Origin of the sequence: Hyphomonas pacifica, assembly GCF_000682675.1 — a bacterium.
In the GTDB taxonomy this organism is placed as follows: Bacteria; Pseudomonadota; Alphaproteobacteria; order Caulobacterales; family Hyphomonadaceae; genus Hyphomonas; species Hyphomonas pacifica.
In genome coordinates, this window is record NZ_AWFA01000089.1 from 56666 (window position 1) to 102778 (window position 46113).

A 46113-nucleotide genomic window follows, 5' to 3' on the forward strand; every position below is an offset into this window, starting at 1 on the left:
TCATATTCTGCAACCGCAGAATCTTCCAGCAGGCTGACGTCTTCCGGCACAGGCAGTGTCAGGACGACATCCGTCGCAGGCTCTTCGCTGTCATTGATATAGGTGACCGAGTAGAAAAGCTGTTCGCCAGGTTTCACTTCGTCCGCAGGCAGCAATTCCATTTCGAGGCCGCCTTCCTCATCTTCCATTACGATGGCGCGTTCAACAGTCTGCTCGACGACCAAATCCTGAGCGAGGGCCGGAAGTCCGATCATGAGGGTTCCGGCAAGAGAGGCGGCGGCACGCTTCAGCATGGCAAAATCCTTGGCAAGGGCTTGATAGGTAGATGCCCAGAATTCACCCAATTCGTTAACATTAACTCAAAATCCGTAAAGTATTTCCCCCTCAACAGATTAATCTTTGTACGCTCCATTCAATGGCGTGCCGACCCCGCCGGCGCCCTACAGCATGGACCCTGTTTCTACATAACGCTGATGCCAGGACAGCGCTTCATTTAGCAAAGTTGGCGCATGCTGGCCGAAAGAATTTTGTCTTGCCCGCTTATAGTAATCCTGGATCGCATCGCGATAGGACGGGTGCACACAATTCTTGATGATCACATCGGCGCGCTGTTTCGGGCTGAGGCCGCGAAGATCCGCCAGTCCCTGCTCGGTCACGATCACTTGCACGTCTTGATTGATATGATCGACATGAGACACCTTCGGCACAATAGCTGAAATTTTGCCCTGCTTGGCCGTAGATGGGCTCATGAAGATAGACACATAGGCATTGCGAGCGAAATCGCCCGAACCGCCAATTCCGTTTTGAATGCGCGATCCCATGACATGGGTTGAGTTCACATTGCCGAAAATGTCGGCCTCGATCATGCCATTCATCGCGATGCAGCCAAGCCGGCGAACCAGTTCCGGATGGTTGGAGATTTCCTGCGGGCGCAGGATCAGCTTGTCACGGAACTTCATCGCATCGCGGTTGAAGCGCAGGGCAGCCTCCGGCGACAGTGAGAACGCAGTTGCAGACGCCATACGCAGCTTGCCCTCCTCCAGCAGGTCCAGCATGCCGTCCTGAATAACTTCCGTATACGCAGTCATATCTCCATAAGGTGCATCCATCAGACCGGATAGAACCGCATTAGTGACATTGCCGACACCTGATTGCAACGGCAGCAGGGAATGCGGCAAGCGCCCGATCTTCACCTCATGGGCAAAGAAGTCCAGCAAGTGCCCGGCAATGGCAATCGCAATATCGTCCGGTTCAGCGAAGGGCAGGTTCCTGTCCGGCGCATCTGTTTCAACAATGGCGACAATCTTGTCCGGATTAACCCGGAAATGCTTTTCCCCGATCCGGTCATCCGGACGCACGAGCGGAATGGGTTTCCGGTTCGGTGGCAGCGCCGTGCCATAATAGATATCGTGCATCCCGTTGAGCGCTTCGCTTTGCCAGCGATTGACCTCAAGAATGATTTTGTCGGCCTGGTCGAGCCAGGTCTTGTTATTGCCAATCGAGGAAGACGGGATCAGCGCGCCGTCTTCGGTAATGCCGGAAACTTCTACGACGGCGGTATCCAGCTTTCCCAGAAAGCCCTGCCAGGCCATCGGCGCAACCTGGCTGAGGTGTAGGTCAAAATAGTTCATCTCGCCCGCATTGATCTTTTCACGTGCAATGGGGTCTGAATTGTAAGGCAGACGAAACTCTATCCCGTCAGCCTTAGCCAGCGCGCCATCCAGTTCGGGGCCAGTCGACGCCCCACTCCAGATCTTCACCTTGAAGGGATTGCCCACCGCGTGTTCCGCTTCAATAAGCGCCGCAAGGGCCAGCGGAACGGATTTCGGATAACCAGAGCCGGTAAAGCCACTCATCCCGATTGTCGTGCCATTGGTGATCAGACTCGCGGCGTCTTCGGCGCTCATGACACGGTCACGCAAGGCGGGATGCTGGATTCGGCTGTTTGTCATATTTGTTCCCTTTGAAGCATAGCGTCGTGCCTACCCGGCTGGGCATACTTTACCGATGATAGGGCAGAATTTCGAACCAAGCCTGAGAGCATGCCGGATAGGCTTTGTCATCTACTGGCAGATATGCATAATGGCATACCAGCACACCAGACGCATGCCGCGACAAAAAGCTATATCCTATATGAAAGATCTGCTGGCGGTGAGACAGGGATTCGAACCCTGGAGACTATTGCTAGCCTACACACTTTCCAGGCGTGCGCCTTCGACCACTCGGCCACCTCACCGCGCTCAGCAGAATGGAGGCCAATAGCGGATGACTATGCAGATCGCAAGACCGTGATTGCCGTTCTGGGCAGCCAAACCCATATCAGCTGCAGAAAGGGAAAACTGACATGTTGTTTTCAAAGAAACCTGCGACCCTGCCGGATGCCGAGAGCGCCCTTCCCGGACGCTCTTCCCCCATATCGACGGCAAGTACACATTATGTCTTCGGACGTGACCTTCAAGGCCCTGTGCCAGATGGATATGAAACCGCCGTATTTGGGCTGGGCTGCTTCTGGGGTGCGGAACGCAAGTTCTGGCAACAGAATGGCGTCTGGCTGACCCGTGTCGGCTATGCCGGCGGCATCACGCCTAACCCAACCTATGAAGAAGTTTGCTCCGGTGGGACAGGTCATACGGAAATCGTGGAAGTGATCTTCAACCCCAAAGAAGTCAGCTTTGCGGAACTGATGAAGCTGTTCCTGGAAAATCATGACCCGACCCAAGGCATGCGCCAAGGCAATGACATCGGCACACAATACCGCTCCGCCGTCTACACGACCTCTGATGCCCAGGCTGAAACCGCACGCGAGATGATTGCGACCTATGAAAAGGCGCTTGCCGCGTCCGGCCATGCCGCACAGATCACTACGGAAGTTAAGTCTTTGGACAAGGTGTATCTGGCCGAAGACTATCACCAGCAATATCTGGCGAAGAATCCAAACGGCTATTGCGGGATGGGTGGCATAGGCGTGTCCTGCCCGATAGGCCTCGGCGTAACATCCTGAAACTGGCTAAACGCCGAAATTCACCGCAAAGCGCTTGCGCGTCTCCAGCATATTCTTGGCCTTGGCCATCGTGTCAGAGACCGTTTGCGCGCGCTGGATCGTCGGATCCGCTTGCAGGGCCTCAATCACTTTTGACAGGTGGGAGATGGCATCTTCCACCTGTTTTCGGTCGAACTGCACCATGGACCGGGCAATGAGCGCGCGGCCGATATCCATGTGGGACTGAACCACCCGCCACGAATCCCTGTCGGTCTGCGGAGCCTGCAGATGCCCCCGACGCAGACGCAGCACCCGGTCGAGCGCGTCCAGGTCCCCGGATTGCTCTGCAACATGCACGCCCGTTGCACAGAAGTCTGCCTCCAGTCTGCGTAGCAAGGCGGGCGACAATGACGCGCAATCATCCAGCATTTCGCCAAGCGCTTCTGCCAAAAGTTTCATCTTTTCCGCTCGGAAAGATTGCGGATTGGCCAAAGCGGGCTGCAATTCCCTGGCGAGGAAATACGCCGCTATGCGCGGCAGCTGTCCATCCAGATCCTTCACGCGACCCGGCAAGGCCAGTGTGAAAGGCCGTGCCTCTTCCGCACGCAGGCCACCGCCGCGGCTAAGGCCGTGGATCAAAAACCCTTCATTGCGGTGACCCGTGCGCTCTGTCCACAGGAACATGTCGGCCTGGGACACGACCATCCGCCGCCGTGCTCTGGCCAGCGCCCGGCCTTCCAATCCGCCCTGGATAGGCGACGTACGTAACAGCTTGAATGGCGCTCCGAAATTGAACGCGCCCAGATGGTCTTCCAGCGCTGACATCAGCCACTTGCCTGCCTTGCGGCCGGACAGTCCGCGTGGCGCGGCAAGCAGGATACGATAACCGGGAGATTTGTCTTTCGCGGCCCGGCGCAGGCCTGACTCCATCATCGCTCGCCGCACGGCCTTGGCCAGCAATACAAACAGAATGACAATGACCGCAGCGATGATGAGTAACATCATCAGGAAGCCGAAGGCAGCCATTTCTCCCCCGGGCAGGACATGCTCCTGCACCCAGGTCTCTACTGTATCAAACCACGCAAGCACAGGCATGTAGAGCGGACCTCCTGTCTACCCGTGCGATACGGTTCTTGCTCTCCGCATGCAACTGATAAACGCTGTTCAGCTCGCCTCTCAGATGATTACACTCACCGTTGAGACAACAGTTCGAGCAAGAAAGACAGTAATGCGACAGGGCGATTTCATCACACGTTTTGCGCCCTCTCCAACCGGGCATTTACATCTCGGCCATGCGGCTTCGGCCTTTTGTGTGTGGGACTATGCACGTGCCGCTGGCGGATGCGTTCTACTACGCATGGAAGATATCGACCAAACACGCTGCAAGCAGGATTACGAGGCCTCTATTCTGGACGACCTGACCTGGCTGGGGCTGAACTGGGATGGACCCATCCGGCGCCAGTCAGAACATTTTGAGGAGTATGAAGCCTGCCTTGAAAGCCTGCAAGCGCGTGGTCTGATCTATCGCTGCTTCAAGACACGACGCGAGATCGCGGAAATTCTTGACGCCGAGCCGGCTTCAGATCCGACCGCCTATATCGGCGCATCTCTTGCCCCCTCAGAGGAGGCAGAGCGTCTTGAGCGCGGAGACGCTTTTGCCTGGCGGCTATCCCTATCTGTGGCGCGGGACACGCTTGGCCCAGCATTTAACCAACTCGCCTTTACCGAATTCGGCCTGAATGGCTTGCAGAGCATTAAGGCAGACCCCACTCCGTTTGGCGATGTTGTACTGGGACGCAAGGAAACCCCGACCAGTTATCATCTCGCCTGCTGCCATGATGACGCCCTTCAGGGCATCACCCATATCATACGCGGAGAGGACATCAGGGAGATGACTTCCGTTCATACCCTGTTGCAGGCCCTGATGGATTGGCCGCAGCCACTTTATCATTTTCATCCGCTCATCATGGGGCCAGATGGCAAGAAACTGTCCAAACGGTTTGGCGACAGGGGATTGCGTGCATGGCGCGAAGACGGCAAGACGCCGAAAGACATTCGCGCAATGACAGGCATTTCATGACAAGCGTAGATATTTCACCCCCCGCCCAGCGGGAATGGCTCGGTGTGCTCATGCTGATGGGCGGCGCTATCGCCGTTGGCTTTGCACCGATCGCCTTGAGACTTGGTCTTGAGGATATGGGTCCACAGGCCATTGCCTTCTGGCGCTATGTGTTCGCCCTGCCCGTCCTGTTGATCCTTGTCGTGCTGTTTGAGCGCCGGGCCCCGGCCAAACCGAATATCTTCGCCATTCTGGCCGGTATCTGCTTTGCGCTCGATATCGGCTTCTGGCACTGGTCCCTCACCCTTACCAGCGTCTCCAATGCCACCTTCATCGTTAATATTGGCAGCGTGTGCGTCGGCTTTCTGGCCTGGCTGTTCCTGAAGGAACGCCCCGCGCCAATCTGGTTCCTGGCAGTTATCCTGGCCGTCGGCGGCGCAGCTGCGCTGTCACTTGGGGGACAAACAGACAAGGGTGCCTCCTTTGAGGGGGACCGTATCGCCATCATCGCCGCGCTGTGTGTGTCAGGCTATTTTCTCTGCTCGAAGCTGGCCCGGCGCAGCATGAACGGGCTGGAAACCCTGTTCTGGTTGACCTTGGTTGAGGCTGTCGTGGCGGCCGGAATGGTCATGGCCTTTGGCGAGAGCTTCATGCCGGAAGACCTTTCGGGCTTCAGAGTGCCGATGGTCCTCGGCATTTTCATTCATGTTATCGGCCAAGGCCTCATCATCACCGGACTGGGCCGCGCGCCCACCTCCGTGGCAGGCGTCATCATCCTGTTGCAGCCTGTCGTCGCAGCCGCCGTATCCTGGAAAATGTTCGGAGAAACGCTGACCTCATTGCAGGCATCTGGCGGCGTGCTGATCCTGTTCGCCGTCTGGCTGGCCCAGCGTGGACACAAACCGCAGGCGGTGGACTGAACACCGTGCGCAGCATTACTGTCACGAAATGCGTCTATGTCCGCCGCAAAGTCATATTTACCGGAGATCTCTCATGCGCCGCATTGCCCTTTCCCTTGTTTCCTTGACCGCCCTGAGTGTCGCCGGATGTGTCTCCCCTGCTGAAACGGTGTCCGTCGCAGATACGCCGCAACCTGCTCTGACTCTGCACCGCAATGGTGCGACACCGGTTCAGGCAGAAGATGCCTACTTCCAGTCCGCTGCGGCCTCCGTTCAAAACAGAATCGCAACGCGCGGCGTGAAACCTGCTAAGAATGTCATCCTGTTCGTAGGCGATGGTATGAGCATTCCGACCATCACGGCAGCCCGTATCTATGCCGGCCAGAAACGCGGACTGGATGGGGAGTCCTACAGCCTGACGATGGAAACGCTGCCGCACATGGCGCTCTCCAAAACATACAGCAATGATTTCCAGGTTGCAGATTCCGCCTCTACCGCCACGGCCATGATGACCGGTGTCAAAGTGAATTCCCGCACGCTGGGCGTGCGCAAGGATGCCTATTTCGGCAATTGCGCCAGTATCGAAGGCAATGGGACGGATTCGATCTTTGAGCTGGCCGAACGCGCAGGCCTTGCCACCGGCATCGTTTCCAGCGCCCGCCTGACGCACGCCACACCGGGCGCCACCTATTCCGAAACCCCCAGCCGCGACTGGGAAGACGACACAAACCTTAAAGGCATCGCAGGCGACTGCCATGACATTGCCCGCCAGCTGATCGAATGGCCGGAAGGCGATGGTTTTGAAGTCGCCATGGGCGGTGGCCGCGCGCAATTCACGACTAAGCAGCAAGCAGACCTGGAAGAAGAAGGTCGCACCGGCAATCGTGAAGATGGCCGTGACCTGACGGCGGAATGGGTCGCGAAATCTTCCCAGCATGCCTACATCAGCGACCTTGCTGGCTTCGAAGCCACCGACTTTGCCTCAGATTTGAAAGTTCTCGGTCTCTTCGACAGCTCTCACCTGCAATATGACATGGACCGCCCGAATGACCCGGCAGGTGAACCATCTCTTTCCGAACTGACTAAGGCCGCTATCACGCGCCTGTCCCAGAACCCGGAAGGGTTCGTCCTTCTGGTCGAAGGCGGCCGTATTGACCACGGGCACCACGCCGTGAACGCGGCCCGCGCGCTGGATGAGACCGACGCATTCGATCAGTCCATCGCGACAGCGCTGGACATGACGAATGCCGATGAAACCCTGATCATCGTCACGGCAGACCATTCCCACACAATGACAATTTCCGGCTATCCGAAGCGTGGCAATCCGATACTGGGCAAGGTTGTGTCAGGCCTCGACAACAGCCCGATGAAAGCACAGGATGGCAAGCCCTACACCACCCTGTCTTATGCGAGTGGCATGACCGCTTGCCGTATAGAAGAAGGTGAACCGGATTGCGAACGTGAAGACCTCTCTGAAGTCGATACGACCGACCCGGATTTCCATCAGCCCTCCCTGGTCCTGATGTCGTCTGAAACCCATGGCGGCGACGATGTGGCGATCTTTGCCACGGGCCCCGGCTCCGAACTTGTTTCCGGCGTGATGGAGCAAAACGAGATCTTCCACGTTATGGGAAGAGCTTCCGGACTTGTTGCAGGCCCGGAAGAAGAAGCGGAATGAAGGACAAGGGCAGGTTTGGTAAGGTTTACCTACAGGGAAGATGGACCGGTCACCGGCTATGTTTACGTGGCCAACAGCAAGCGGGATGACCGGTTCCGCACGGCCCGTCCGGGTGACATTATCCGGAACGATAACCCCGAGCCGCCCTTCATTGTCGTCAGCCACACGACAGAGGACATAATCCTGACCGATTGGCCCGGCACGCTGTGGACCGCCGAAGTTGTGGAGGATAGTGCGGCGCAGGAAGAAGAAAGCGACTTTACCCGCGCAACTGCGGTACGTCTTGTCGAGCGGTTACCTGCGCACACACTGTTTGGGCCGCATGGCGAGGCGGTTGCCTGGGTGGCGGACCGCGCCACCCGGCTGACTTATGAAGAAGCCGACTTGCTGACCGCCCATCGTGCGCCCGGCGCTGCACGCGCCTATGCCAATGCTTGGCTGAATTGGGACGGGCTGACACCCTCCAGCCGCGAATATACCGAATGGGAAGGCATTATCTCGATTGGCGTGGAGGCCCCCTTCTCCCCTGTCGGGCGGGGATTGCGAACAGTCTTCGGCGCGGTCGTCGCACAGGCTTGGCGCGTTCAGGGCGAAGACGCCATGTATACCGAAGACGGGGTTGAAGAAGATCCGGATCTCCATCTTGTCGAGCCGTGGGCAAGTGCAGCCCTTTGTCTTGTCGAGGTCGCCATGGCGCTTGGGGCACCCGACCTGCTCACCCAGGGAGACCGGAAGCTGCTGACAGACCCCTGGCGTGTCCTGACAAGCCCCAGCCTCTCGTAACGGCAGGACTCGCCAACCCCGCACTTCTCGGCAATGCTTCCCGCATAAAACATAAAACCGGAGGAAACCCATGAAAGCTGCCGTGATGCGCGCGCCCAATGCGCCCCTGTCGATCGAAGACGTCACCATTTCCAAACCCGGCCCGCGGGAAGTTCTAGTGCGCCTGAAAGCCGTTGGCGTCTGCCACTCCGATGTTCACTTCTGGGACGGAAACTTTCCTGCCGAACTGCCGGTCATACTTGGCCATGAAAGCGCCGGCATCGTGGAAGAAGTCGGCTCCATGGTCTCGGCCGTGAAACCTGGCGACCATGTCATCTCCATCCTCTCCCCCTTTTGTGGAACGTGCGAGTACTGTTTGTCAGGTCACATGTCTGTCTGTCACACCGTGAACGGAGAGAAATTCCAACGCCCACCCACAGAGGCCCCGCGCCTGTCGATCAAGGGAGAGAAAGTCGGCCAGTTCCTGAATCTCTCTTCCTTTGCAGAGCAGATCCTGGTGCACGAAAACGCCCTTTGCGCCATCGACAAGGACATGCCGATGGACCGCGCCTGCCTGATTGGGTGCGGCGTAGTCACAGGCGTTGGCTCGGTCTTCCATTCGGCCAAGGTGGAACCTGGCTCAACCGTCGCCGTGCTCGGCTGCGGCGGCGTGGGGCTTGCGGCCATCAATGGCGCGGCCATTGCCGGGGCTAGCCGCATCATCGCCGTCGACCTGTCAGACGAGAAGCTGCAGATGGCTGTCCGATTTGGTGCAACCGACACGGTCAATCCGGCCAAGGTAAACGCAATCGAGGCGGTGAAAGAACTCACCAAGGGCGGCGTTCATTATGCCTTTGAATGCGTTGGCCTGAAGCAGACCGCCGAACAGGCCTATCACATGCTCCGCCCACGGGGCGTTGCGACTGTGATCGGAATGATCACACCCGGCGTAAATATTGAAGTACCAGGCATCGAGCTGCTTGTGACGGAAAAACGCCTGCAGGGCGCGGTGATGGGATCTAACCGTTTCCGCATAGACTTCCCGCGCTTCATTGAACTCTATAAGCAAGGCAAACTGCATCTGGATGATTTGATCTCCGACCGCATCGGTCTCGAGGGCATCACCGGAGCACTGCAGAATTTGAAAGACAATAAGGGTACAGTCGCCCGTCAGGTCGTCGTGTTTGACTAGAGACAAGAACCGGTCCTTTCTGCGTTGTCAGACAAGGACCGGACCTTATGGCAGGCAAGCGCGACCAGAAGAAAAGAGAAGTCTTTGACGCCCTCTATCAGTCTGCCCTGCGTCTATTCGACAGCAAGGGATATGATGCGGTCACCGTCTCTGAAATTACTCGGGCAGCTGGCGTTGCGAAGGGTACCTTCTTCAACCACTTCCCCGCCAAGGCAGATATCCTGGCCGAATGGTACAGACGCCTCATGGCTGATGTCATGGACACTCCGGCCACAGATGACAGCCTACCCCTGGCAGAGGCCGCGCTGGAAGTGGCGCACCAGACAATCAGTCTGAGCGCGGCCTCTCCTCAGCTTTGGCAGGCCACAACACAACTTTCACCTGTCACCCCCTCCATTCAGACCGTGGAAGCTGAAAATGACCGGGCCGTGCGCAACCATTATATTCGCTTGGCAAGACGCGCCATCTCCAAAGGCCACCTGCCATCCGACACTGATCCGGACAAGCTGGGAGACCTCTATCTCACCCTGTTCACCGGCACGGTCCGCCAATGTGTCGTCACAGGCAGGCGCGAAGAAATTCTTCCTGACCTGAAAAGACGATTTGAGGCCCTGGCCAGTATCGCCGCGAGGACGGGATTGCCTTGAGCGTGCAAATCCCATAAAAGTGACCACGGTCACTTTTTCTGAGTTTTTTCTTCATGCGTCTCCCCTCCATCCTGCTAAGTCTGGCGTTTGCACTCTTTGCCTGCGCACAAGCCCCAGCTGCTCCACCTGAGCCTGAAACTCAACTCATTGCGCAGAACGGCACCATACTGCCTGAAGCGTTCGGCATATGGAGCTCTCAGGAATCCGGCTGGATACTAGAGATCACCTCAGATGGCATCACGCGCTGGCAGGATACAACGGCAGCCTGTTATCCCGCGCGACAGGATGGCCCGACACTGATGGGACAGATCGAATACAGATATTTCACGCCCTTAGATGCTGACACGGCTAAGTTTGAATACCTGCCTTCGGATGGACATGCCCTGTTCACCCGGTTGGAGCATATGCCAGCTCGCTGTAGCGATACGCCGATCATAGATCCCGTCACCTTGTTTGAGATCTTTGCTTCAGTTTTTCAGCAGCATTATGTCTTTTTTGATCAACGCGGGGTCGACTGGCAGGCGATAACTTCAAAGGCTCGGGGACAAATCTCCCATGATACGAGTGAAGAGGACCTTCTCAGCGTCTTCACCGAAATGCTGGAGCCACTTCAGGATTCCCACACAAAACTGATCGCAACAATTGATGGCACGCCGCATCGAATTCAATTTGGGCTGGGCGAGACGCTGCCAAAAGTACGTGCAAGTATAGGGGAGTCTCCTTGGCTGGTCGGTATACTGGACAATCTCATGGCCTGGCTGGACGAAGGCGCCGTTCAGACCGGCAATGAGCGATTTATCCACGGCACGGTCAATGGACATATTGGCTATATCCAGATCTTCACCATGGGCGGCTTTACGACTGCGCATGAGGCAGGCACGCCGGAATGGGCAAATGACGAGATCAAGGCCCTTCACAATCTGTTTGACGAGGCCTTTGCAGGCTTTGACGATACAGATGCTCTGATCCTGGATCTTTCCAACAACCGGGGTGGCTATGATGCTATCACGCGCGCAATTGCCAGCCGCTTCCTGGATGCGCCCATTGAGGCCTATTCCGTTCGCACGGAATGGGAGGGAACCCCTCTGATCACCTATACTATTGCTCCTTATAGTGATGGCCCGGTCTACATAAAGCCTGTCTATGTCATCACCAGTGATATCACCGTATCCGGCGGCGAGATCACCACAATGATGCTACAGCAATTACCACATGTAACGGTTGCAGGTAGGAGAACACGTGGAGCCTTCTCCACCCCGCTGGCCAAGCCCCTGCCAAATGGCTGGTACCTTGAACTATCAAACGAGATCTTCTCGTCTGCAGACGGCACGGTCTATGAGGGGCGAGGTATCGCACCTGAGATCATCCTGCCTCTGTTCGCCGAGAATCCTCCTGTCGAGAGCCATCTGACATCGCTGAAACAGCTCGTTGCGTGCATAGAGGATGAGACGTGCTGAAGAACCGGGAGCAGGAAAACACCGCTCCCGGATATTACAATCAGAACCAGGTTCGGATGCCCAGCACCCAATAGGCCTGGTCTTTCTCACCGCCTGCAGCCTCCACATAATCGGCCGTATCGCCCAGTGCGCTGTGATATTCCCAGCCGACATAAGGCGCAAATTCCCGCTTGATCTCATAGCGCAGGCGCAGCCCCGCCTGCACACTTGTGAAGCCGGCCCCGGTTTCAAGTTCCGGAATATCCTGCGCGGACATGGCCAGTTCGAGACGCGGCTGCAGGATCAGACGCTGGGTCAACAGAAGTTCATACTCTGCCTCAAGATCCGCTGTCAGATCGCCCTCATCGCTGAGATAGAGAGCGCCATCGACTTCAAACCAGTAAGGCGCAAGCCCCTGAAAGCCGAGCACAGCATGCGCGCGGCCTTCCGGCTCAAAATCATACCGAACACCCGCTTGCAGATCGAAATAGGGCGAGACCGCGCGCGACCAGAGCAATTGCACTTCGGCTTCCTCAAGATCGCCCTCATCAAAGGAATATTCTCCCTCCGTTTTCAGATAGAGCCTGTCAGTGTCACCGCCATACCAGGCCGAGCCATCCCACACACCGATCTCTTCATCGTCAGACATCTGCACTTCGGCACGGTTAAGCATCACCATGCCAAATGCCTGATCGCCATTGTGATGCAGGACATGCGACCGGGAGGCTGCCATTTCAGCAGGGTCAAAATAGGCATCTGCCTGAGACCAAGGGGCATTTTCAGAATTATCCTCATGCCCAGAATGGTCCTGTGCGTAGGCAGAGGACATGCCAAGGATCATGGCCCAAAGGGAAATCAGAACCGGTTTCATTGGTCATCCTCCATCTTCATGTCATGCCCCATCTTGGAATGATCCATCTTGGAGTGATCCATTGTGTCATGCCCCATGGCGGAGTTATCCATGCTTTCATGCTCCTGCATCGGGGGCGTGTCATCCGATGGCAGAACGGAGACGACCTGCATCATGCCAGCATGCATGTGATAGAGAAGGTGGCAGTGAAATGCCCAATCCCCGACATGATCCGCCGACACATCAAAGGAAACCTTCTCGGCCGGCTTCACGATCACCGTATGCTTACGCGGGCAGTGATCCCCGCCCCCATTGACGAGATCAAAAAACATGCCGTGCAGGTGAATCGGATGCGGCATCATGGTGGAGTTGATGAGACTGACCCGCACGCGTTCGCCTTCATGAAAGACGATTGGCTCCGTCACTTCAGAGAACTTCACCCCATCGAACGACCACATATAGCGTTCCATGTTCGAGGTCAGATGAATTTCGATCTCCCGTCCGGGTGCACGCAGATCCGGGTTCGGATCCAGACTGCGCAGTTGGGAGTACCGCATCACGCGGTGCCCGACATTTTCCAAGCCGAGGCCCGGCTCATCCAGTCGGCTGATCGGCATCATATTAACCTTGGTCACCCCTGGCCCACGCTTCACAGGGTTGGACTCCACGGGCCAGCCACCTGACTTCACCATGTCTTCGTGAGCCATACCGCCCATGTCATGCTCAGGCATGTCATGGGCAGAGTGGTCCATCTTCGAATGGTCCATTTTGGAGTGGTTCATACCCTCCTCTGTCATGGTCCCTGCCATGGCATCCTCCGACATCGCATCATCATCCATATTGCCATGACCCATGGCCGAATGGTCCATGCCCATATCCTTCATGCTCAATGTCGGCACAGGCCTGAGAGCCGGAGTTTCAGCTCGCATCCCGGCCTTCGGCCCGAATGTGGCCACAGCCTGTCCGGACCGGTCAATGCTTTCAGCAACGAAAGCATAAGCCCGGTCTTCCGGCGGGGAGATGATCACATCATAAGTCTCAGCCACGCCCATCTGGAATTCATCCACTTCAAGTGGCTGAACATTCAGGCCATCTGCGGCAACGATGGTCATCGGCAGATCCGGCAGGCGCACATTGAAGATGGTCATCGCCGAGGCATTGATGATCCGCAGGCGGACACGTTCCCCCTTCTGGAAGATGCCGTTCCAATTGTCCTTCGTGGAATGTCCGTTGATCAGGAAGTGGTAGGTCGACCCGGTTACATCCGCTATGTCGCGCGGAGACATACGCATCGCGCTCCACATTGCCCGGTCAGACCAGGCCGCGCCAAATCCGTTCGCCCTGGTATCCGCCAGAAAGTCAGGTAGTGTCCGCTGCTGGAAATTGTACGTATCGCTCGACTTTTTCAGTTTGGCAAAGATGCGCTCTGCCCGCTCAAAGCTCCAGTCAGACAGCACAAGGACATATTCCCGGTCATAGGCAACCGGGTCTGCCTCTTTAGGGTCGATGATGATCGGCCCGTAATGGCCTTCCTGCTCCTGCAGGCCTGAATGGGAATGATACCAATAGGTGCCGGACTGCGGCACGGCATATTTATAGGTGAAGGTTTCACCAGCTCGGATACCCGGAAACGTCACGCCCGGCACGCCGTCCATCTGGAACGGCACGAGCAGGCCGTGCCAGTGGATAGACGTGTCAACATCCAGCGTATTCTTGACGTTCAGGGTGATCTCGTCCCCTTCCCGGAAACGGATCAAGGGCGCAGGCAATGTCCCGTTCACACCAGTCGCCTCGCCTGGCTTGCCATCAATACGCACGGGAAACTTCCCGACCGTCAGGTCGAACTCTGTCGCCGTGTGAGGGTGAAGACCATGATTGCCATCACTGGCACTACGCGCCCAAGCGGGCAGCAACGCCCCCAAGCCGCTAAGCAGGCCGGACGCGGCCGACCCGTACATAAATTGTCGTCTGTTCAACATGTTTGAAAATCCAGAGAATTAAGTGTTCCGCAAAAGGCAGATTTCCGGCAGGCAAAACCTTACCGGAGACGCACAAACCTGCGCATTTCAATCAATTCAAAAGACGGATCTTCAGGCTAACGGGGGTAATTGTCGGCGGATCAGGCATCTGCCTGGGTGGCCCGCGTACCTCAATACGATAGGCCGCCTGCGACACCAGGGCTGAGGGCGCTGGCAGCAAAATCTTTACCACCGGACCTTGCACGCCCTTGGCACTGAAATCCGCGGCCTTAGCCAGAAAGGGTGTGTCCGGATGGCATTGGGCTTTAGGTGTGTCCGAAGGCGCAGACGCCATGTCGGCGCAATGGTCTGAGGATGCTGCCTGCAGCTCCATGGCATGTGCGGCGCTGAGGCCATGGTCAGAATGGTCGGCACAGGCACACATGGCATGCTGCGACCCCAGCAGCAGGGCAGCCACTACCAGTAAAAGGTTACGAACAGCCATCACCATGAAAAGTGTTTCCTTCAGTGAAGACATCTAGGGCGATCCCGGCTTCAGAACAATGCCTTCTTGTCTGAGGTTTAGGCGCGCAGCAGCTCGTTCACGCCCGTTTTGGAGCGCGTCTGCGCGTCGACCGTTTTCACGATCACGGCGCAGGCGAGACTCGGGCCACCATTCTTGTCCGGCAGGGTGCCTGGCACGACCACCGAATAAGGTGGCACTTTGCCATAGCTGATCTCGCCCGTCTGGCGATTCACGATCTTGGTGGACTGGGTGATGAACACGCCCATCGCGATGACAGAGCCTTCGCCCACAACCACGCCCTCAACCACTTCAGAGCGCGCCCCGATGAAGCAATTGTCCTCAATGATTGTCGGGTTCGCCTGCAGCGGCTCCAGAACACCGCCAATGCCGGTGCCGGCAGAGATGTGGCAGTTCGCGCCAACTTGCGCGCAGGAGCCGACAGAGGCCCATGTGTCAATCATTGTGCCTTCGCCCACATAGGCACCAATGTTCACATAGGACGGCATCAGCACGGCATTTTTCGCGATATAGGCACCGCGGCGCACAGCGCAGGGCGGCACAGCGCGGAAACCGGCATTCTCAAAGTCGGATGTGCCCCAGCCCTGGAATTTGGAGGGCACCTTGTCCCACCAATTGCCGCCACCCGGTACACCGGAAATCATGCCGTTGGCATTCAGACGAAAAGACAGCAGCACAGCCTTCTTCAGCCATTGATGCACTTCCCAGCTGCCATCGCCATTCGGGCTTGCCACACGGGCGTCCCCGGAATCGAGAAGCTCAATGGCAGCCTCGACCGCATCGCGCACTTCACCGCGTGTTTCAGTGGTCAGCGTGTCGCGGGTTTCCCACGCCTGTTCGATGGAGGCGGCAAGGGCTTCTGTCATTTTTTTCTCCGGGGCCGTTTAGTCCAAGGTTTCAATCGCCGCCTCAAGAAAGGCAGCAAGGTCGCCCGTGACATAGTCTATGTGGTCTGGGCCGTCATCCCCTAACAGGTCATCCAGATTGGCGGGTCGGGCTTCAATTGGCTCATGGCTCCAATCCTTTTCGGAATGCACCAGCACCGTTGTGAACCCCATATCCTTTGCAGGCAGCAGATTGCGGGCAAGATCTTCAAAGAAAATCGCGCGACCTGGCTTGATGTCATGCAAAGCCACGAACCGGTCATAGGACACCTGATTGGGCTTGGGCGTGTACTCAGCATCCTCGATGCCATAACTGCCATCGAACAGATGCGAGAGGCCCATCCTCTCCACCACCCGCTCGGCATGACGGCGTGAGCCGTTTGTGTAGACGAATTTCCGCCCAGGCAAAGCCGACATTGCATCGCGCAATACCGGCAGATCCGGCAGCGGTGAGAGGTCTATTTCGTGGACATAATGCAGAAAGTCAGTCGGATTGATCTTGTGAACCTTCATCAAGCCGGAGAGCGTCGTGCCATAGGTCGCATAGTAATGCTTCTGCAGTTTTCTTGCCTCATCGGGCGGCAGGTCCAGTAACCGAGAGACAAAATCCGTCATGCGCGTGTCAATCTCGGCGAAAAGGTTGCACTCCGCCGGATACAGCGTGTTGTCGAGATCAAACACCCAATCCCGGACATGAGCGAAACTGCCGAATGGCGCAATGTGCACGCCTGCCTTGGAAGAAATCATTGTGTGCCCGCCTTGGCGAAATCACGTTCAAAGAATTCGAATACCAGACGGCGATCTACCGGTTCAGGTGCGCGCTGAAAAAGCGCGGTGCGATAGGCAGAGGCCTCGCAATCATCGCGGCCAACAATGGCAAACTTCGCCCGGCCGACGCAGAAGGCATCAGACGCCTTGGCCAGCGTGCGGGTTCGGCTGCCATCTTCCATTTCGCCATAGACATAATATTCCGTGCTCCGCAGGCCACGGTCTATGGCGCGCGCGCAACCGCCCGCCTCCAGCATCCACCACCCGCGGCTTTCCCAGCCTTCGGTCCCACGCCGGGCAATGGCGCTCCAGATACGCTTGTCCGTCCGGTTACACAGCGTGAAGCCGACATTGCGGCCCGCATCCTTGGCAACCTGTTCCAGAAAGTCGATCAGGTCAGAGTCCGACGTATCCGCAGGCAAGTTGTTCTTCTTGAGGAAGTCTCCAATTGCCGCGCGCGTCTTGTAGCCGATATGGCCATCAATCGCGCCGGAGAAGACATTGGCCTCTTCCAGAAGGCGTTGAACCCCGGCGGTACGCGCCTTTTCAAGATCATAATTGTCAATCTCGGTGAAACTGGTGCTCCAGCGTGTGCGATTGGTGATCTGCACAGGGCGAAAGCCACGCGGCTCCAGGCCCATGGCGGTACAATTGGGTGGGCTTTCCAGAGAGAACCCACCTGTCGGGTCCACACACAGTTCCGTTTCACCGCGCCATTCGCGAACACCGCCGCGATGCGCGCTGGATGTACGGCCATAGAGAAAATGATATTTCGGCTCCAGCGGCCCCTTCAGCGCCAACTGGCATGAGCCCGGCTGCAGCTTGAACCAGCCATCAACATTGATGCTGCCGCCAACAGGGCGGCCAACAGCGGCTTCAATAATATAGCTCGTCTTGTTGCAGAGTTTCCAGCCATCGGAATCCTGTGCCTGCGCCAAGGCAGGCATGGCCAAGCTGGCCGCAAGAAAGACGAGACCCTTAAGAAATGAGCGTACCTGCGCCATGTTCTGTAAAAAGCTCCATGAGCAGGGCGTGCGGCGCACGCCCATCGAGGATGACTGCCGCCCCGACGCCATGTTTTACAGATTGGGCCGCAGTTTCAAGCTTCGGTATCATACCACCTGCAGCTGTGCCGTCCGAAATAAGACCTGGAATGTCATCGACAGCAATCTCACGCATCAGGTTTTTCTGCTTGTCCATCACCCCGGCAACATCCGTGAGCAGGAAAAGACGACTTGCGCCAAGGGCTGCTGCCAGCGCCCCTGCCGCCGTGTCCGCGTTCACATTATAGCGGTGGCCATCCGGCCCGGCGCCCACGGGGGCAACAACAGGAATAAGCTGAGAATCGGATTTCAGTAGCGCATCGATCACACTTGTATCGACGGCGCTCGGCTCGCCTACGAAGCCGAGGTCCAGAACCTGCTCGATATGACTGTCCGGATCGCGCTCTGTCTTCTTGGCCTTTTCGGCCAGGATCAGATTGCCATCCGAACCGGACAGGCCAACCGCTTTGCCGCCTGCCTGATTGATCGCGCGGACAATGGATTTGTTGATCGGGCCGGACAGAACCATTTCGACCACTTCCATGGTCGCTTCATCTGTGACCCGCAGGCCGCCCTTGAACTCAGACACAATGCCCAACCGGTCCAGCAGCTTGCCGATCTGCGGGCCGCCGCCATGAACGATCACGGGGTGAACCCCCAGCGTCTTCAAGAGCACGACATCGCGCGCGAACATCGCGGCAAGGCTTTCATCCACCATGGCGTGGCCGCCATATTTCACGACAATTATCTTTCCGGCGTAGCGCTGAATATAGGGCAGCGCTTCCGAAAGTGTGCGGGCGGTGAACTGGGCAGGGGAAATCTGGTCTGTCATGCGCGCCCCTTTAGCGCGGTTTTTCCAGCTCGGTAAGGGGTGAGAATTTTTGCTGCATCACGAAACCGGCAGGCGTATGCTGCGTTATGCGCTGATCAAGACGCTTCAGACGTCGCAATTATTTGGACAATTGCCCTCCTCCCCAACAGATACGGTTATTCCCATGGCTCAAAGCAGACGCAATGTAGTGGTCATTGGTCTTGGAACCTTCGGCATGGCAGTCGCGCGGGAATTGACCCGCATGGGTGACCGCGTGCTGGGGGTGGATGTCAAAGAGGCGGAAGTCGCCTCCATCGCAGATGAAATAGACTCTGCCCTTGTCGCAGATGCTGCAGACATGAAGGCCGTCCGCGAAATCGGTCTCGAAGCCTATGATGCGGTGATCATCTCCATCGGCGAGAATATGCAGTCCAGTATCCTCGCGGGGATGAACATTCTGGAAGCTGGCTGCACGGATGTCTGGGTGAAGGCGCAAAGCGATACGCACAAGACCATTCTGGAGCGGATCGGCATCCAGAATGTCGTTCTACCTGAGGCCAATGAAGGCCTTCACTTGGCGCAGCTGGTGCACAATCCGCGGATGCGGAATTATCTCTGCCTCTGGGATGAAGTCTTCCTGGCTGAAATCCGCGTGCCGAGCCGCTTCAGCACGCGTGGCTTCTCTCCTCAGCGCCTGAAAGACAAATACGCCCTCTCCTGTCTCGGTGTGATCCGCGACAAGCAGGTTTTTCCCATCGAAGATGGCGAGCAAAATCTGGGAGAAGATGACCGGCTCATCTTGTTTGGGAACCGAGCCGACATTCGGCGCTTCGCAGACGGATCGGACTCTTGAGCCTGAAAGACCGCCTTTCCAGGCTGCCAACCCCCGCCCTCCTAGCTGTTGTCTATCTCAGCTGGATTCTCCTCGGCATGCTCGCCCTGAAGCTGCCGATCTCCACCACGACAGACATCACTTGGTCTGACGCGCTTTTCACGGCAACCTCTGCCGTGACAGTGACCGGCCTAGCCGTGGTTGATACCGGCTCGGACTTCACGCATTTCGGCCAAGGCGTCCTGATGGTGCTGATCCAACTCGGCGGCATGGGCCTGATGACCTTCGCGGTCGTCGTCCTCTCCTCCATGGGCATGCAGATCGGCCTCGTCCAGAGGCAATTCCTGCGGGAGGAGATGGGCCTGCGCTCAATAAGTGGCCTGCTGGAGCTGGCCTCCTTTATCTTCCGCTTCGTCCTGATTTGCGAGATTGTCGGCGCGATACTGCTTAGTTTTGAATTCGTACCGCAATTTGGCTGGAAACAAGGCATCTGGCAGGCCATCTTCCATTCCATCTCGGCCTTCAACAATGCCGGCTTTTCGCTCTTTCCAGACAGCCTGATGGGCTATGTTGGCTCCCCTATCGTCATCTATACAATTTCCATTCAGTTCATTGTCGGCGGGCTGGGCTTTGCCGTGATTTCCGATCTTGTTGTCTCAAAGCGCATCAGCCAGCTGTCGCTGCATACAAGGCTGATGCTAGTTGGCACATTCGGTCTGATCCTGTTTGGCATGCTCTCCTATGCCGCGCTGGAATGGAGCAATCCACGCACTCTGGCAGGGCTGCACACATTGCCGGAAAAGCTGAACGCCATCTGGTTTGAAGCCGTCACGCCGAGAACGGCCGGCTTCAATTCCATGGATACCAGCGGCATGCGCCATGACACCACACTGATGACCATCGTGCTGATGGTTATTGGCGGCGGCAGTACCTCTACCGCAGGCGGTATCAAGGTGACGACAGCCTTTGTCCTTCTGTTGGCCACCTTCGCCTTCTTCCGCAGCAGCGGCACGATGCGCGCCTTTGGCTATTCAATCGGCCTAGCGCAGGGCCTCAAGGTGATGGCCCTGCTGACGGTCAGTGTCTTCACCATTTTCGCCGGCATGTTCATCATCACTGCCACGCACGAACTGGACTTCATGGATGTGATGTTTGAGGTCTGCTCAGCCTTTGGCACTGTCGGCCTGAGCCGCGGCATTACCGGAGACCTGAACGAGATCGGCCGCGCGGTGATTTGCCTGATCATGTTCCTGGGCCGGATCGGACCGCTGACGCTGGGCTTTTTCCTGGCAACCAAGACCCAGCCCCGCGTGAAATACCCCGAAGGTTCGGTCTTCCTCGGCTAGGCGGCAGCCTGCATATCCAGACTCATGAACACGCTGTGGGGGTCTTCCACATAGCTTCCAAACGGCTCGCAATAGGTAAAGCCATAGGCCTCATAAAGTCTGCGAGCCGGAATAAAGCCATCCATGGAGCCCGTCTCAAGATAGAGCGCCGTATAGCCGCGCGCACGGGCCTCTGCCAGTATATGCTCCAGCATCGCACGGCCATGGCCCTTGCCGCGCAGATGCTGGCGCGCGTGCATGGATTTGATCTCCCCCGTGCCGTCGCCCAGATCCTTCAGCGCGCCGCACCCGATTAGGGCCTCATCCTGCCACATAGACCAGAACGTCACCTCCGGCACTTTCAGGCCCTGCAGCGGCAGGAAATGGCAACTCCCCGGCGGGCTGAGCGACAGCATCAGATCCGCATGGGTCGTCAACAGGTCCGCAACTTCAGCGCCGCCCAGATCATCAATCCGGATCTCCAAAGGCATACTGCCCTCCTCTTGCATCGCAGCGGATAGTGCTCACACGCGCCTAGCGGTCAATATCAGAGCGTCACAGTACGGGAAGATGAAGACTCACTTTGCCTGCAGGACTGGCACGAATACCATCCGGAGAAAGACTATATCAGAGAGGCCACTTCGGCGCGCAGCTCCGGAATGCCCCAGCCTTTTTCGGATGAGGTCATCCGCACCAGAGGATGCGCCGCACCATGCTTTTTCAGCTTGGCCTCGATGCCCGCAGCCACAGAATCGGCCTCTGATTTCTTCAGCTTGTCGACCTTGGTCAGCACGATCTGATAGGTGACGGCGGAGGTGTCGAGCATTTTCATCACCTCCTCATCCGTATCCATCAGGCCCCTTCGCGCATCGACCAGCAGGAAGACGCGGCGCAGGCTTGGCCGTCCGCGCAGATAGGAGCGCGTCAGCTTCATCCAGCTTTCGGCCTGCGACCGGCTGACCTTGGCATAGCCAAAGCCTGGCAGGTCAACGAGGTAAAGTTGGCCTTCGCCTAGATCGAAATAGTTGAGTTCGCGCGTCCGGCCCGGCTCTGCGGAGGAGCGCGCCAGCTTGGCCCGGTTTGTCAGGGCATTGATCAGAGAGGACTTGCCGACATTCGACCGGCCCGCAAAACAGACTTCGGTCCGGTCCGCAGGCGGAAGACCTTTCAGGTCTACAACGCCTTTGACGAACTCGACCGGCCCGGCAAACAGCACACGGCCGGCTTCGAGCGCCTCTTCACTGAAGCCGTCACCGTTTTCCATCTGCCTAATCCGCCGTTTTCTTCTTGCCGCTCGTCAGGCCTTTTATGAACTTGCCTATCTCGGTCTCCACCCCATTGCGCCTCATAATGAAGTATTGCTGCGCGAAGGAGAGCAGGTTCGACCAGACCCAGTACATGACAAGGCCCGCGGCAAAGCCGCCAAACACAAACATGAAGACCAGCGGCATTGCCTGAATGATACGCCGCTGCGTCGGGTCTGGCGGCGGCGGGCTCAGCGTCTGGATGGCCGCCATGGTAACGCCGTACAGGATCGGCAGGATGCCAATGCCAATGACGATGCCTATGAACGGAATGGATTTCAGATCGGCTGCGGACCACCACGGGATCAGGCCAAATAGATTACCAATCGCGGTCGGGTCGGGTGCCGACAGATCCTTCAGGAACAGGAAGGGCGTGTGGCGCATTTCGATCGTCACATACAGCGTCTTGTAGAGCGCATAGAAGATTGGGATCGTGAACAGGATCGGCAGACAGCCCCCAATCGGGTTTGCACCTTCCTGCTTGTACAGCTTCATGATTTCCTGCTGCTGGCGCTGGGGGTCAGCCTTGAAGCGCTCGCGGATGTCCTTCATGGGCTCCTGCAGCTTCTTCATCTTCGCCATGGATTTGTAGCTCTGATTGTAAAGCGGCACGAGTGGCAGCTTGACCAGAACCGTAAAGGCGAGGATCGCCCAGCCAAATGAGCCGACCACGCCCGACAGCCATTCCAGGGCATAGAAGAAAGGCTTGGTCAGGAAGAACGCCCAGCCCCAGTCAATCGCATCCACCATGCGCGGGATGCCGAGATCATTCTGGTAATGCTGCAGCACTTCGAAACGTTTTGCCCCGGCATAGATGCTGTTGGAAACTGTCTCGCTGGCTCCGGCCGCAAGGATCACTGGCGCCGTTTCTGCACGTACTTCAAGTCCGGCGCCGCGGGCGAGTTTGCGCTTGTCGACCATGCCGGCAAAGAAACGATCCTGCTCAGGCACAAGCGCCCCAAGCCAGTACTTGTCGGACAAGCCCCACCAGCCGCCCTGATCAGACGGAAACGTGCCCTCTTTCGTTTCACCCTTGATGTCTTTCAACTGGAACAGGGGTTTGTATTTTTTCATCCGCAATTCGTTGTTCACCACGCCCATCAGGCCAACATGGGCAATACCGCTTTGGCTGCCTGCGCCGGGATCGGTGACGTCAAGAAAACCCTTCCAGTCACCATGACGCTCAATCGAGCCAACCGGGCGCAGCTCACGTGGGGCGCCGGATGTATTGGTCACCGTATCGGTGAAGGTGAACATGTAATCGTCATCCACCGAAATCTCGCGGTCAATCGTCAGGCCATCCGTTTCCAGGCGCAGTGTGATCGGGGTGGAAGTTGTCAGAGCGCCCTCTCCCACTTGTTTCCACGGAGAGTTGCGGCCCGCGACCAGTTTGGAGCCATCCGCCCAATACCAGGTGGCAAAATAGCCGTACTCGCTGTTCTCCGGGCGGAACAGGCGGACTTCTTTCAGCTTCTCGACCGTGAGGAAGTGTTTCTTCAGGCTAAGGTCATCAATGCGGGAACCAGACAGGCGGATCGTGCCGTCGACAGAATCGCCATTGAAGGCGACCCGGGCATCCTCCTGAATGGCTTCCTCAACCGGTTTGATCTGTGAGACAGCCGGCACGCTGGAATCTGCGGTCGTCGCGGTCTGCTGTTCTGCCTGCTCAACCGCCTGCTGCGCCTCGAATTTCTTCTGCGCTGGCTTCATGATGAAGGTCTGATAGGCAAACACAAACACGATCATCGCGACCATGGCGATCAGGAAATTGCGCTGGTCTTCTTTTTCCATCTGCGGATCCCGGAAAATCTTTGTCAGCCCGACCGACTCGGCGGCGGGGGTTTAATCAGCGGCGAGGCTTATCAGCGCACTTTCCATATCGTCAAGCAAACGTGCCCAGCCAATCTCAGGCGTCTCCATACGTGCAATAAAGACATAATCCCACCCCGCTTTGCCATGCTGCGGCAAGAGAACACGCGCGGCTTCACGCAACCGGCGTTTGGCCCTGTTGCGGATAACGGCATTTCCGATCTTCTTGGTGGCGGTAAACCCGGCGCCGATATGGCTGCCAGCGACGTCCCCTCGCCTGGCGCGCGCCTGGATCACGAGTGCCTTGCGGCGCTCAGACTTTCCGTGGCGCACATAAAGAAATTGAGGCCGCACGCGAAGACGGGCGACCTCAATCTCGGAATTCTGCATTTCGCTGCTCATGGCCTGGCATCCGTCCTTTAAGTCAGACGGGGGCGGCCCCGCTCTTAAGCGGACAGCGACTTGCGGCCTTTGGCGCGGCGGCGCGCCAGCACCTTGCGGCCATTTTTGGTCGACATGCGGTCGCGGAAGCCATGGGTGCGCTTGCGGCGAAGGTTGCTCGGCTGGAATGTGCGTTTCATCGGTCTGCTCTGAAAGCTAAGTATCTCGGAAAGAGGGGCCAATACAGGCATGAATGGCCAAGGTCAAGCCATCTGGGAAGAAGAAGACAGCACATTCCTGCACGCCCCTGCGGCGTACTCTTTACATAACACAAGAGTCTCGCGCACTCTGCCAATGTGGGCGGGCGTAAAATTTTCGAAGAGGTCACATGCGGTTTCAGCGCTCTGCCGTTCTTTGTCTTCTTGCCCTGCTTGCCATTCCGGCGGCGGCGCGCTCCCAGACCATGGATTATGAGCATCTCGATGCCCGGCTGACCCGCCTGGCCGCAGATGAAGACATTGTCGGTCTGTCTGTCGCGGTGATCGAAGATGGCCGGATCGCCTTTGCAAAGGGCTATGGCGTCACCGAAATCGGCGGCGAGCCGGTAACGGGTGACACGGTGTTTCGCTGGGCGTCGCTCTCCAAAGGCGTGGCCGCGACAGAAATTGCCATTCTGGCCAGCCAGGCGCGCCTTAATATCACGGACACAGTCGGCAGCTTCAAGACCAGCCTGCGCCTGCCCGGCGGCGGCGAACAGCACGCGACTCTGGAAGATGTTCTCTCCCACCGTCTCGGCATTCTGCCCAATGCCTATGATACGCGCCTCGAAGATGGCTGGGCCCCCGCCAAAATCCGCGAAAGCCTGAAATTCCTGAAGCCCGTCTGTGCGATTGGCGAGTGTCACACCTACCAGAATGTCGCCTATGACAGCATCGCCGAAGTGGTCGAAGACGTCACAGGGTCCAAATATGCCGACGCCGTGCAGCGCTCCGTCTTCGTTCCGCTTGGCATGGCGACCGCCAGTATCGGCCGCAGCGGCCTGCAGGATTCACACTCCTGGGCCCGCCCCTACTCCAAACGCGGGCGCGTGCCTGGCCGCCCTCAGGAAAAAACCGTCAATGATGATTATTACCGCATCCCGGCCGCAGGCGGGGTCAATGGCTCGATCCGTGACCTGGCGCTCTACGCGCGCGCGCATATGGGCCTTGTACCGGACGTGCTGAGTGAAACAGCGCTCGACATGCTGCAAACACCGCGCATCTACACAAGGCGTGAACAGGCACGCATGTCCAGCCATTATCAGGGCACCGTGCGCGACGCCCGTTACGGGCTTGGCTGGCGGATCTACAAATATGGCGAGGCGGGGAAGCGCGTGGTCGGTCATCGCGGCGCTGTTGAGGGCTACCGCTCGTTCATCCTGTTTGATCCGGACCGCGATACAGGCGTTGTCATCCTGTGGAATTCCAGCGCCCGCCAACCCAATGGCATCGGTTTTGAGGTGATGGACATGGCCTATGGCCTGCCCTTCCATGACTGGATGGAACTCGACACACCCAAATCCGCTGCAGGCCACTGAAGCATCCCTCAGGCTGGCGTTAGCGCTACGCACGCAGACGTGAACGGATTTTTCCCGCGGGCCAGGCTATGCGTCAGTTACTTCTACTTTCGCCCCATACTAGGCACTTCATGACCCGTCCGATCCTGACCTTCGCAAAAGTCCTGTTCATAGGCTGCGTCCTGGCGCTTGGCGCTAGCCTGCCCGCCTCTGCGCAACATGCGCAGTGGACACGCCTATTGTCGGACTATGTCGAGCAGGGGGAAGACGGCGTGAATCGGGTCGATTACGCCGCCCTGAAGGCCAATCAGGCTGACCGCGCCGAGCTGGATGTCTACATTGCCCGCTTCGCGGAGATGGACCTGTCCGGCCGCGATGACGCAACTTTCGCCGCTTGGGCCAATCTCTACAACGCCGTCACCATGCGCTACATCGTGCAGCAATACCCGCTCGGCTCTATACGGGATGGCTATGTGTTCGGCGGTCCCTGGAAGAAGATCAAGGTCACGGCAGACGGAAGAGAAATCTCTCTTGATGGGATCGAGCATGATGTGCTGCGTCCGCGCTTCCAGGATCCGCGCGTCCACTATGCCATCAATTGCGCCGCCTGGTCCTGCCCGAACCTGCAGCCAGTCGCCTGGAAGGGCGATACACTGGACCGGGATCTGAATGCGGCCGCCCGCGCCTATATCAATCACCCTCGCGGGGTCCATGCCGGGCCGAGAGGCCTGACCGTCTCGACCATTTATGACTGGTTCGAAGACGATTTCGGCGGATCAAAAGCCGCCGTGATGCAACACCTGTTGGACTATGCTGAGCCCGATCTGGCCGATGCCATCCGCCAGACGCCGCGTATCCGGGGCTATGAATATGACTGGTCCCTCAATGAGGTTCGCCAGGAGACGAAACGATGAGTGAGACACCCAACACACCCCGTCCGATATGGCTGCGCATCTGGCCGCTTTATCTGATCGCCGCCGGTCTGATCGCAGCCTGGGCGCTCGGCGTCTTTGACTACCTCTCTCTAGAGACTCTGCGCCAGCAACAGGCCACACTGCGCGCCTTTGTCGAGGACCACCTTGTCCTCGCGATTGCAGCCTTCATCGGCATCTATGCCCTTACGACCCTGTTCATGATGCCCGGCGCCTTATGGGTCACAATCGCAGGGGGCTTTCTGTTCGGGCTGGTCGGCGGATCGCTGGCCACGATTGCCGGCGCAACCCTGGGCGCCAGCCTGCTGTTCCTCGCCGCCCGAACATCCTTTGGCGCATCCCTGCGCAAAATGGCGGGGGGCTATGCAGAGAAAGTCCGCACGGAATTTCAGGACAGTCCACTGGCCTACATGTTTGCCATGCGCTTTGTGCCAGCCATGCCCTTTGCTGTTGCCAATGTACTGCCGGCCATTCTGGGGGCAAAATTCCGGGATTATGTGATCACCACAGCCCTCGGCATTATTCCCGGTGTGGTGGCCTATACCTGGGTCGGCGCAGGGCTTGGCGCCACCTTTGCGCGGGGTGAAGACCCGGATCTTGCATCTGTGTTTCGGAACCTTTTACCGGCCGCGCTCGCTTTGGTGATCGTCTCCCTGCTCCCTGTAGCCTGGAAAAAACTGTTCCCCCGCAAGGCGGGCAAGATTGAGGAAGCTGCCTGATGCAAACCCGCAAATTTGACCTGGCTGTCATTGGCGCCGGCTCTGCCGGCCTGTCCGCGGCGGCTGGTGCTGCCCAGTTCGGCCTGTCTGTGGTGCTCTATGAAAAGGGCAAGATGGGGGGCGACTGCCTGAATTATGGCTGCGTGCCCTCCAAGGCCCTGTTGAGCGCCGCAAAGGCAGCCGCCTCTGTTCGCGAGGCAGAAAAATACGGTATCTCCGCGGGTACTCCCAGAACGGACTGGCAGAAGGTCAAAGCGCATATCCAGTCAGCCATCGAGACCATTGCCCCGGTCGACAGCCAGGAACGGTTTGAAGGTCTCGGCGTCACCGTCATCCGCGAGACAGCACGCTTTGAGGATAACAAGACGATCGCCTCAGACAGCACCCGCACCATTGCGCGGCGCATTGTAATCGCCACCGGGTCGCGTGCTTTTGTGCCCCCCATCGAAGGCCTCAGCGAAGTCCCCTATCTGACCAATGAGACCATATTCGATCTGCCTGAGCTGCCAGAGCATCTCATCATTCTTGGCGCCGGCCCCATCGGCATGGAAATGGCTCAGGCCTTTACGCGCCTCGGCAGCAAGGTCACAGTCGTAGAGAAAGATCTCGCCCTCAGCCGGTCTGACCCTGACCATGCCGCTATCGCCATCGACACGCTGAAGGAAGAAGGCGTCACGCTGCTGGAAGGGCACAAGGCTGTGCACGTCACGAGCAAGGGAAAAGATATTCACGTCCGCACAGAACGCCAGGACGGCTCGCCCACATCCGTGATTGAAGGCACGCATTTGCTGGTTGCGCTGGGCCGCCGCGCAGTTCTGGACGGGCTGGACTTGAAGAAAGGCAATGTCGATCATGACGAAACTGGCATTATCGTAGGCGACAATCTGCGCTCAAAATCCAATGGTCATGTCTGGGCTTTGGGCGACGTTGCAGGCCGCGAACAATTCACCCATGTCGCTGGCTGGCATGCCTCAGTCTTCAGCCGCCGCGCTTTCTTCAAACAGTTCACCGAGGCCACCAGTCTGCCCATTCCGGCCGTGACCTATACCTCCCCCGAAGTTGCGCAGCTTGGCATGACAGAAGCCGAAGCGACCGAATGCTATGGGGCAGAGGCGGTTTCCGCGCCGAGCTTCCCGTTCAGCGAGAATGATCGCGCCATTGCCGAAGGCAAGACGCTGGGCGAAGCCAAGCTGATCGTTCGCAAGGGCAAGCTGCTCGGCGCGTCGATCGTTGGTGAGGGGGCTGGCGATATCCTTCAGCTGGTCTCGGTTGCCATGTCAAACGGCCTGGACGTGAAGGATCTGACCAATTTTATCTCGCCTTACCCCACACGCGCAGAAGTGGTGAAACGCGCCGCCAATGCGCACTTCACAGACATTATCTTCGGGAAGGGCGCAAAACGTCTCGTCGGCTTGCTCCAGCGTATCCCCTAGGCTAGTTCAGGCGCGTGACCGAAACGCCTGACGCGCCCGTACCTCAGACTGCTGTAACCCGCGCTCCGGCGCGATGGTTCAACAGCCTGTCGTTTCGCCTGTTTGCGCTCACTGTCATCGCGATCCTGATCGTTGAGGCCTTCATTTTCGTGCCCAGCGCCTCCGGGTTTCGCATGGCCTGGTTAAATGAACGCGTGCAAGCAGCCCGTATTGCCGCTCTGGCCCTGGACGCCGCGCCCGAACGGTCTGTGTCCGAAGAACTGTCCCAGCAATTGCTGGAAAATGCTGCCGTGCTGGCCGTGGCCGAAACAGAAGACGAAATGCGGTTTCAGCTGCTCTCATCGCATATGCCGATGGACGGCAAGATGCATGCAGAAGATCTGCGCGACACCACACCGCTCAGCCGTGTTCTGGATGTGATGGGCGCCTTCTTCGCACCGGATGACCGCATCCTCGTCGTCACCGCTGTCGGGTCAGAGCCTGACCGGGTGATCGAAGTGGTCGTCCCGCAGGCTCCCATGAAAACCGCCCTCTATGCCTATGCACGCCGGATTGCGGGCCTGGCCCTGTTCATTGCTCTGGTCGCAGCCTCCATCATTTACATTCTGCTACACCTCCTCGTGGTGCGCCCCATGCTGCGCGTTACCCTCAGCGTGGAACAATTCCGTCAGGACCCTGGCGGCTGGACCAAACGGCTGCCACCCACCCACCGGAAAGATGAGATCGGCCGTGCCCAGAATGCCCTGTCCGAGATGGAGGGCGCGGTCGCCGACAGCTTCCGCCAGCGTGCCCATCTTGCCGAGCTCGGCATGGCCGTCGCCAAGATCAATCATGACCTGCGCAATTCCCTTGCCTCGGCGCAACTTGTTTCGGACACACTCGCGCGATCCGAAGACATCCGTGTACAGAAGGCTGCGCCTCGCCTGGAGCGGGCTCTGACCCGCGCGATCACGCTAGCAACGGAAACGCTAGACTATGGCAAGGCCACGCCACAACCAGCCGAACCGGATACGGTATACCTGAAGCAGGCGCTCGATGAGGCTGCCGACGAGGCGCTCGCCGCATGGCCGTCGGTTGAATTCATCAACAATGTGCACATGCTGGATCAGGTGACGGCAGACCCGGACCATTTGCACAGGATAGCCGCGAATATCATCCGCAATGCAGCTGAAGCGATGACGGCAGCGGGCTCTGCCCCTTCCCGTATATTCGTCAGCTCAGAGAATAATCAGGTTGAGTTTGCAGATACGGGTCCGGGCCTGCCGCAAAAAGCCGCTGACAATCTTTTCACGCCTTTTGCGGGTACAGCGCGCCAGACAGGCACAGGACTCGGCCTCGTCATCGCGCGGGAACTGGCCGAAGCCATGGGCGGCAATCTGGAACTGGCCTTTACAGGGCCTGAAGGATCTGTTTTTCGATTGACCCTTCCGCCAAAGACCTGACATTTTATCGTCATTATCCCGTGTTGCGGGAACCAAACGCCCCTTATGCGCATTAGTCCATCAGTAAGCTGGATGGACCCTATGACCCCCGAGACGATTGTTTCTGCTTGTGTTTCTGCTGGTGCGGCCTCAATTGCCGGCCTCGCCGTCATTCTGCAACCTGCCCTGCCCGAACCGGACATCAAAGCCGTCGATTATTTTCAGGAAGCGGACTATGCGATCTTCGATCATGACTTTGCCCTGAAGGGCCGGTCGTGCGAAGTCGGTATTCAGAAGAAAGGCATATGCCTCGCAGACTCCCCCATCGAGGATCACATTGTACCTGGCATGATTCTTCCGTCGCAAATGCCTGCAACCTCCGCAGAGTTTGCCATTATCCTTGAAGCTCCCCTGAAGAAAACGGAACTTCAAACCGTGCGGTTTGGCCACCGGCTTGCCCTATTGAATCCAAACACACGCGAGGTGATTGATGTCATGGACCTGGACGCGCAATCCTTTGCCGAAGCGCAGGATCTGAACCGCGAAAAGGCCGATATCATAGACGCAGACGATCAGACCACCTGATCGGTCGCCCATCACCTTCCCATTAAAAAAGCCAGCCCGCGGGCTGGCTTTAATTCTTCTCGGATGGAACCGATCAGTTCAGTTCATCTTCAACATCGTCGGCAGCATCATCAATTTCTTCACCCATTTCTTCTGCAGGGCCGTCATTGGTGTCACAGGCAGCAAGACCAAAAGCGCCCAGACCAAGTAGAATTGCAATAATTGGTTTTTTCATATCCAAAGCTCCTCTTTATCTGCCTCCACAATGAAGGCGTCCACATGCCAACGCACCAATGCCAAGACGGTTCCGAAACCTCATGCCTGTCCATACGCCCTATATCCCGCCTTCCGATCCGCTTACTTTTCTTCATGTGGATGAATGGCTGATTGTAGCTGACAAGCCAGCCGGCCTTTTGTCCGTGCCCGGACGCGGCCCTGAAAAAGCCGATTGTGCCCGCAGCCGGGCTGAAGAAGCTTTTCCGGGTGCCCTGACAGTCCATCGCCTCGACATGGCAACTAGCGGCCTGTTGCTGTTTGCCCGCACGCCGGACATTCAGCGTGCCCTCTCAATGGCGTTCGAACAGGGTCAGATTGAGAAGGCCTATCTGGCAGATGTCTGGATGGGGCCGGAGGAGGCATCCGGCCTTATTGATCTGCCCCTCATCGCAGACTGGCCAAACAGGCCCCGCCAGAAGGTCGATCACGACATTGGCAAACCCAGCCAGACACGGTTTGAAGTCATCGACCGCCATGCCGCCGCCTCCCGTGTGAAGCTTACCCCGCTGACCGGCCGCTCTCACCAGCTGCGTGTGCACATGGCAGAGCTTGGCCACCCAATCCTGGGAGACCAGCTTTACGCGCATGATGTGGCACGCAATATGGTGCGGCGCCTGCATCTTCATGCCAGCGAGTTGGGCTTTCGTCATCCGGGGACAGGCGACACGATTCATTTCACCGCGCCCTGCCCCTTTGAAGTCCCTTGACCGTGCGCGAGCTCCGTATTATCGTTTTTCGATAATTCCAGGGAGTTGCCCATGCTACGCGCCGAGATCGTTCGCCTGTCCATGCACCATGTTGATATCAAGATCATCATGGAGGATCGCATGCATGTTCTCCAATGGCGGCGGAATCTGCTGTGGGACGAAGTTTTGTTGAATGGAAAGCGTCAAGCCTCCAGCCATGGTCTGTGGGGCCGGGAAAAGGTCTATGGTCTTGTGTTCGGGCGCGACGAGGAAGGTCGCGGTGGTGAACAGGTCATGCTGCTGCTGGACACCGGGGCCCACAATGACTGGGCGCTCGGCAACACGCATGTGCGCGGCGTGCGTCTTGAAGCGCGCGATGGCCCGCTTGTTTCCTATGGATCGCTTGATCCCAAGGCCCTTGAAAAGCCGGCCACATTTGCCGACTGGATGAAAAAGACGATGGGCATGGAATGGGGCGGCCAGTCAGATAGCCGCCCCAATTAAATGTCTAAATCTGGTTTGTATTAAGATGCGCGCTGATCGTAATTTACCGGCACCAGACGCACGGTCGCCTTGCGGTTCAGCGGTTCGGCATAGCCATTCACAGCATAGGCGCGGGCCTCACCTTTGGGCTCAATACCAATTTGGCCTGCCGTGATGTTACGAGCCTTAAGGCCTTCAACAACGGCTTGCGCGCGCTGATCAGAGACTTTGCGGTTCAAATCCACCGGGCCTGCGGCATCGCTATGGCCGGTCACTTCGATACGGGCATAGCGGCAATCGCTGAGATCATCGGCGACGGCATCCAGAACAGCATCGGCCTGATCACCAAGGCGGGTCACACCTCGCTCAAAATAGATGGTGAATTCTTCGGTCGTGCAGGCCTTCGGGGCATCCTTGTAAATGACAGGGTTCTGCGGCGGGGCTGGCAGTTCTGCATGGGCTGCCATCGTTGCAGTTACAGCAGAGGCCAGTGTCAGGCTCAGAATTTTCATGGCGAGCTCCTTTTGGGTCAGCTATCCCTTGGAAAACGCCACTTGGCCCCGCCGGTTCCCTACAATCTTTTCTTCGTGCGACCTTCATGGGCCCGGGCAGAGGCTGGATCGGTCGGCCAGTCATGCTTTGGATAGCGTCCGCGCATGTCTTTTGCCATGTCCACATAGCCCGCCCGCCAGAACCTGCCGAGATCCTGTGTCGTGGCCACTGGCTTCATGCCTGGCGACAGCATTTCCACCGTCACCGGCACCCTTCCTGCGGCCAGGTTCGGGTGCTCGCTAAGCCCATAAAACGCCTGCGCCCGCGCAGAGACGAGCGGCGCGCGATCATCCAGATAGTCGACCCGCGCCGTCTGACCGGACGGCAGTTCCAAATTCAGCGGCGCATCCTTGCGCAGCGCTTCCTGTATCGGCCATTCGAGCCCCGCCATCAGCGCCTCTCGCACCGCATGCGGCGGCGGCACGCTGGCCCCTTGACGCTTCAGCAGGGGCAAAAGCCACTCTTGCGCAGTCTCGGCCAGGCCCTTCAGACTCATGCCTGCTGCCTCGATACAGCCTACCCCTTCCAGCATGCCGAGACGCGCCAGAGTCTCCCTTACGACATCTTCTGCACCGATTGCGGCAAATCCCTCTTCGCGAATAGCCTCCAGCATCGCCGCCGCGCAGGTTTCCGCTTTCGGCTTCGGCAGCGGCGCTTCGGACAAGACAATCGCGCCCAGCGCCTTCACCCGTCGCGCCGAGAATTTGCCGGTCTTCGGGTCAAAGCTCGCGCGGTCTTCAGACACAACGCCGCCAATCTCCAGCGCCACCGCCTCTTCAATCGGCATGGCCAGAGAGATGCGCGCCTCTTTTGCTGCTCCGCCCAGATCGGCAATCACCAGCCAGTCATGCTTTGCCAGCGCATCCGTGTCCGGCAACATCGCGGCACGCCCGGAGGCCATGAGATAGCTGCCACCGCTGCCCGGCCGCTTGCGGGCAATCTGGTCCGGCCAGGCCCGCGCCAGCAATTTCGCCATGTCTCCGCCGGGATCTGCACCCTTGCCCCAGCTTTTTGCCTGCGCCTTCAGGCTGCGGGCGCGCGGAGAGCCATCCTTGCGAAATCCGGCCAGCCTGTCCCGCAGGTCGGGCGAAGTCCCACCCATGCCCCGCTCCCCGGCGAGCGCCGCAATTTCCGCGGCCAGCGCGCGCTCTGCGGGCGTCGGCGCACTTACGACCAGCGCCCCGAGACGCGGCGGCAGGGGTAAACGCGCCATTTCTGCCCCTAAAGGCGTAAGGCCTCCCTCCCGATCCAGCGCGCCGAGCGTAACCAGCAGATCCTGAGCGGCTTTCAGCCGCCCGGCAGGAGGTGCATCCATCCAAGTGAGGCGCGCAGCATCCCGCTCGCCCCATTCAGCCAGCGCCAGCACAAGGCCCGACAAGTCACTTTTCAGGATTTCCGGCACCGGCGCCGGCATCAGGCCCCGCGTCGCGGCCTCATCCCATAACCGATAGCAGACCCCCGGCGACAGGCGCCCTGCCCGACCGCGGCGCTGATCGACCGAGGCGCGGGAGGCCTTGACTGTGGAGAGCCGCGTGCCGAGCCCGCCAACGGCATCCTCCGCGACACGCGACAGACCGGAATCGATGACGATCCGCACGCCCTCAATGGTCAGCGCGCTTTCGGCTATATCCGTCGCCAGCACCACTTTGCGGGTGCCTTCTGGCGCAGGAGACACAGCCGCGTCCTGCTCTGCCGGGGTCAATGCGCCAAACAAAGGGATAATGCGGATGTTCTCGGGCAGGCCATCCAGTTGGTCCGCCGTGCGCAGAATCTCACGCGCCCCGGGCAGAAAAGCCAGAATAGACCCGTCTTCCTCTTTTAGCGCCTTACGAATGGCCGCCGGCATTCGGTCCTCGATCCGCTCACGGTCCTGAGAGCGGCCCAGATAGCGCGTCTGGACCGGATATTGGCGTCCTTCACTCTCCACAATAGGGCATTCCAGCACTCTGGATACGTTTTCCGTATCAAGCGTAGCCGACATGATCAGGAGTCGCAGATCATCCCGCAACGCGCCTTGGGTTTCCATTGCTAGCGTAAGTCCCAAATCCGAATTCAGGCGACGCTCGTGAAATTCGTCAAAAATGACTGCGCCGACACCGCTCAATTCAGGATCAGACAGGATGCGCCGCGTAAACAGGCCATCCGTGATCACCTCAACACGCGTCGCACCAGAAACTTTCCTGTCCACTCGCGTGGTCAGGCCCACGGTCTGTCCGAGCTTCTCTCCCAGGGAGTTCGCCATTTGCTGCGCGGCCATGCGCGCCGCAATGCGCCGCGGCTCCAGCATGATGATGCGGCCCTCGATAACCGGAGGCTCTCCCAACAGGCCCGCCAGCGCCAATGGCACCCGTGTTGTCTTGCCCGCTCCGGGCGGCGCCGCCAGCACAAGACGCGCATGATCCCGCATGGACGTCCGGATTTCGGCCACAACATCATCAATAGGGAGGGAAGGGAAACCGTTTTTCACGCAAAGCCTGATAGGCGTTTCGACCCGTAGCTGGCAAGCTGCAGTAAGTTCAGACTCGCAATTGCCATTACGCACAGTCCACCCTACCGTCGCGCGCAACGAATGGGGCAGGAGTCTACTTCAATGAAATGGTGGTTCGGAATTGATCTCTGGCAGCGCGTAATCGCGGGCTTAGTGTTAGGGGCCCTTGTTGGCCTCGGCCTGCGATACGGCATGGGCGCCGAAGCGGCCGGAGATATCGTCAGGACCTGGGCAAAGCCCTTCGGCGATGCCTTCATCAACCTGATCAAGATGCTGGTTGTCCCGCTGATCTTCACCACGCTGCTATCCGGCGTGCTGGCGATGGGAGACCCGAAAAAGCTCGGCAGTCTCGGGGGCCGCGCCTTGATGATGTATATGGGCACGACGGTTGTCGCCGTCAGTTTCGGCCTGCTGATGGGAACGATCATCCAGCCCGGCGCCGGCTTTGATCTGTCCATCGCCTCTGCCGCAGACATTGCCGAGGCCAAGGCGCGCCTAGACGCGAACCCACAGCCTGGCAGCGTGGGCGAACAGCTGATGCACACGCTTCTGTCCATCATTCCAACGAACCCGGTCGCCGCATTGGCCAATGGGGATGTGCTTCAGATCATCTTCTTCTCCATCATGCTCGGCATAGGCATTTTGATGTGCGGGGAAGCCGGAAAGCCGCTCGCCAATGTCATCAACAGTGCGGCTGAAGCCGTCATGAAGCTGACCCTGATTGTCATGGAAACCGCTCCCTTTGGCGTCTTTGCGCTTATGGCCTGGGTGCTGGGCGAGCGCGGCTTGGATATTCTCATCTTCCTCGGAAAGCTGACGCTGACGCACTATATTGCCTGCGGCCTGCATATTCTGATCACCTATGGCCTGATCATTCGCGGGGGCTTGCGCCTACCGCTGCTGCCTTTCTTCCGCGGCGCGGTGGATGCCCAGGCTCTGGCCTTCTCGACATCATCTTCCAACGCAACGCTGCCGATGACGATCGCCTGCGCCACGAAGAACCTCGGCATTGGCAAGCCGGTCGCCTCTTCTGTCCTGCCGCTCGGCGCAACGATCAATATGGATGGTACCGCGCTCTATCAGGGCGTCATCGCCCTGTTCGCCGCCCAGGCCATGGGCACGCCGATGACCGCCAGCATGTATGTCACCATCATCTTGATGTCGACGCTGGTATCCATCGGCACCGCCGGCATCCCGTCCGTCAGCCTGTTCCTGGCAGCCACCACACTCAGCGTGATCGGCGCAACGCCGGAGCAGATCGTGGTCGTGATCGCCGTCCTCTTCCCGTTTGATCGCATCCTCGACATGATGCGCACCGTTACCAATGTGACCGGGGACCTCACCGTCGCCACCGCCGTCGCGAAATGGGAAGGTGAGTTCGACGAGGAAGTCTTCCGCGCAAGAGATCCGGTCTGATCGGCTACAGATTTCTGGAACTTCAGGCCTGTCAGGGCATTGTGACGCCATGACAGGCCTGAAACCTTATGCTGCGACGGCAGCCCTCTCCCTGATCATCATCACAGCTCTCGCCCTCGGCGTGCAGAATATCTGGCCCCTGGACCATCTGGATCGGGCGATCACCGACCAGATTGCAGATTTGCGCACACCGCTGCTGAATGAGGTGATGCTGGTTATCACAGCACTGGGGGATTCGCGCTTCCTCATCCTGGTCAGCCTCGTGACCATCGGCGCCTTGCTGATTGCCCGCGCCTGGAAAGAAGCGGGCCTGTTTGCCACCGCCTTCCTCCTCACGCCGCTCATCGTTAAGCTGATCAAATCCACCATCGCCCGTCCTCGTCCGACGGTGGACCTTTATGGCGGTGTGGAATCCTTCAGCTTTCCCAGCGGCCATACCACCAATTCCGCGCTGATCTATGGCGCGCTGGCCCTGCTCTCCATGGCGGTGTTCAAGCGTCTGCCGGGCCGCCTGTTGGCCGTGGCCTTTGCCACCCTTGCCGTCATGATCGCCCTATCGCGAATCTATCTCGGGGCCCATTGGCCAAGTGACACGCTGGCAGGCCTCGCCCTGGCCGCGCTGATGCTGACCGCCATTGCCGCGCTGACCGAAGGCGACCGCCTGCCGAATGCCGCACGCCATGTGCCTGTCGCGTTGATGCTCCTGACGCTGGCCTTTCCGCTTTATCTCTTCATCGCGCTGCCCCATGCACGGGAGCTGTATACAGCCCTGCACGCGCAATAGGTCTCGCCCGGCCCGGCCAATCGCGCTAAGCGAGGCGCGATGTTAACCCGGCGCAAGATCCTCTCCCTCGCCACGCCCGTGATCCTCGCACAGGCCGCGACCGCCACGACCGGCGTCGTCGATACAGCCATTATGGGCCGTTTTGGCGACAAGTCAGATCTCGCCGCCGTGGCCATCGCCGCGGTCGCCTTCAGCTTCATCTATTGGGGCTTTGGCTTCTTGCGCATGTCGACAACCGGCCTCACCGCACAGGCAAATGGCGGCGGCAACATTGCGGAATCGCGCGCCATCCTGCTGCGCGCCCTGCTGATGGGTGCAGGCATAGGCGCGGCCCTGTTTCTGGTCTCCCCCCTCTTGAAACTCGGTATCTTCGCAGCCTTCCATGGCACTGAGACGGTCGAGACACTGGCGGGGGGATATTTCAATGCCCGCATCTGGGGCGCGCCGGCCTATCTGATGGGCCTTGCCGTCACCGGCTGGATGCTCGGCACGGGCAAGACAGGCCAGATGCTGGCCTTTCAGATCGTGATGAATGGCGTCAATGCCGGGCTCGACACCTGGTTCGTCGCGAGGCTCGATTGGGGCCCGGCAGGGATCGGCGCCGGCACAGCGATTGCCGAATGGGTCGCACTGGTCTTCGGCCTCATCCTGGTTGCCCCGGCCTTTCGCGGCCATGCCCGCCTGCTGGACCGCGCCAGGCTGACCGCGCTATTCGCCGCCAATAGAGACATCATGATCCGAACGTTGGCGCTGCTGTTCTGCTTTGCCTGGTTCGTCCGTTCCGGCACGATGATTTCCACGGCCATCACCGCAGGCAATGAGGTTCTCCTCCAATTCATCACGGTCGCCGCCTTCGTGCTGGACGGGTTTGCCTTTGTCGCAGAGAAGGAGGCCGGCGAAGCCTATGGCGCGCGCGATAGCAAGCGCCTCGCCCGGGCCATGCGCCTGACGACGGAGTTCGCGCTGCTTTCCGGCGCGGCTATCTCTCTTGCCTATTGGTTGGGGGGCGGCTGGATCATCCAGATATTCATCCGCGATCCCGAGGCCCGCGCCGCCGCGCTCGCCTATCTGCCCTGGTGCGCAGCCGTGCCGCTTCTGGGCATCGCCGCCTGGCAGCTGGACGGGCTTTTCCTCGGCACCACACAAGGCCGCGCCCTGCGCAATGCCGGCATCCTCTCCGCCATCCTTTATATTGGCGCAGACCTGATGCTGCGCCCTCAAATGGGCAATGCAGGCGTGTGGACCGCTTTTCTGCTGATGTACCTTTTCCGCGCCACTGCACTCGGGCTTTATGTGCCCGGCCTGTTCAGAGATCTTTCCCGACCGCCTCGGCCAGCGTCGTAAACCCGTCCGCCTGCAACAGGCTGACCAGTTCCCGATTGATCCGCTCGGCCAGTTCCGGGCCCTCATAGACGAGTGCGGAGTAAAGCTGCACTGCATGCGCTCCGGCTCTGATCTTGCGATAGGCATCCTGGCCGCTCGCGATGCCGCCCGCGCCAATCAGATCGAACTCACCTTTCAGTTCCCGTGCAAACGCCTTCAGAACCTCCGTAGACGGCTCCATCAGCGGAACACCGGAAAGCCCGCCGGTCTCGCCCTTGTCGGCGCTTTGCAGACTGTCCGGACGCGCCAGCGTCGTGTTCGAAACAATCAGGCCTGACAGCCAGTCCCCTGCCCCGCGCACAACGCCGCAAATATCCCTGATCGCCTGTGGGTCCAGGTCCGGCGCCACTTTCAGGAAGACAGGCTTGTCCGCACGCTCTGCCTTGCCGCATGCCATCAACAGTGCCTCCAGAGAGGCCTTGTCCTGCAGACCGCGCAGACCCGGCGTATTGGGAGAAGAAATATTGATCGTGATATAGTCCGCATGGGGCGCAACAGCCGTCACGCCCGTAACATAATCGGCAATCCGGTCATCGCTTTCCTTGTTGGCGCCGACATTCGCGCCAATCGGCACTTCGCCCTTATAGATCTTCAGATTGCCAACAAAATAGTCGAGCCCCTCATTGTTGAAGCCCATCCGATTGATCACCGCGCGGTCTTCGCTGAGGCGGAACAGGCGCGGCTTCGGGTTTCCCGGCTGAGGTCGCGGCGTCACCGTTCCGCATTCGACAAAGCCAAAGCCGTATTTGGCCATCGCTGCCGGCACATCGCAATTCTTGTCAAACCCGGCGGCCAGCCCCACAGGGCCAGACAAGGCAAGGCCAGACTTTGGCAGCTTCACCGCCAGTACCGGATGCGTCGCGGGCGGACGCAGGGGCACACCTATACGCGTCTTCAGCAGACGGATGGTTGTTGTGTGCGCCAGTTCCGGCGGCAACATCTTGATGGCGGCAACGCCAAGATCGGTCAGGCTCATGCGATCAAATCCTTCGGCATGATGGGGGCCCCACCCTCTGCCAGCGTCAGGCGCCAGACGGCATCCGCCTTTGAAATACGCAGCAGGGCATAAAGGTGCGGGAACATTTGTCCCCCCCGGCTGTTTTCCCATTTGAGGGGCGGCAGGCGGTCCACCGGGAATCTCACCAGGCGCACATCTTCCTGCCCCGAAAAGTACAACCGCGCCGTCTCCGCAACCTGCGCAGCGGTCGAGAGGTGCACATAGCCGTCATCCCGGTCCAGCGGCACATTGGTCGCCCCGGTCTGTTCAGCTTCACGCCATTGCTCGTCCGTCAGCAATTTGAAGACATGTGTGTCATCCATGATCTGCGTTTCAGCAGGCTTTGACGCCAGGCGCAATCCGTGTTGACGTCATATCCTGCAGGGGATGAAAATGGCTGGCAGTATCGAAACATCTGAGCATCATGATTTGCGTCTGCCGACCGGCCGCACTGTTGGGGAAGAAATTGCCGGCTTCAACCGCTTCTCACGCCTGATGGATTCCCGTTTCAAACTCGCCGGGGTTCCGATCGGGCTGGACGCCATTATTGGGGTTGTGCCGGTTGCAGGGGATGCCGTCACCGGGGCCATGGGCCTTTATGCACTGGGCACAGCCGCGCGCCTGAAACTTCCCATCACCGCGCACATTCACATCATCTGGAATCTCATCGCGGATGCGGCCATTGGCGCCGTGCCGTTGGCGGGTGATGTCTTTGACGTCTTCTTCCGCTCACACCGCAAGAATTTCCGCGTCGTGGAAAAGCATCTCATCAAACGCGCCCGCAAGCATGAGGCCGAACTGGCCGTTGAATTGGCCAAAGCCTCAAACGTCTGAACCGGGCCGGTCTGTCGCGCGGGAGATCAGCCAGTCGCCCTTGCCGGATTCGCAGGCGGCAAACCGTCCCCGTTCCGCGCCCGGAATGGCATAAGCAATATCGCGGCACGTGACCGGCACCCGTTCTGCTGCCGTCTCGACGGACCGCTGCATGGCATCAGAATGGCTGACGCTATAGCTGACCGTGCGGATCACAGGACGGTTCACATCGCGGATCAGCGTCTGCTCCATAAAGATTTCCACCTGTCGGCCATCTGGCGTCACCAAGATGGAGCGGCTGCCATCCTGCGCGCCATTCACCAGTTCAAGAAAATCTGCGCGCAGCGGGTCCAGCGCCTCTTCCGTAAACGTCACATCCGACGCTACCTGAACACGGCGGACAATGAAATCCTCCACCTTTTGAGACGTCTGCTCAACCGGCGCTGCCATGCCCCTAGGGCGGTCAAAGGCGCGCACACCTGCCGTTGTTGCCGTCAAAATCTTTGGCGCGCTGCGCTCTGTCGGTGTGGCAGCCGCCAGTTGCAATGGCTTGGCAGGCTTCATTGAGGCGGGTTTAGGCACCGCACCGGTATAGGTAACAAAATTGATCGCGGCCCGGCGGCTCGCTTCCGGCATAGGTGCGGGTGCTATTACCTGAATGGAGGCCGGCTTCAAAGACGCAGGCTGCGGGAGGTCCGTGATCCCGACCGCAGAGACCAGCCGCGCATCTTCCTCCGGCACAGCAGATACCTGAATGATTTCAGGAGCCGTGGGCTGCGTCTGAGCAGCCAGACCCGCCTGCCGGCGCATTTCTTCCTGAATGGCCTGTTTCGCGGCAATGTCCGCACGGCGCATCGCGTCTACTTCAGCCGCGCGGCGAGCATCCAGTTCGGCCAGGCGGCGCGTTTCGGCCTCTGCCTCGGCCAGACGACGCGCTTCCAGCTCTTCCAGACGCCGGGCTTCGGCTTCAGCTTCGGCAACGCGGCGGGCCTCAAGTTCTGCCTGACGCAGGGCCTCGGCCTCTGCCACGCGGTGGGCTTCCAGCTCCGCCAGGCGTTTCTTTTCGGCGGCTTCCTCAGCCAGCCGTGTCTCACGGGCGGACTGGGCCAGCTGCTGCTCTTCTGCCAGACGCGCGGCTTCTGCATCGGCAATCGCAGCAGCGGCGCGGCGCTCGGCCTCTTCAGCGGCTTTCGCCTCGGCCCGTGCGCGGGCAGCTTCAGCCTCTTCCTGGCGTGAAGCAATTTCAACGGCGAGACGCTTGTAATCAAACCAGGGCTGGCTCTCGGCGCCGACCGGCTCAGACGCCGCTGCCAGCGCCAGAGCGGACGTCTGCCCTGCCCCCGGTCGTGCGTCCGCCTGTCCGCCCAGTGCAGAGCCCGTCTGCGCCAGCTTTATATCACTGCCACCTGCCTCGCCTGATCCTGCATCGCTCGGATCATCCTCATGCAGCGCCGAGTCCGCCGCCATGACCGACAGGCCTGCCAGGCCCAGCACAGCCAGACCGGCAAACGCGATTTGCGACACATCGCCCAGACGTGTCCGCACGCCGGCCTCATCATCGTCATGTCCGCCCCCGGAGAGGCCCGCCTTGCCCTTCGCGGCCAGCGGCAGGGCGCCTGCCGAAATGGAACTGAGGGGCGTGCGCTTCAGCACCATGTCCGGCACTTTTGGCAGGGCGAATGTCATTTTCAGCGGTGCGCGCTCTGTCTGTACGGCGCACGGCGGCTGCACCGGGCTGACGGCACGCGGGGCGCGGGTGACGCGGCCTTCTTTCAGCGCCGGATAGCGAATGCCCGAATCAATCGCCAGAGTAGATTGCGGCCGTGTGGCCTTGCGGGCTTCCAGGCGCTCGCGGAACGAGCCACGCGCGGCGGCTTCGGCCTGTTGCCGCGCGGCCTTTTCCGGGCGGGATGCCCCGTCAGACCTGCGCTCCCGGCCCCGAAGCATGGGAGTCGTTTCATGACTTTCTGTCAGTCTCGTCTCGAACATCTCAATACCCCTTCGGCCATTGCCTTTGCCTGTCTGGCATCAGGCTTAATGCGTCCACCTTTCATATTAACTAATTAACCAAGCCAAAACCATCCCCTTGATCCCAGAGCGACGCTTGTCAGCGCCTCAAATGGACCTTATGGCAACACCCGTTGCGCGCGTGCACAAGAAAGGTACAGCCCCATGGCCAAGACAGGTTCCGCCCCGAAAAAAGTCGTCCTCGCTTATTCCGGAGGGCTCGACACATCGATCATCCTGAAATGGCTGCAGACCGAGTTCGGCGCGGAAGTCGTGACTTTCACGGCAGACCTCGGCCAAGGCGAAGAATTGGGCCCGGCCCGCGAAAAGGCGCTCGCCGCCGGCGTGAAGCCGGAAAACATCTTCATTGAGGATGTCCGCGAAGACTTTGTGCGCGATTATGTCTTCCCCATGTTCCGTGCGAACGCCGTCTATGAGGGCGTCTACCTGCTCGGCACCTCCATCGCCCGGCCGCTGATCGCCAAGCGCCAGATCGAGATTGCAGACATGGTCGGCGCCGACGCCGTCTGCCATGGCGCGACCGGCAAGGGCAACGACCAGGTCCGCTTCGAGCTTGGCTATTACGGCCTGAACCCGGACATCAAGGTCATCGCCCCATGGCGCGACTGGGATTTCAAATCCCGGACGGACCTGCTGAAATTCGCCGAATCCCACGGCATCGAGATCGCCAAGGACAAGCGCGGCGAAGCCCCCTTCTCCGTCGACGCAAACCTGCTGCACTCCTCCTCCGAGGGCAAAGTGCTGGAAGACCCGGCCGTGGCTGCGCCGGAATTCGTCCATATGCGCACAATCGCGCCGGAAGACGCGCCGGACGAGCCGGAAATCATAACCATCGGCTTTGAGAAGGGCGATGCCTGCTCCATCAATGGCGAGGAGATGAGCCCCGCCACGCTGCTCACCGCGCTGAACGCCTATGGCAAGAAGCACGGCATTGGCCGTCTGGACCTGCTCGAAAACCGCTTTGTGGGCATGAAGTCCCGCGGCATCTATGAGACACCGGGCGGCACCATCCTGCTCGTCGCCCATCGCGGCATCGAACAGGCCACGCTCGACAAGGGCGCCGCGCACCTGAAAGACGAGCTGATGCCGAAATATGCAGAGCTTATCTATAATGGCTTCTGGTGGAGCCCGGAGCGCGAAATGCTGCAGGCCGCCATCGACCATTCCCAGCGCTATGTTTCCGGCGAAGTCACGCTGAAGCTCTACAAGGGCCAGGCCTATCTGATCGGCCGTTCAAGCCCCTATTCGCTGTACTCGGAAAAAATCGTCACCTTCGAAGACGACCACGGCGCCTACGACCAGAAAGACGCCGAAGGCTTCATCAAACTGAACGCTTTGCGGTTGCGGTTGCTGGCTGGGAGAGACCGGAAGTTTGGGAAGAACAGCTAATGCATGCCATTTGGGACTCCTTCAAAAAGGGTTTCAAAGACTATTATTTTTGGCTGGCACGCGTCACGCCCGATTGGGACTTCATAAAAACGTTTTTTAAATCCCCACTGTTCAATGTGGTAGCACTTCTTCCCATACTTGGTTTCCTGATTGTTCAGATTGGCACGCTAACTGAAGTTATTGCAGATAGCGGAAAATATTCTGAATTCATCAGAATGTGCATAGAACGTATCGTTGGGGTCTATTGGGGCTCGTACTATTATCTTACCGCATACGTGGTGTACCTTTGGGGTCCCCCACCTATGGTGCGATCCTCAAAAGACGCGGATGATTTTCTTGACTACGTCCAGAAGAAGAACACACCGCGCCTAACAATAAGCCTCATCTTTCAGGCAGCGGAAAGCAAGGCACTCTTCGGAAGTTCAAGTAAGGAAACCGAGGAATTCGTTGATTGCGTTCGAAATTGGATCAGGCGCGTGCTAGATCTGAGTGAAGGCGAAATAGATCATACCAGAGAAACCAAATACATTTTGGGGAGAATTTCTGGAACGGTCGAATTTGACCCAAACATTCAGACCGAGATATCGACCTTCAGACATTTGCTTCTCGATCTTTCCGTAAGAAGACATAAAGAGGATCCTTGGATTCAGGAACTCAATGACAATATCGGTAATATTTTCTATCGAGAAAACGTAAGGAAGCCTGACTTCAGCCGACTCGTATGTTTGTTTGTGATTTCTTTGGGCACGTTGCACATATTTGGCTCTGTCATTCTAAATCATATAAAAATCGCGAGCTCTTACTGACTTCATTCGCTCGCCTGGCTGCCACCTCCCCTCCCGCGTCACCCCCGACCGCGTAGCGGTCTGGGGGCCCAGCTCTGAACGGCGCAGCCGGGCGCGTCACACGCGGTGGAAGGTGTAAGCGCGGTGGAAAGCACACGTACAATCGCGACGTGACATACTTGTGGTGGCTTTCAGTGATGGGTCCCCAGATGGCCTGCTGCCATCGGGGATGACGCTTGGGGGAAAGGGTTGATCTTCACCGCGCGCGCCGTTTCACTACAAAAGGGGCAAAAAATGGGGGAACGCGCATGGCGAATGAGGATCGCATCATTGCCGTCTACATGATGGCGAACCGGAAGAATGGCGCGCTCTATACCGGCGTCACGTCAAACCTCGTCGGACGCATCTGGCAGCACAGGGAAGGCATTTTCCGCGGCTTCACGCAGAAACATGGCTGTAAGACGCTCGTCTGGTATGAGGTGCACGAATGGGTTGAGGGCGCGATTGCCCGCGAGAAATCGCTCAAATCCTATCGCCGCCAGAACAAGATCAACCTGATCGAAGCGAAAAACCCGCACTGGAAGGATCTCTGGTTCGAGATCACGGGTTAATCCCTTGCCCCCCCTTGCCATTCCCTTCCTCGTGCGCCACATCACGTGGATGATTATTCGTCCCTACACTCCCGCTGATCTCCCCGCCCTCTATGCCATCAATCAGGCCGGTACGCCCGGTGTGGGGCATGAGGATTCGCCGGAGGGACTGAAGCGCTGGTTCGATGTCGGCACCTGTCTGGTCGCCGAGGATGAGAACGGCCAGCCGCTCGGCTTCATCAATTTGATCGAGCCCGGCACCATGGCCTATGCCAGCGATAATCTCCGCTGGTTTGAACGCTGGATGGCAGAGGAACAGGCAAGCCTGCGCTATGTGGACCGCATCGCCGTGGCAGAGGCCGCGCGCGGCCTGCGCATCGGCCAGCACCTCTATGAAGCCGCCTTCGAGCTGGCCAAAGGCCGGGACTGGATCGGCGCCGAAGTGAATACGGATCCGGATAATCCGCTCTCCCACAAATTCCACGCCCGCATGGGCTTCGTCCGCGTCGGCGAGAAACGCTACAAACCGGATTACGCAGTCGCCTACTACGCCCGCAAACCCTGACGCGCCGGTCACGGGCCCGCCCTGTGGACACAGTCCCGCCAAGCCCCCTCCCAGTAAGTCGAATCCGTCTGATAGGCGCCCAAGCCATACTT

47 protein-coding genes and 1 tRNA gene (1 of these 48 running past the window's edge) are annotated in these 46113 nt (G+C 58.8%); 26 read left to right on the top strand and 22 right to left on the bottom strand.

Going from position 1 to position 46113, the window contains the following annotated elements:
* The 3 genes from HY2_RS16245 to HY2_RS16255 all read right to left on the bottom strand — a co-directional run.
* Positions 1-293: the 5' portion of a hypothetical protein gene (locus tag HY2_RS16245; RefSeq protein WP_146617141.1), read on the bottom strand. The gene continues 190 nt to the left of window position 1, outside the view; 293 of the gene's 483 nt are visible here — the first part of the coding sequence; it begins with the start codon at positions 291-293; its stop codon lies off the left edge, out of view.
* 147 nt (positions 294-440) lie between these two features.
* Positions 441-1952: an acetyl-CoA hydrolase/transferase family protein gene (locus HY2_RS16250; RefSeq protein WP_034829516.1), complete on the bottom strand. Its 1512-nt coding sequence runs from the start codon at positions 1950-1952 to the stop codon at positions 441-443.
* Between the two features lie 194 nt (positions 1953-2146).
* A tRNA-Ser gene (locus tag HY2_RS16255) sits at positions 2147-2236 on the bottom strand.
* Between the two features lie 108 nt (positions 2237-2344).
* Here HY2_RS16255 and msrA point away from each other — a divergent pair.
* On the top strand, positions 2345-3001 hold the full coding sequence (gene msrA, locus HY2_RS16260) for a peptide-methionine (S)-S-oxide reductase MsrA (RefSeq protein ID WP_034829518.1): 657 nt from the start codon (positions 2345-2347) through the stop codon (positions 2999-3001).
* 6 nt (positions 3002-3007) lie between these two features.
* Here the strand turns inward: msrA and HY2_RS16265 are convergent, their stop codons facing one another.
* A complete protein-coding gene (locus HY2_RS16265) occupies positions 3008-4075 on the bottom strand; it encodes a hypothetical protein (protein WP_034829520.1) in 1068 nt (355 codons plus the stop codon).
* A 133-nt stretch (positions 4076-4208) separates the two neighbouring features.
* Between HY2_RS16265 and gluQRS the strand changes: the two genes are divergently transcribed.
* The 7 genes from gluQRS (at position 4209) to HY2_RS16955 (ending at position 11674) form a co-directional block, all read left to right on the top strand.
* Positions 4209-5060, top strand: a complete 852-nt coding sequence (gene gluQRS / locus HY2_RS16270; RefSeq protein WP_034829522.1) for a tRNA glutamyl-Q(34) synthetase GluQRS — start codon at positions 4209-4211, stop codon at positions 5058-5060.
* A complete protein-coding gene (locus tag HY2_RS16275) occupies positions 5057-5959 on the top strand; it encodes a DMT family transporter (RefSeq protein WP_034829525.1) in 903 nt (300 codons plus the stop codon). Before gluQRS ends, HY2_RS16275 begins: the two co-directional genes overlap by 4 nt.
* 73 nt (positions 5960-6032) lie before the next feature.
* On the top strand, positions 6033-7616 hold the full coding sequence (locus HY2_RS16280; RefSeq protein WP_034829527.1) for an alkaline phosphatase: 1584 nt from the start codon (positions 6033-6035) through the stop codon (positions 7614-7616).
* A 15-nt stretch (positions 7617-7631) separates the two neighbouring features.
* Positions 7632-8399 carry a hypothetical protein gene (locus tag HY2_RS16285; RefSeq protein WP_034829529.1) on the top strand — a complete coding sequence of 256 codons (768 nt, stop codon included), beginning with the start codon at positions 7632-7634 and terminating at the stop codon, positions 8397-8399.
* Positions 8400-8469: 70 nt separating this feature from the next.
* Positions 8470-9570, top strand: coding sequence for a Zn-dependent alcohol dehydrogenase (locus HY2_RS16290; RefSeq protein WP_034829531.1), 1101 nt, complete (start codon positions 8470-8472; stop codon positions 9568-9570).
* 47 nt (positions 9571-9617) lie between these two features.
* Entirely contained in the window at positions 9618-10217 is a 600-nt protein-coding gene (locus tag HY2_RS16950) for a TetR/AcrR family transcriptional regulator (protein WP_051595130.1), read from the top strand.
* A 53-nt stretch (positions 10218-10270) separates the two neighbouring features.
* Positions 10271-11674, top strand: coding sequence for a S41 family peptidase (locus HY2_RS16955; RefSeq protein WP_051595131.1), 1404 nt, complete (start codon positions 10271-10273; stop codon positions 11672-11674).
* A gap of 40 nt (positions 11675-11714) precedes the next feature.
* Here the strand turns inward: HY2_RS16955 and HY2_RS16305 are convergent, their stop codons facing one another.
* The 7 genes from HY2_RS16305 to argB all read right to left on the bottom strand — a co-directional run bounded on the left by HY2_RS16305 (position 11715) and on the right by argB (position 18532).
* The gene (locus HY2_RS16305) at positions 11715-12524 is read right to left on the bottom strand and encodes a copper resistance protein B (RefSeq protein WP_034829532.1); all 810 of its coding nucleotides are present in this window, start codon (positions 12522-12524) and stop codon (positions 11715-11717) included.
* Positions 12521-14482 carry a copper resistance system multicopper oxidase gene (locus HY2_RS16310; protein ID WP_034829534.1) on the bottom strand — a complete coding sequence of 654 codons (1962 nt, stop codon included), beginning with the start codon at positions 14480-14482 and terminating at the stop codon, positions 12521-12523. The genes HY2_RS16305 and HY2_RS16310 overlap by 4 nt, the downstream gene beginning before the upstream one ends.
* Positions 14483-14573: 91 nt before the next feature.
* Positions 14574-14999 carry a hypothetical protein gene (locus tag HY2_RS16315; protein WP_034829536.1) on the bottom strand — a complete coding sequence of 142 codons (426 nt, stop codon included), beginning with the start codon at positions 14997-14999 and terminating at the stop codon, positions 14574-14576.
* Between the two features lie 44 nt (positions 15000-15043).
* Positions 15044-15871, bottom strand: coding sequence for a 2,3,4,5-tetrahydropyridine-2,6-dicarboxylate N-succinyltransferase (gene dapD / locus HY2_RS16320; protein WP_034829537.1), 828 nt, complete (start codon positions 15869-15871; stop codon positions 15044-15046).
* An 18-nt stretch (positions 15872-15889) separates the two neighbouring features.
* Positions 15890-16636 (bottom strand): pyrimidine 5'-nucleotidase, encoded by a 747-nt coding sequence (locus HY2_RS16325; RefSeq protein WP_034829540.1) that lies wholly within the window; start codon positions 16634-16636, stop codon positions 15890-15892.
* On the bottom strand, positions 16633-17604 hold the full coding sequence (locus HY2_RS16330) for a DUF1036 domain-containing protein (RefSeq protein WP_233346280.1): 972 nt from the start codon (positions 17602-17604) through the stop codon (positions 16633-16635). The genes HY2_RS16325 and HY2_RS16330 overlap by 4 nt, the downstream gene beginning before the upstream one ends.
* A gap of 31 nt (positions 17605-17635) precedes the next feature.
* Positions 17636-18532 carry an acetylglutamate kinase gene (gene argB, locus HY2_RS16335; protein ID WP_034829546.1) on the bottom strand — a complete coding sequence of 299 codons (897 nt, stop codon included), beginning with the start codon at positions 18530-18532 and terminating at the stop codon, positions 17636-17638.
* Between the two features lie 76 nt (positions 18533-18608).
* Between argB and HY2_RS16340 the strand changes: the two genes are divergently transcribed.
* Both HY2_RS16340 and HY2_RS16345 read left to right on the top strand, forming a co-directional pair.
* Positions 18609-19364, top strand: a complete 756-nt coding sequence (locus HY2_RS16340) for a potassium channel family protein (RefSeq protein ID WP_051595132.1) — start codon at positions 18609-18611, stop codon at positions 19362-19364.
* Positions 19361-20689: a TrkH family potassium uptake protein gene (locus tag HY2_RS16345; protein WP_206741055.1), complete on the top strand. Its 1329-nt coding sequence runs from the start codon at positions 19361-19363 to the stop codon at positions 20687-20689. The genes HY2_RS16340 and HY2_RS16345 overlap by 4 nt, the downstream gene beginning before the upstream one ends.
* Here HY2_RS16345 and HY2_RS16350 read toward each other — a convergent pair.
* From HY2_RS16350 to rpmH, 5 genes are all read right to left on the bottom strand, one after another.
* Positions 20686-21159 carry a GNAT family N-acetyltransferase gene (locus HY2_RS16350; protein ID WP_081815103.1) on the bottom strand — a complete coding sequence of 158 codons (474 nt, stop codon included), beginning with the start codon at positions 21157-21159 and terminating at the stop codon, positions 20686-20688. The two genes, HY2_RS16345 and HY2_RS16350, sit on opposite strands and share 4 nt — an antisense overlap.
* 131 nt (positions 21160-21290) lie before the next feature.
* Positions 21291-21932 carry a ribosome biogenesis GTP-binding protein YihA/YsxC gene (gene yihA, locus HY2_RS16355; protein ID WP_034829548.1) on the bottom strand — a complete coding sequence of 214 codons (642 nt, stop codon included), beginning with the start codon at positions 21930-21932 and terminating at the stop codon, positions 21291-21293.
* A gap of 4 nt (positions 21933-21936) precedes the next feature.
* Positions 21937-23763, bottom strand: coding sequence for a membrane protein insertase YidC (gene yidC, locus HY2_RS16360; RefSeq protein ID WP_034829551.1), 1827 nt, complete (start codon positions 23761-23763; stop codon positions 21937-21939).
* Positions 23764-23814: 51 nt separating this feature from the next.
* Positions 23815-24183: a ribonuclease P protein component gene (rnpA, locus tag HY2_RS16365; protein WP_034829552.1), complete on the bottom strand. Its 369-nt coding sequence runs from the start codon at positions 24181-24183 to the stop codon at positions 23815-23817.
* A gap of 44 nt (positions 24184-24227) precedes the next feature.
* On the bottom strand, positions 24228-24362 hold the full coding sequence (gene rpmH / locus HY2_RS16370; protein ID WP_034792616.1) for a 50S ribosomal protein L34: 135 nt from the start codon (positions 24360-24362) through the stop codon (positions 24228-24230).
* Positions 24363-24550: 188 nt separating this feature from the next.
* On the opposite strand from rpmH, the gene HY2_RS16375 reads away from it, so the two are divergent.
* The 6 genes from HY2_RS16375 to HY2_RS16400 all read left to right on the top strand — a co-directional run bounded on the left by HY2_RS16375 (position 24551) and on the right by HY2_RS16400 (position 30807).
* Positions 24551-25738 (top strand): serine hydrolase domain-containing protein, encoded by a 1188-nt coding sequence (locus tag HY2_RS16375; RefSeq protein WP_051595133.1) that lies wholly within the window; start codon positions 24551-24553, stop codon positions 25736-25738.
* A gap of 110 nt (positions 25739-25848) precedes the next feature.
* The gene (locus HY2_RS16380) at positions 25849-26631 is read left to right on the top strand and encodes a DUF547 domain-containing protein (RefSeq protein ID WP_034829554.1); all 783 of its coding nucleotides are present in this window, start codon (positions 25849-25851) and stop codon (positions 26629-26631) included.
* Positions 26628-27368, top strand: a complete 741-nt coding sequence (locus HY2_RS16385) for a TVP38/TMEM64 family protein (protein ID WP_034829556.1) — start codon at positions 26628-26630, stop codon at positions 27366-27368. The genes HY2_RS16380 and HY2_RS16385 overlap by 4 nt, the downstream gene beginning before the upstream one ends.
* Positions 27368-28801: a dihydrolipoyl dehydrogenase family protein gene (locus HY2_RS16390; RefSeq protein WP_034829558.1), complete on the top strand. Its 1434-nt coding sequence runs from the start codon at positions 27368-27370 to the stop codon at positions 28799-28801. The genes HY2_RS16385 and HY2_RS16390 overlap by 1 nt, the downstream gene beginning before the upstream one ends.
* A gap of 14 nt (positions 28802-28815) precedes the next feature.
* Positions 28816-30243, top strand: a complete 1428-nt coding sequence (locus tag HY2_RS16395; protein WP_233346676.1) for a sensor histidine kinase — start codon at positions 28816-28818, stop codon at positions 30241-30243.
* 81 nt (positions 30244-30324) lie between these two features.
* Positions 30325-30807 carry a hypothetical protein gene (locus tag HY2_RS16400; protein WP_034829561.1) on the top strand — a complete coding sequence of 161 codons (483 nt, stop codon included), beginning with the start codon at positions 30325-30327 and terminating at the stop codon, positions 30805-30807.
* 73 nt (positions 30808-30880) lie between these two features.
* Here the strand turns inward: HY2_RS16400 and HY2_RS17575 are convergent, their stop codons facing one another.
* A complete protein-coding gene (locus HY2_RS17575; protein WP_199285711.1) occupies positions 30881-31021 on the bottom strand; it encodes a hypothetical protein in 141 nt (46 codons plus the stop codon).
* 58 nt (positions 31022-31079) lie between these two features.
* Between HY2_RS17575 and HY2_RS16405 the strand changes: the two genes are divergently transcribed.
* Both HY2_RS16405 and HY2_RS16410 read left to right on the top strand, forming a co-directional pair.
* Positions 31080-31769, top strand: coding sequence for a pseudouridine synthase (locus HY2_RS16405; RefSeq protein WP_233346277.1), 690 nt, complete (start codon positions 31080-31082; stop codon positions 31767-31769).
* A 51-nt stretch (positions 31770-31820) separates the two neighbouring features.
* A complete protein-coding gene (locus HY2_RS16410; protein ID WP_034829564.1) occupies positions 31821-32252 on the top strand; it encodes a hypothetical protein in 432 nt (143 codons plus the stop codon).
* Positions 32253-32272: 20 nt separating this feature from the next.
* Here HY2_RS16410 and HY2_RS16960 read toward each other — a convergent pair whose 3' ends face one another.
* Entirely contained in the window at positions 32273-32743 is a 471-nt protein-coding gene (locus HY2_RS16960) for an OmpA family protein (protein WP_051595134.1), read from the bottom strand.
* Positions 32744-32802: 59 nt separating this feature from the next.
* On the bottom strand, positions 32803-35250 hold the full coding sequence (hrpB, locus tag HY2_RS16420) for an ATP-dependent helicase HrpB (RefSeq protein WP_034829566.1): 2448 nt from the start codon (positions 35248-35250) through the stop codon (positions 32803-32805).
* 123 nt (positions 35251-35373) lie between these two features.
* Here hrpB and HY2_RS16425 point away from each other — a divergent pair, with 123 nt between their 5' ends.
* From HY2_RS16425 to HY2_RS16435, 3 genes are read left to right on the top strand one after another with little or no spacing between them, the layout of a single operon-like run.
* Positions 35374-36687, top strand: coding sequence for a dicarboxylate/amino acid:cation symporter (locus HY2_RS16425; RefSeq protein WP_034829568.1), 1314 nt, complete (start codon positions 35374-35376; stop codon positions 36685-36687).
* A 49-nt stretch (positions 36688-36736) separates the two neighbouring features.
* Positions 36737-37471 (top strand): phosphatase PAP2 family protein, encoded by a 735-nt coding sequence (locus tag HY2_RS16430; protein ID WP_051595136.1) that lies wholly within the window; start codon positions 36737-36739, stop codon positions 37469-37471.
* 39 nt (positions 37472-37510) lie between these two features.
* A complete protein-coding gene (locus HY2_RS16435; protein ID WP_034829571.1) occupies positions 37511-38815 on the top strand; it encodes an MATE family efflux transporter in 1305 nt (434 codons plus the stop codon).
* On the opposite strand, the gene HY2_RS16440 is transcribed toward HY2_RS16435, so the two are convergent.
* The gene (locus tag HY2_RS16440) at positions 38778-39830 is read right to left on the bottom strand and encodes a quinone-dependent dihydroorotate dehydrogenase (protein ID WP_034829573.1); all 1053 of its coding nucleotides are present in this window, start codon (positions 39828-39830) and stop codon (positions 38778-38780) included. The two genes, HY2_RS16435 and HY2_RS16440, sit on opposite strands and share 38 nt — an antisense overlap.
* Positions 39827-40174, bottom strand: coding sequence for a DUF952 domain-containing protein (locus tag HY2_RS16445; protein WP_034829647.1), 348 nt, complete (start codon positions 40172-40174; stop codon positions 39827-39829). Before HY2_RS16445 ends, HY2_RS16440 begins: the two co-directional genes overlap by 4 nt.
* Before the next feature lie 70 nt (positions 40175-40244).
* Between HY2_RS16445 and HY2_RS16450 the strand changes: the two genes are divergently transcribed.
* On the top strand, positions 40245-40685 hold the full coding sequence (locus HY2_RS16450) for a DUF4112 domain-containing protein (RefSeq protein WP_081815104.1): 441 nt from the start codon (positions 40245-40247) through the stop codon (positions 40683-40685).
* Here HY2_RS16450 and HY2_RS16965 read toward each other — a convergent pair.
* Positions 40674-42653, bottom strand: a complete 1980-nt coding sequence (locus HY2_RS16965; protein WP_051595137.1) for a hypothetical protein — start codon at positions 42651-42653, stop codon at positions 40674-40676. The genes HY2_RS16450 and HY2_RS16965 overlap by 12 nt on opposite strands.
* 183 nt (positions 42654-42836) lie before the next feature.
* Here HY2_RS16965 and HY2_RS16460 point away from each other — a divergent pair, with 183 nt between their 5' ends.
* The 4 genes from HY2_RS16460 (at position 42837) to HY2_RS16475 (ending at position 46021) form a co-directional block, all read left to right on the top strand.
* The gene (locus HY2_RS16460; RefSeq protein ID WP_034829575.1) at positions 42837-44081 is read left to right on the top strand and encodes an argininosuccinate synthase; all 1245 of its coding nucleotides are present in this window, start codon (positions 42837-42839) and stop codon (positions 44079-44081) included.
* Positions 44081-44887: a hypothetical protein gene (locus tag HY2_RS16465; protein ID WP_034829577.1), complete on the top strand. Its 807-nt coding sequence runs from the start codon at positions 44081-44083 to the stop codon at positions 44885-44887. The genes HY2_RS16460 and HY2_RS16465 overlap by 1 nt, the downstream gene beginning before the upstream one ends.
* A 287-nt stretch (positions 44888-45174) precedes the next feature.
* Positions 45175-45477: a GIY-YIG nuclease family protein gene (locus HY2_RS16470; protein WP_034829580.1), complete on the top strand. Its 303-nt coding sequence runs from the start codon at positions 45175-45177 to the stop codon at positions 45475-45477.
* Positions 45478-45526: 49 nt separating this feature from the next.
* Entirely contained in the window at positions 45527-46021 is a 495-nt protein-coding gene (locus HY2_RS16475) for a GNAT family N-acetyltransferase (protein ID WP_146617142.1), read from the top strand.
* The last annotated feature ends 92 nt before the right edge of the window (positions 46022-46113 follow it).

What these genes read in the sequence shown, in the direction of transcription:
- HY2_RS16340 (WP_051595132.1), top strand. Translation starts at nt 18,609, where the DNA reads ATGCTGCGTTATGCGCTGATCAAGACGCTTCAGACGTCGCAATTATTT.
- argB (WP_034829546.1), bottom strand. Translation starts at nt 18,532, where the DNA reads ATGACAGACCAGATTTCCCCTGCCCAGTTCACCGCCCGCACACTTTCG.
- rpmH (WP_034792616.1), bottom strand. Translation starts at nt 24,362, where the DNA reads ATGAAACGCACATTCCAGCCGAGCAACCTTCGCCGCAAGCGCACCCAT.
- HY2_RS16375 (WP_051595133.1), top strand. Translation starts at nt 24,551, where the DNA reads ATGCGGTTTCAGCGCTCTGCCGTTCTTTGTCTTCTTGCCCTGCTTGCC.
- HY2_RS16470 (WP_034829580.1), top strand. Translation starts at nt 45,175, where the DNA reads ATGGCGAATGAGGATCGCATCATTGCCGTCTACATGATGGCGAACCGG.
- HY2_RS16350 (WP_081815103.1), bottom strand. Translation starts at nt 21,159, where the DNA reads ATGCCTTTGGAGATCCGGATTGATGATCTGGGCGGCGCTGAAGTTGCG.
- HY2_RS16385 (WP_034829556.1), top strand. Translation starts at nt 26,628, where the DNA reads ATGAGTGAGACACCCAACACACCCCGTCCGATATGGCTGCGCATCTGG.
- HY2_RS16330 (WP_233346280.1), bottom strand. Translation starts at nt 17,604, where the DNA reads ATGCCTGCCTTGGCGCAGGCACAGGATTCCGATGGCTGGAAACTCTGC.
- HY2_RS16305 (WP_034829532.1), bottom strand. Translation starts at nt 12,524, where the DNA reads ATGAAACCGGTTCTGATTTCCCTTTGGGCCATGATCCTTGGCATGTCC.
- HY2_RS16310 (WP_034829534.1), bottom strand. Translation starts at nt 14,482, where the DNA reads ATGTTGAACAGACGACAATTTATGTACGGGTCGGCCGCGTCCGGCCTG.
- HY2_RS16315 (WP_034829536.1), bottom strand. Translation starts at nt 14,999, where the DNA reads ATGTCTTCACTGAAGGAAACACTTTTCATGGTGATGGCTGTTCGTAAC.
- HY2_RS16430 (WP_051595136.1), top strand. Translation starts at nt 36,737, where the DNA reads ATGACAGGCCTGAAACCTTATGCTGCGACGGCAGCCCTCTCCCTGATC.
- HY2_RS16955 (WP_051595131.1), top strand. Translation starts at nt 10,271, where the DNA reads ATGCGTCTCCCCTCCATCCTGCTAAGTCTGGCGTTTGCACTCTTTGCC.
- HY2_RS16460 (WP_034829575.1), top strand. Translation starts at nt 42,837, where the DNA reads ATGGCCAAGACAGGTTCCGCCCCGAAAAAAGTCGTCCTCGCTTATTCC.
- HY2_RS16325 (WP_034829540.1), bottom strand. Translation starts at nt 16,636, where the DNA reads ATGATTTCTTCCAAGGCAGGCGTGCACATTGCGCCATTCGGCAGTTTC.
- HY2_RS16290 (WP_034829531.1), top strand. Translation starts at nt 8,470, where the DNA reads ATGAAAGCTGCCGTGATGCGCGCGCCCAATGCGCCCCTGTCGATCGAA.
- HY2_RS16425 (WP_034829568.1), top strand. Translation starts at nt 35,374, where the DNA reads ATGAAATGGTGGTTCGGAATTGATCTCTGGCAGCGCGTAATCGCGGGC.
- HY2_RS16450 (WP_081815104.1), top strand. Translation starts at nt 40,245, where the DNA reads ATGGCTGGCAGTATCGAAACATCTGAGCATCATGATTTGCGTCTGCCG.
- HY2_RS16275 (WP_034829525.1), top strand. Translation starts at nt 5,057, where the DNA reads ATGACAAGCGTAGATATTTCACCCCCCGCCCAGCGGGAATGGCTCGGT.
- yidC (WP_034829551.1), bottom strand. Translation starts at nt 23,763, where the DNA reads ATGGAAAAAGAAGACCAGCGCAATTTCCTGATCGCCATGGTCGCGATG.
- HY2_RS16250 (WP_034829516.1), bottom strand. Translation starts at nt 1,952, where the DNA reads ATGACAAACAGCCGAATCCAGCATCCCGCCTTGCGTGACCGTGTCATG.
- dapD (WP_034829537.1), bottom strand. Translation starts at nt 15,871, where the DNA reads ATGACAGAAGCCCTTGCCGCCTCCATCGAACAGGCGTGGGAAACCCGC.
- HY2_RS16280 (WP_034829527.1), top strand. Translation starts at nt 6,033, where the DNA reads ATGCGCCGCATTGCCCTTTCCCTTGTTTCCTTGACCGCCCTGAGTGTC.
- HY2_RS16960 (WP_051595134.1), bottom strand. Translation starts at nt 32,743, where the DNA reads ATGAAAATTCTGAGCCTGACACTGGCCTCTGCTGTAACTGCAACGATG.
- HY2_RS16465 (WP_034829577.1), top strand. Translation starts at nt 44,081, where the DNA reads ATGCATGCCATTTGGGACTCCTTCAAAAAGGGTTTCAAAGACTATTAT.
- HY2_RS16410 (WP_034829564.1), top strand. Translation starts at nt 31,821, where the DNA reads ATGCTACGCGCCGAGATCGTTCGCCTGTCCATGCACCATGTTGATATC.
- gluQRS (WP_034829522.1), top strand. Translation starts at nt 4,209, where the DNA reads ATGCGACAGGGCGATTTCATCACACGTTTTGCGCCCTCTCCAACCGGG.
- HY2_RS16265 (WP_034829520.1), bottom strand. Translation starts at nt 4,075, where the DNA reads ATGCCTGTGCTTGCGTGGTTTGATACAGTAGAGACCTGGGTGCAGGAG.
- msrA (WP_034829518.1), top strand. Translation starts at nt 2,345, where the DNA reads ATGTTGTTTTCAAAGAAACCTGCGACCCTGCCGGATGCCGAGAGCGCC.
- HY2_RS17575 (WP_199285711.1), bottom strand. Translation starts at nt 31,021, where the DNA reads ATGAAAAAACCAATTATTGCAATTCTACTTGGTCTGGGCGCTTTTGGT.
- HY2_RS16435 (WP_034829571.1), top strand. Translation starts at nt 37,511, where the DNA reads ATGTTAACCCGGCGCAAGATCCTCTCCCTCGCCACGCCCGTGATCCTC.
- HY2_RS16965 (WP_051595137.1), bottom strand. Translation starts at nt 42,653, where the DNA reads ATGTTCGAGACGAGACTGACAGAAAGTCATGAAACGACTCCCATGCTT.
- HY2_RS16950 (WP_051595130.1), top strand. Translation starts at nt 9,618, where the DNA reads ATGGCAGGCAAGCGCGACCAGAAGAAAAGAGAAGTCTTTGACGCCCTC.
- HY2_RS16380 (WP_034829554.1), top strand. Translation starts at nt 25,849, where the DNA reads ATGACCCGTCCGATCCTGACCTTCGCAAAAGTCCTGTTCATAGGCTGC.
- HY2_RS16440 (WP_034829573.1), bottom strand. Translation starts at nt 39,830, where the DNA reads ATGAGCCTGACCGATCTTGGCGTTGCCGCCATCAAGATGTTGCCGCCG.
- HY2_RS16400 (WP_034829561.1), top strand. Translation starts at nt 30,325, where the DNA reads ATGACCCCCGAGACGATTGTTTCTGCTTGTGTTTCTGCTGGTGCGGCC.
- rnpA (WP_034829552.1), bottom strand. Translation starts at nt 24,183, where the DNA reads ATGAGCAGCGAAATGCAGAATTCCGAGATTGAGGTCGCCCGTCTTCGC.
- HY2_RS16475 (WP_146617142.1), top strand. Translation starts at nt 45,527, where the DNA reads ATGATTATTCGTCCCTACACTCCCGCTGATCTCCCCGCCCTCTATGCC.
- HY2_RS16445 (WP_034829647.1), bottom strand. Translation starts at nt 40,174, where the DNA reads ATGGATGACACACATGTCTTCAAATTGCTGACGGACGAGCAATGGCGT.
- HY2_RS16405 (WP_233346277.1), top strand. Translation starts at nt 31,080, where the DNA reads ATGCCAAGACGGTTCCGAAACCTCATGCCTGTCCATACGCCCTATATC.
- yihA (WP_034829548.1), bottom strand. Translation starts at nt 21,932, where the DNA reads ATGGAAAACGGTGACGGCTTCAGTGAAGAGGCGCTCGAAGCCGGCCGT.
- HY2_RS16390 (WP_034829558.1), top strand. Translation starts at nt 27,368, where the DNA reads ATGCAAACCCGCAAATTTGACCTGGCTGTCATTGGCGCCGGCTCTGCC.